Origin of the sequence: Xenorhabdus sp. BG5 (assembly GCF_015163665.1) — a bacterium.
Taxonomy (GTDB): Bacteria; Pseudomonadota; Gammaproteobacteria; order Enterobacterales; family Enterobacteriaceae; genus Xenorhabdus.
Genome location: NZ_JADEUG010000008.1, coordinates 1 through 57,671, shown reverse-complemented (window position 1 = coordinate 57,671; position 57,671 = coordinate 1). Strand labels below are relative to the sequence as shown.

The 57,671-nt window shown below is 44.8% G+C and carries 48 protein-coding genes, 5 pseudogenes and 1 riboswitch (1 of these 54 running past the window's edge); of the genes and pseudogenes, 38 read left to right on the top strand and 15 right to left on the bottom strand.

Features of this window, described 5'->3' with window-relative positions; genetic code table 11:
* The 5 genes and pseudogenes from IQ209_RS06370 to IQ209_RS06350 form a co-directional block, all read left to right on the top strand.
* Positions 1-208, top strand: a pseudogene (locus tag IQ209_RS06370) (Arm DNA-binding domain-containing protein); its annotated part reaches 109 nt to the left of the window's first position; the annotation flags it as partial.
* Positions 209-211: 3 nt separating this feature from the next.
* A pseudogene (locus IQ209_RS06365) lies at positions 212-571 on the top strand (winged helix-turn-helix domain-containing protein); the annotation flags it as partial.
* Between the two features lie 574 nt (positions 572-1,145).
* Positions 1,146-1,958, top strand: coding sequence for a hypothetical protein (locus IQ209_RS06360; RefSeq protein WP_193850040.1), 813 nt, complete (start codon positions 1,146-1,148; stop codon positions 1,956-1,958).
* A gap of 655 nt (positions 1,959-2,613) precedes the next feature.
* Entirely contained in the window at positions 2,614-3,168 is a 555-nt protein-coding gene (locus IQ209_RS06355; RefSeq protein ID WP_193850038.1) for a YopT-type cysteine protease domain-containing protein, read from the top strand.
* Between the two features lie 739 nt (positions 3,169-3,907).
* A pseudogene (locus IQ209_RS06350) lies at positions 3,908-4,153 on the top strand (hypothetical protein); the annotation flags it as partial.
* A gap of 366 nt (positions 4,154-4,519) precedes the next feature.
* On the opposite strand, the gene IQ209_RS06345 reads toward IQ209_RS06350, so the two are convergent.
* The 5 genes and pseudogenes from IQ209_RS06345 to IQ209_RS06330 all read right to left on the bottom strand — a co-directional run bounded on the left by IQ209_RS06345 (position 4,520) and on the right by IQ209_RS06330 (position 11,217).
* Complete coding sequence (locus IQ209_RS06345) at positions 4,520-5,665, bottom strand: Wadjet anti-phage system protein JetD domain-containing protein (RefSeq protein WP_193850036.1); 1,146 nt, start codon at positions 5,663-5,665, stop codon at positions 4,520-4,522.
* The gene (locus tag IQ209_RS18730; protein ID WP_370588404.1) at positions 5,652-7,064 is read right to left on the bottom strand and encodes an SbcC/MukB-like Walker B domain-containing protein; all 1,413 of its coding nucleotides are present in this window, start codon (positions 7,062-7,064) and stop codon (positions 5,652-5,654) included. The genes IQ209_RS06345 and IQ209_RS18730 overlap by 14 nt, the downstream gene beginning before the upstream one ends.
* A gap of 1,161 nt (positions 7,065-8,225) precedes the next feature.
* Positions 8,226-8,933: pseudogene (locus IQ209_RS18725) on the bottom strand (ATP-binding protein); the annotation flags it as partial.
* A gap of 17 nt (positions 8,934-8,950) precedes the next feature.
* Positions 8,951-9,715 carry a DUF4194 domain-containing protein gene (locus IQ209_RS06335; RefSeq protein WP_193850033.1) on the bottom strand — a complete coding sequence of 255 codons (765 nt, stop codon included), beginning with the start codon at positions 9,713-9,715 and terminating at the stop codon, positions 8,951-8,953.
* Positions 9,716-9,720: 5 nt separating this feature from the next.
* Positions 9,721-11,217, bottom strand: coding sequence for a DUF3375 domain-containing protein (locus IQ209_RS06330; RefSeq protein ID WP_193850031.1), 1,497 nt, complete (start codon positions 11,215-11,217; stop codon positions 9,721-9,723).
* 500 nt (positions 11,218-11,717) lie between these two features.
* On the opposite strand from IQ209_RS06330, the gene IQ209_RS18250 reads away from it, so the two are divergent.
* The 3 genes from IQ209_RS18250 to IQ209_RS06320 all read left to right on the top strand — a co-directional run bounded on the left by IQ209_RS18250 (position 11,718) and on the right by IQ209_RS06320 (position 13,330).
* Positions 11,718-12,155: a hypothetical protein gene (locus tag IQ209_RS18250; RefSeq protein WP_228005748.1), complete on the top strand. Its 438-nt coding sequence runs from the start codon at positions 11,718-11,720 to the stop codon at positions 12,153-12,155.
* The gene (locus IQ209_RS18245; protein ID WP_228005747.1) at positions 12,073-12,615 is read left to right on the top strand and encodes a WYL domain-containing protein; all 543 of its coding nucleotides are present in this window, start codon (positions 12,073-12,075) and stop codon (positions 12,613-12,615) included. The genes IQ209_RS18250 and IQ209_RS18245 overlap by 83 nt, the downstream gene beginning before the upstream one ends.
* Before the next feature lie 187 nt (positions 12,616-12,802).
* The gene (locus tag IQ209_RS06320; protein WP_193850029.1) at positions 12,803-13,330 is read left to right on the top strand and encodes a GTPase; all 528 of its coding nucleotides are present in this window, start codon (positions 12,803-12,805) and stop codon (positions 13,328-13,330) included.
* Between the two features lie 128 nt (positions 13,331-13,458).
* Here the strand turns inward: IQ209_RS06320 and IQ209_RS06315 are convergent.
* The 3 genes and pseudogenes from IQ209_RS06315 to IQ209_RS06305 form a co-directional block, all read right to left on the bottom strand.
* Positions 13,459-13,602 (bottom strand): annotated as a pseudogene (locus tag IQ209_RS06315) (IS1 family transposase); the annotation flags it as partial.
* Positions 13,603-13,918: 316 nt separating this feature from the next.
* Positions 13,919-14,668, bottom strand: coding sequence for an FCD domain-containing protein (locus IQ209_RS06310; RefSeq protein ID WP_193850027.1), 750 nt, complete (start codon positions 14,666-14,668; stop codon positions 13,919-13,921).
* 120 nt (positions 14,669-14,788) lie between these two features.
* Positions 14,789-15,781: a TRAP transporter substrate-binding protein gene (locus tag IQ209_RS06305; protein WP_193850025.1), complete on the bottom strand. Its 993-nt coding sequence runs from the start codon at positions 15,779-15,781 to the stop codon at positions 14,789-14,791.
* Positions 15,782-16,042: 261 nt separating this feature from the next.
* Here IQ209_RS06305 and IQ209_RS06300 point away from each other — a divergent pair, with 261 nt between their 5' ends.
* The 16 genes from IQ209_RS06300 (at position 16,043) to IQ209_RS06225 (ending at position 32,785) form a co-directional block, all read left to right on the top strand.
* On the top strand, positions 16,043-16,549 hold the full coding sequence (locus IQ209_RS06300; RefSeq protein ID WP_193850022.1) for a TRAP transporter small permease: 507 nt from the start codon (positions 16,043-16,045) through the stop codon (positions 16,547-16,549).
* Positions 16,550-16,573: 24 nt separating this feature from the next.
* Positions 16,574-17,872, top strand: a complete 1,299-nt coding sequence (locus IQ209_RS06295; protein WP_193850020.1) for a TRAP transporter large permease — start codon at positions 16,574-16,576, stop codon at positions 17,870-17,872.
* 14 nt (positions 17,873-17,886) lie between these two features.
* The gene (uxuA, locus tag IQ209_RS06290) at positions 17,887-19,071 is read left to right on the top strand and encodes a mannonate dehydratase (RefSeq protein WP_193850019.1); all 1,185 of its coding nucleotides are present in this window, start codon (positions 17,887-17,889) and stop codon (positions 19,069-19,071) included.
* 66 nt (positions 19,072-19,137) lie between these two features.
* Positions 19,138-20,601 carry a fructuronate reductase gene (locus tag IQ209_RS06285; RefSeq protein ID WP_193850017.1) on the top strand — a complete coding sequence of 488 codons (1,464 nt, stop codon included), beginning with the start codon at positions 19,138-19,140 and terminating at the stop codon, positions 20,599-20,601.
* A 17-nt stretch (positions 20,602-20,618) separates the two neighbouring features.
* The gene (gene uxaC, locus IQ209_RS06280) at positions 20,619-22,052 is read left to right on the top strand and encodes a glucuronate isomerase (RefSeq protein WP_193850015.1); all 1,434 of its coding nucleotides are present in this window, start codon (positions 20,619-20,621) and stop codon (positions 22,050-22,052) included.
* Between the two features lie 3 nt (positions 22,053-22,055).
* A complete protein-coding gene (locus IQ209_RS06275; RefSeq protein ID WP_193850013.1) occupies positions 22,056-23,066 on the top strand; it encodes a sugar kinase in 1,011 nt (336 codons plus the stop codon).
* Positions 23,032-23,664, top strand: coding sequence for a bifunctional 4-hydroxy-2-oxoglutarate aldolase/2-dehydro-3-deoxy-phosphogluconate aldolase (locus tag IQ209_RS06270; RefSeq protein ID WP_193850132.1), 633 nt, complete (start codon positions 23,032-23,034; stop codon positions 23,662-23,664). Before IQ209_RS06275 ends, IQ209_RS06270 begins: the two co-directional genes overlap by 35 nt.
* A 188-nt stretch (positions 23,665-23,852) precedes the next feature.
* Positions 23,853-24,641: an SDR family oxidoreductase gene (locus IQ209_RS06265; protein WP_193850011.1), complete on the top strand. Its 789-nt coding sequence runs from the start codon at positions 23,853-23,855 to the stop codon at positions 24,639-24,641.
* 38 nt (positions 24,642-24,679) lie between these two features.
* A complete protein-coding gene (locus IQ209_RS06260) occupies positions 24,680-25,924 on the top strand; it encodes a styrene monooxygenase/indole monooxygenase family protein (RefSeq protein WP_193850009.1) in 1,245 nt (414 codons plus the stop codon).
* A 14-nt stretch (positions 25,925-25,938) separates the two neighbouring features.
* Positions 25,939-26,487: a flavin reductase family protein gene (locus IQ209_RS06255; protein WP_193850007.1), complete on the top strand. Its 549-nt coding sequence runs from the start codon at positions 25,939-25,941 to the stop codon at positions 26,485-26,487.
* Positions 26,488-26,527: 40 nt separating this feature from the next.
* Positions 26,528-27,328 carry a cyclase family protein gene (locus IQ209_RS06250; protein WP_193850005.1) on the top strand — a complete coding sequence of 267 codons (801 nt, stop codon included), beginning with the start codon at positions 26,528-26,530 and terminating at the stop codon, positions 27,326-27,328.
* The gene (locus IQ209_RS06245; protein ID WP_228005746.1) at positions 27,325-28,935 is read left to right on the top strand and encodes an NAD(P)/FAD-dependent oxidoreductase; all 1,611 of its coding nucleotides are present in this window, start codon (positions 27,325-27,327) and stop codon (positions 28,933-28,935) included. Before IQ209_RS06250 ends, IQ209_RS06245 begins: the two co-directional genes overlap by 4 nt.
* Positions 28,936-28,985: 50 nt before the next feature.
* On the top strand, positions 28,986-29,891 hold the full coding sequence (locus tag IQ209_RS06240; protein ID WP_193850003.1) for a transporter: 906 nt from the start codon (positions 28,986-28,988) through the stop codon (positions 29,889-29,891).
* A 363-nt stretch (positions 29,892-30,254) separates the two neighbouring features.
* Positions 30,255-31,982 carry an ABC-F family ATP-binding cassette domain-containing protein gene (locus tag IQ209_RS06235; RefSeq protein WP_193850001.1) on the top strand — a complete coding sequence of 576 codons (1,728 nt, stop codon included), beginning with the start codon at positions 30,255-30,257 and terminating at the stop codon, positions 31,980-31,982.
* 358 nt (positions 31,983-32,340) lie between these two features.
* A complete protein-coding gene (locus IQ209_RS06230; RefSeq protein ID WP_193849999.1) occupies positions 32,341-32,628 on the top strand; it encodes a hypothetical protein in 288 nt (95 codons plus the stop codon).
* Between the two features lies 1 nt (position 32,629).
* Complete coding sequence (locus tag IQ209_RS06225; protein WP_193849997.1) at positions 32,630-32,785, top strand: hypothetical protein; 156 nt, start codon at positions 32,630-32,632, stop codon at positions 32,783-32,785.
* Between the two features lie 271 nt (positions 32,786-33,056).
* On the opposite strand, the gene plsY is transcribed toward IQ209_RS06225, so the two are convergent.
* On the bottom strand, positions 33,057-33,707 hold the full coding sequence (gene plsY, locus IQ209_RS06220) for a glycerol-3-phosphate 1-O-acyltransferase PlsY (RefSeq protein WP_193849995.1): 651 nt from the start codon (positions 33,705-33,707) through the stop codon (positions 33,057-33,059).
* Between the two features lie 109 nt (positions 33,708-33,816).
* On the opposite strand from plsY, the gene folB reads away from it, so the two are divergent.
* Complete coding sequence (gene folB, locus IQ209_RS06215) at positions 33,817-34,170, top strand: bifunctional dihydroneopterin aldolase/7,8-dihydroneopterin epimerase (RefSeq protein ID WP_189760208.1); 354 nt, start codon at positions 33,817-33,819, stop codon at positions 34,168-34,170.
* Positions 34,171-34,226: 56 nt separating this feature from the next.
* Here the strand turns inward: folB and IQ209_RS06210 are convergent, their stop codons facing one another.
* Positions 34,227-35,384: a multifunctional CCA addition/repair protein gene (locus IQ209_RS06210; RefSeq protein WP_193849993.1), complete on the bottom strand. Its 1,158-nt coding sequence runs from the start codon at positions 35,382-35,384 to the stop codon at positions 34,227-34,229.
* A 15-nt stretch (positions 35,385-35,399) separates the two neighbouring features.
* Positions 35,400-36,020, bottom strand: coding sequence for a TIGR04211 family SH3 domain-containing protein (locus IQ209_RS06205; RefSeq protein ID WP_193849992.1), 621 nt, complete (start codon positions 36,018-36,020; stop codon positions 35,400-35,402).
* Between the two features lie 304 nt (positions 36,021-36,324).
* On the opposite strand from IQ209_RS06205, the gene IQ209_RS06200 reads away from it, so the two are divergent.
* The 3 genes from IQ209_RS06200 (at position 36,325) to hldE (ending at position 41,681) form a co-directional block, all read left to right on the top strand.
* Positions 36,325-37,281 carry an inorganic triphosphatase gene (locus IQ209_RS06200; RefSeq protein ID WP_193849990.1) on the top strand — a complete coding sequence of 319 codons (957 nt, stop codon included), beginning with the start codon at positions 36,325-36,327 and terminating at the stop codon, positions 37,279-37,281.
* 45 nt (positions 37,282-37,326) lie between these two features.
* The gene (gene glnE / locus IQ209_RS06195) at positions 37,327-40,161 is read left to right on the top strand and encodes a bifunctional [glutamate--ammonia ligase]-adenylyl-L-tyrosine phosphorylase/[glutamate--ammonia-ligase] adenylyltransferase (RefSeq protein WP_193849988.1); all 2,835 of its coding nucleotides are present in this window, start codon (positions 37,327-37,329) and stop codon (positions 40,159-40,161) included.
* 95 nt (positions 40,162-40,256) lie between these two features.
* Entirely contained in the window at positions 40,257-41,681 is a 1,425-nt protein-coding gene (gene hldE / locus IQ209_RS06190; protein ID WP_193849986.1) for a bifunctional D-glycero-beta-D-manno-heptose-7-phosphate kinase/D-glycero-beta-D-manno-heptose 1-phosphate adenylyltransferase HldE, read from the top strand.
* An 87-nt stretch (positions 41,682-41,768) separates the two neighbouring features.
* On the opposite strand, the gene IQ209_RS06185 is transcribed toward hldE, so the two are convergent.
* Positions 41,769-42,044: an accessory factor UbiK family protein gene (locus IQ209_RS06185; RefSeq protein ID WP_193849984.1), complete on the bottom strand. Its 276-nt coding sequence runs from the start codon at positions 42,042-42,044 to the stop codon at positions 41,769-41,771.
* A gap of 156 nt (positions 42,045-42,200) precedes the next feature.
* Positions 42,201-42,390, top strand: a riboswitch (FMN riboswitch).
* Between the two features lie 118 nt (positions 42,391-42,508).
* Between IQ209_RS06185 and ribB the strand changes: the two genes are divergently transcribed.
* Both ribB and ygiD read left to right on the top strand, forming a co-directional pair.
* Positions 42,509-43,162 (top strand): 3,4-dihydroxy-2-butanone-4-phosphate synthase, encoded by a 654-nt coding sequence (gene ribB / locus IQ209_RS06180; protein ID WP_193849982.1) that lies wholly within the window; start codon positions 42,509-42,511, stop codon positions 43,160-43,162.
* Between the two features lie 223 nt (positions 43,163-43,385).
* A complete protein-coding gene (ygiD, locus tag IQ209_RS06175) occupies positions 43,386-44,162 on the top strand; it encodes a 4,5-DOPA dioxygenase extradiol (protein ID WP_193849980.1) in 777 nt (258 codons plus the stop codon).
* Between the two features lie 5 nt (positions 44,163-44,167).
* On the opposite strand, the gene IQ209_RS06170 is transcribed toward ygiD, so the two are convergent.
* The 3 genes from IQ209_RS06170 to tolC form a co-directional block, all read right to left on the bottom strand.
* The gene (locus IQ209_RS06170) at positions 44,168-45,328 is read right to left on the bottom strand and encodes a glutathionylspermidine synthase family protein (protein ID WP_193849978.1); all 1,161 of its coding nucleotides are present in this window, start codon (positions 45,326-45,328) and stop codon (positions 44,168-44,170) included.
* Positions 45,329-45,334: 6 nt separating this feature from the next.
* Positions 45,335-46,009, bottom strand: a complete 675-nt coding sequence (locus IQ209_RS06165; protein WP_193850127.1) for a DUF1190 family protein — start codon at positions 46,007-46,009, stop codon at positions 45,335-45,337.
* Positions 46,010-46,190: 181 nt separating this feature from the next.
* On the bottom strand, positions 46,191-47,555 hold the full coding sequence (tolC, locus tag IQ209_RS06160; protein ID WP_193849976.1) for an outer membrane channel protein TolC: 1,365 nt from the start codon (positions 47,553-47,555) through the stop codon (positions 46,191-46,193).
* Between the two features lie 218 nt (positions 47,556-47,773).
* Here tolC and nudF point away from each other — a divergent pair, with 218 nt between their 5' ends.
* From nudF to folA, 8 genes are all read left to right on the top strand, one after another.
* Positions 47,774-48,415, top strand: coding sequence for an ADP-ribose diphosphatase (nudF, locus tag IQ209_RS06155; protein WP_193849974.1), 642 nt, complete (start codon positions 47,774-47,776; stop codon positions 48,413-48,415).
* Positions 48,416-48,512: 97 nt separating this feature from the next.
* Positions 48,513-49,355, top strand: a complete 843-nt coding sequence (gene cpdA / locus IQ209_RS06150) for a 3',5'-cyclic-AMP phosphodiesterase (protein ID WP_193849972.1) — start codon at positions 48,513-48,515, stop codon at positions 49,353-49,355.
* Positions 49,355-49,963 carry an esterase YqiA gene (gene yqiA / locus IQ209_RS06145; protein WP_193849970.1) on the top strand — a complete coding sequence of 203 codons (609 nt, stop codon included), beginning with the start codon at positions 49,355-49,357 and terminating at the stop codon, positions 49,961-49,963. The genes cpdA and yqiA overlap by 1 nt, the downstream gene beginning before the upstream one ends.
* A 73-nt stretch (positions 49,964-50,036) precedes the next feature.
* Positions 50,037-51,932, top strand: a complete 1,896-nt coding sequence (parE, locus tag IQ209_RS06140) for a DNA topoisomerase IV subunit B (RefSeq protein ID WP_193849968.1) — start codon at positions 50,037-50,039, stop codon at positions 51,930-51,932.
* A gap of 86 nt (positions 51,933-52,018) precedes the next feature.
* Entirely contained in the window at positions 52,019-54,259 is a 2,241-nt protein-coding gene (gene parC / locus IQ209_RS06135; protein WP_193849966.1) for a DNA topoisomerase IV subunit A, read from the top strand.
* A 98-nt stretch (positions 54,260-54,357) separates the two neighbouring features.
* A complete protein-coding gene (locus tag IQ209_RS06130; RefSeq protein ID WP_193849964.1) occupies positions 54,358-55,089 on the top strand; it encodes a 1-acylglycerol-3-phosphate O-acyltransferase in 732 nt (243 codons plus the stop codon).
* Positions 55,090-55,342: 253 nt separating this feature from the next.
* Positions 55,343-56,764: a cell division protein FtsP gene (ftsP, locus tag IQ209_RS06125; protein ID WP_193849962.1), complete on the top strand. Its 1,422-nt coding sequence runs from the start codon at positions 55,343-55,345 to the stop codon at positions 56,762-56,764.
* Between the two features lie 245 nt (positions 56,765-57,009).
* Positions 57,010-57,495, top strand: a complete 486-nt coding sequence (gene folA, locus IQ209_RS06120; RefSeq protein ID WP_193849960.1) for a type 3 dihydrofolate reductase — start codon at positions 57,010-57,012, stop codon at positions 57,493-57,495.
* Positions 57,496-57,671 lie beyond the last annotated feature (176 nt).

The window sequence follows — 57,671 nt, the reverse complement described above, 5'->3', positions numbered from 1 at the left end:
ACTGGCGCATGAAATATCACCGCCCCACCGACAAAAAAGAAGATCGGCTGGCCTTTGGTGTTTATCCCGTTGTTTCATTAGCTGATACACGTGCTAAACGGGATGAAGCCAAAGCAGAGAAAAAAACGCACAAGCTGAATCAAAGGGGGCATATACCTTTGAACGGATCGCCCGTGAATGGCACGCCAATAATAAACGGTGGAGCGAAGGTTTACTGGCAGAACAACAGAAATCTGCGGAGGCGTTAGATATCAAACGTGGCACAGATCCACTGGTCGATTTTTGCGGCTACCTGATTGCCTGTTAATTGGCAATGCGGAAATTATGCCGTTCAATCCCCGTAAATACCTTTATCACTCCTATCTTGCTTATTATGAAAGGCAATAATCTGAATAAACCCGTTTCTGTAACTCGTTTTGGCATGGATATGCCGGAGGCGCTTGCGGAGTACGGTCAGCATTACTTGCGCAAGAAAAGTAAACAAGGTATTCGTAGCAACCTGAGCCTGAATCTTGATAGTGCTATCGAATGGATGCTGAAACTGACAAGGAATAGCCTGCCAGAAGAATAATTTTTCCTGCTTTATTGTCACCTGTACTAGAATATATAAATAATTCTGGTATATCCTGTCCTGCGGTATATCAAAAACATGCAATTATCATGGGCAAGATAAAGAATTTTTCAGCTAGGTTAGTTTTAGAAAAGAAATGATAGGGAGAGTTAAATGTGGATTAAGTCATTATTTAATATGCTGATAATAATGTTATTATTTATTATCAGCAATATAGGATTTATTTCTATTGATTTAACTATAAAAGAAGTAATAACTCTACGGGCAAGCAAAGAATACACTCCATCTGAATTGTCTTTTTTTATTAGTGCTACTGATTATGTAATGTTGACTAACAATTTTTTATTTGTTTTATGTACGATTGTGTTTTTGTTACGAAAAAAATTAAGAAACAGTTTTAGAATAATTTTTTTTATATTTTTAATTACCTTATTAAATAACATTTCTACATTTATCTACGTCTTAAATTTTTCGACTTTTTTTAAATTCATTAAAAATTATGACATACATTTTATATTAATCTCATTTCCTATCTCAATGATTATTATTTATATCCTTGCAAGGAAGAACACATATGAATAATAGAGATATAATTAGGCAATCAAGAATATTAGATAAACTTGATTCACATACATTAAATATGTATGACACTACCTGTCGATGGCTGCCTAAGGGTGTTTTTTTATGGGTAGAAACAAAGGGAACAGGCCATACATTTATTTCTGTTCATGCAGAAAGTGGAATAAGTGTATTTACCTATGGTCGTTACGCTGATACTGGGCCGTTAGGAATAACTGGTGATGGTGTTTTAATTTGGTTGCAAAATAATGAAGCAATAGAATATATGTCAACCGAGCTTTATAGAATGGAAGCTCAAGTTTATAATATTAGAGATGCTGATATTTTTGCAATAACTAGGTATTTTAAAGGACTATGGTATACAGGTAAAAATATAGGTGGAACTTCCGCGCCCGAATCCACTCAGAGATTTGGAAAAATAATTGATACTTATGATGTAACTGGAGTGAACTGTACAACTCACTCCGTTAAAGCACTTAATTTCGCAGGCAGTGCAGTTTTTAAAAGAAAAAATATATTTTCTATCAATTATACTGAGGATTTTACCATCCCATATTCATTACGAATATATATGAATGATATTGATACACTTAAAAAAAGTATGATTATCACCGATGTTACATGGAGTTTTAAGCAACAGATGAGGAATACTAAAGGATTAGTTCCTTTAAATGGAGCGGGGAAAATGCAAGGAGTACTTGGTGTTAGTGCCAAATCTTCGGGCACGTTAGGCACTCAAAGTAGTGGTTACGGTGGTGCTACTTTTGGTGGTTCGTCCGGTTGGAATTATACCCCGAAAGAAGAGTAATCAAAAATAATATGGCTCAATTGTTAATTATAATAAAAGCGCCGATTCAGGCGCTCTTATTATTTTGGCTTTAGCCAGTTTAAGTGGCGTAAGCTGCTTAAACATAAAACTACCCGCTATGCAGGTGGAGCCCCGAGGTTATACCAAGAAAAACACCTTTCCGTTACGATATAGATGTTCAAGCTAATATACGTAACTGAAATAAGGAAAGGTGTTTGTGGGGATTACTGCTCGCTCAATTACCAGCAAACGGCTCCACCAGCCCACAGGGTACAAAGCTCAGGTATCACGGACAATGCAAAGCCCTTTAGCGGACTTAACTCACAAAATCGCGTAAAACTTTCACCTGACCTTATAATCCATTGATAAAGCTAAAATACCCTGAAGCGCAGAGTTTGGAGCGATATGTAAAGCTGCACATCGTTCAGCTTCTTTCGTTGGAGGATTTTGAGAATATCAATGAGTTGGGTTTAATTCCGGCATTTTAGTGGAATCGACTTAATTTACTGGCATATAGAGCTTGTTCAGAATCTTTACTAAAATGCTTTTTAAAAACCCTTTACATTAGACAAAACCAATATATCCTGTTTTTAACATATTTTTGCCCTTAATCTTTTTCGTAAACCAAACTTATAGTGAATGGGGGTATTTAAAAATGTCGTTATTAGATGCTAATGAATTTGAAGGGAATTGGGTATTTCGCTTCAATCAAACTCTGCATTTTCCTCTTAATTTCTCTTCGACTATGCAAAACGGAGCCTGTAGTAGTTTAGTAATGGCTTGGGTAAAGATGCACAAATCAGGAAAGTCTCACCTATTTCCAGGAAATATAAAAATTCCTAGTTACATAAAATTAGTTGAAAATCTTAAAGCTAAAAGCATGGATGGCATGAAATTTCTTAATGAAAATGGATTATTATATATGCATGTAAGCCGTTATGGTGAAGACAATATTGTAGAAAACTTAGCAACTATCTATGAAGGTTATGAAGCTTTGGCTTATGGAGATCATGCTATTGGGCTGGCAGTAACTTTCTATGGTGTTGACTTTTTTGATCCTAATTTTGGTTGCGTCCATTTCCCGACACGTCACAATCTTAGAGCATGGTTTAAGGAAAGATATTGGCCTAACCGTGATGGAGTAGGGGCGATTGCAAGGCCATGTAATTACATTCTTGTGCACTCAATTGTATCAATTTACAAGCCATGATCGCACATCACTGCCAAGCTGCATATCTACACCTTGCTCGTAAATCCACCAGCAAAGTGATTCCAGCCACCTAACGGAATTAAACAAATTCAACGAGTTAGATACACTCTGTCTGGTTAACTTTCCCCAATGGTTGAAGTTAATAACAATCAATGAATTACATCTATGTCTATTCATAACTCTTTGATTAGGTTTAATTGCTCTATTTCGGAGTAATCAGGGTTGGGTGAAAAATCACCAGACATAGCACAATGGTATTAGACGAGGTTATCTCGACGGGGGAGAAAAACGGTACGCCTTACCGTCGCCTCATCTTAAGGCATAACGTTATAAGGCGGACGTAATGAAACCCTTTATATTTCCTTTCAAGTAATTGAAGTAAGAAAAAGCAATAGAAAAATTAAATGAGCTAGACCCATCTCCTCAGATTGATAAAGAGTGCCTGTTCCAGTGGTGGAATGAAGTTAAGCCATTTAAGTACCGAATCCTCATTCAAATCCTGTGCTTGCAGAGATGAATCGAACGCTAAATGGTACTTATCGTCGAGAGAAGGGATTCTTCCAGCACGATATTTGAATGAGCCCAAAGTCTCTGTTTTCTTATCGTTACTTTAGATAGAAAATTATAAATAAAAACAAAATGATAATATGGTTTTATCAGTACGCTTCTCTATCAAAAAATAGCCAGTTCCTTCTGTCATCCATGAATTCCTATATGGCTGCTATTGATGATCTTCAAAATTGTCTTTGGTGATATGGATTTGTTTGAGATCCAGCCAGCGTCTTTACCCAGAGGATTACTGGCTAAATACCTTTTCGCCTCTGAATTTAATGCCTTGCAGTTTGAATATAAGGAACGCAAAGATTTAAGCGCCGAGCGAGAAGAGAAGTATCAACGGTACGATACGTCGATGGTATATCGTGGAGAAAGTTTAAAAGATGAAATCAAAACGATTTATTCCAGCCTGGAGCAGCGCCAGTTATAAGTCTGTAACGGCAGAACCTAAAGGTTCTGCCGTTTGTTTTTTCTTTCTTTTTCAGAAAAATAATAATGAAAAATCCTGATGGCCTGCCACAATGAGTTATAGTGGTATAAGGCTCTCGGGCACTTCATAAGCCTGCTAATCTGATGAATAGTGAAAGTGGGTATGTCATCAATTTATTGAATCGTACATAGTATTCCTATTTGGGGTACACTTCCGTCATCCTTGGCAACTGAAATTTATTTATACCGCATGTTATCCTGGCACACATAAGCAATGGCTATTAATGGGAGTCGGGCAACAGTGCGTGTTATAAGGATTGGTCCAAATATCATTCTTCGCCACTTAATTTTTCGGCTTTTATATGTACTAATCCGTTCCCCAGCTCATTAATGCCGAAGTTACTACATCTATCGGGAGGAATTCTTGTTCAAGGCGGCCGTATTGTAGATTAGCTAAATAGTAATAAAAATCAGCTTCTTCGTTCAGCAAACCATCAGGAATGATGTCTTGTGCTTTTACCGGCTCAGGAACAGCCCTATGACTGGCATGTTCATCAAACAACTCTCGATGCATTAGTAATGCAGAAAGAGTTGGGTGATATTTTCTGGCTCTTGCTAACATCAAAAGTCCCCAGGTATCCATATCTCCCCAGTAGGCAACGGATTTTTCTTTCAGAGCAGGGTTAGATAACCATTGCAAATCAAGGCCTGTGCCTAAGATGGCGATGGTGTCAGGTAAAGTTGGTAGTTGATGCTGGCATTGTTCATTTTCAATGATGAGCAAGCGTGCAGCAGGCAGTTTAATTTCAGCCAGTTCTGCCGTGGTGACTTTACTTTTTTTAAAGGGTAATAATCCTGGTGACAGCGGTATTACTAGTACCCAATGGTTGTTTTCATCAAGAGCATCCAAAAAAGCTGTTAAACCTTGTTTACTGGCTTCTCCCATAAACCGTTCGTCCAAGAGCCTGGTTAGTAATGATGTATTATTTTCAATAAATTTTGTATCCACCCCTAGTCCTGACAATAATCTCAATGGTCGTCCATTTGCGTATCCCGGTGTTAAGCGGTTGGCCAACTTGGCTGCTGTAATGACCTCTTGAGGATTTCGATATATCCAAAGTGAACGATTCTTGATCAATAGTGGATGGAAAACAGTGTTGACATGTTCGATAATTTCCTCAAGTAATCTGAACTCACAACTGACCACTGGATCCTTGGTGGCATCAATCCATTCTGAAGGCTCCTGTAAAACCCAACGCAATGGCATGGATATTGGCATATTACTTGCCCGATAACTCACTAACTCCCATTCGACTCGTCCGATCTTCACATTCCTCCATGCCCGAACGTGTTCCAAAACTTGTTGAGTATTTTTAGTAAATTCCCTTGAGGTGGGTTTACCAATGGGAAGACTCAATGGCCAGTTACCTGGTGGGAGTAGGCGTTCAGCACGGAGCTTTGAGTTGTACCATTGGTTGGAAAGTTTCTTAGCGATTTCGTCAGGGGAGTTCATGTTGCTTGTGTGTTCTCCGTTGATCGTGTTTTTCAAGCTCTTCCCAACTCAGGGAAACCATATTTGAATTCTGGCCGCGTCGATGAACGACGATAGCCGAGCGAGTATGATGGCGCAACAGCCGCATTTCCTTGTTAGGTGTGATAAATATTGCGTGCAGACCAAACTCTTTGAGTGCGGCAATTATCCTGCCTGCAACCGCATGAGAACTACGGGAAAAAGCTTCATCAAGAATAATAGTGCCGAAAAGCGGATGGCTACTACCTTTGGGGCAAAGCGCATAACTGAGCGATGCGGTAAGCACGTAGGAAGCAATAATCTCCTTTTCTCCCCCGCTACCGCCTTGTGAGCCAGTGCGTGATTCAATCACATTACCAGTATGGCGGTTCATCACTGACACGGCGAACTCTAGACGAAAACGTGGATCCAGCAACGCTTTTGCACCCAGAGTTCGATTTCTCTCGCAGGCATCCCGAAGCAATGCAACCAATTCTTGTAAGGCTTTATAATGGCTTTCACCGTTATCATCAACAAACCGTGCGGCATTTAACTGACGCTGAGCTTTTTCAAACGTGCGTAGGCTTTCATGGTTTACTTTCTTTGTTACCAGTCGTAGGTAGTGGTCTGGCTGAAAATCAACCCTGAACATTGTGGCGTTTAGTTCGCTTAGACGCTCTTCGATCATTAACACTTCATGTTCAATATGGCTGAGCAATTGTGTTACGCCATCATCGGACGAGCGGTTCAAATAGTCCAAAAAACGGTGGAGTTTTTCTGGTAAGGCTTCTTCGGTCAGTTTCTGCAAGCGCTGCAAATAAGCAGGAATATCGACCAGAACTGTGCCTATTTCAGCAAGTGCCCCAGTATCTACACGTTTGGCTTCGGACATGCGCCGAGTCAGTTCCATGTTCAAGTCGTGCAGTTTTTCTTTAAGCTTTTCGATTTCATCCTGGAGTTTGCGCATATGTTGGCGTTCCAGCTCATGAATATCAGACAGTTGTTCTATTGTTATTATTGGGAAGTGTAGGGCGCTTAATTGCCGCTCTTCCGCCGATATTCCTTGTTGTGCAACCCGCTGTGCCTGTTGCTCTGTAGCTAAAGCCGTTTCGAGGCTTTTTTCCAGTCCGCCGGAGTCTTTATTGGCTTTCTGAAGCTGCTTTTCTAGTTCATTTTCAACTTGTTGTGCCTGGGTCATCAGTAACTTGGCAGCACTTGCATCAGAATCTGGATGGGTTAAGTTTTCCAGTCTTTCCTTTAGTTCAGCTAGCCGTCTTATGGCGCCCTGAACATCGATATTATTGAAATCAATTTGCTGAATTTTTTGGAGTAAAATAACCTGATGCTGGAGCTGGCTTGCCTCACCTTTTACCGACTCTAGTTCTTGATCTGCGATCGCCATCTGTTTCTGAAGCCTGGAAATTTCCTTCGCCAGGAAGGTCATGCGATCCCGATTATCAAACCCTGTTAACCAGTCTTCATCAAGGCGTTTCTGGTCCTGTTTGTCGTAAAAGTGTTGCTTGCCAGACATTAGTCCTTGAACGGTCATGGCATGGGGGATATTGCGCAGCTGTTCGGGGCTGTCAATACAATGGCGATCAATATTTGCTAGTAGCACTTTTACTGCCTCTATCCAGGGATGATCCTTCCACAGCAGTTTGCGGGTGAAACCATCGTCAAAAAATCTGGCGGGAGAGTGCGGTAATTTTACTTCCAGTAATCTCACATGCAGACGATTATGGCGTTGGTTTACCCAGCGTAATGCTACTGGTGCAGATTCCGGTGATACAAGGATACGCAGCCGATGGCTACCGATAGCGCGTTCAATGGCACCACGCCATGGAGCTTCTTCTGGTTTAACCTGAATCAGTTCTGCCACGAAAGGAAGGTTGGTTTCATCAATATTTAGTGCTTTTGCCAGCTCACTGCGGAATGCCTGATAATGAGCGGGGAGATTAGAGTCCGGACGTCTTGCAATCTCGGTACTTTCCAACTCTAGTTGGCGAAGTTGCTCGGCCACGTTGTGCCTGAGAGCGCCTTTTTGATACACCTCATCTTGTTTAAGCTTTATCTCGTGGGTGAGTTGCTCGAATCTGGCTTCAGCTTCATGCTGGTTCTCCTCCAGCTGTGGTTGAGTCAGTACAGATGAAAATCCGAGATTATGTGTCAGTTGCTGGTACTGGTGCGCTAGTATTTCTCGTTGGGTGAGGGTGCTCTGCCAGTCGTTAATACGGTCGTTCAGTTCATCAATATTTGCACCGCCAACCTGTAGATAACGCTGCATGCAGTCGGTAATGACTTTTTTCTGAGATTCAAGCTGCACCCGAAGATGAGCTTCTTTGGTTTCTGCCTCATCAAGCGCCGTCTCAAGACGATGGATTTCTTGTTGCCAGAGATGGCTTGCCTGTTCTGCAAACCAGATGGGCAACAACGATTCCAGTACCAGCTTGTCAGCAAGCTGTATTTGCTGTTCTTGATGTTTAGCCCAGTTTAGGGCAATAGGCTGTAAGGATTGTTGTTGCTTGCGAGCGGTTTCCAGCTCCTGATGGATCTCGGTCAGGTCATCAAAGCTGTTGGCGACTTCCTTTGCTCGCTCAAAAGCGGAATGGTCGTCAAGTACCAGATCGCGGAAAATTTCATCGATACTGTTTAGCTGCTTTAATCCTGCGGCACGGTTGAGCAGAGTAAAGGCGTTCTCTCCCACATCGAAGTAGTCCCTCAGACGAGCCAGGTATTGTTTTTTATTCGACCATGTCCAGAGTCCGGTCGTCTCTTTTTCCATTTGCTTTAGCAACCGTGTGCCGCCGTCATGATAGACGTTCAGCCAGCGTTCAAGTGTCTGTTCTGGACTATCGCTGAATAACCAAAGCCTTTTCATATCCGTTGCACTGAAGCTGGTTGTGTCAAACCACAGCAGCGCCCCTAGGCGTACCAGTTGCCCCTCACGCTCCAGTGTTGCGGCAATACCTGTCACAGTTTTCCCTAATCTGGCGATATGTGATTGTCCTTCTCCTCCATCACCGGGGCCAGACACTCCCCGTACGTAGGAGATTAAATCCCGGTCACTTTCATGCCCACCCGTTGAGGCCAGATTATAGCGAGGATTAGCGCAAAGTAGTGTCATCAGTGCGTCTACTAGAGTCGTTTTACCACTCCCGGTTGGGCCAATCACTGCCGTACCTGCCTGATTGATGGCCGCCTGATGCAATCCTTGAAATCCCCCCCAGTTAAATAGTTCGATATTGGTGAGAATAAAAGAGTCATTTTTCATCAGGAGAGTCTCTTGCTTCATGCTTCCTCCTCGCAGTTATCTTTTTTAGATGTGTCATCCAAGGGCGTCTGGGGTGCGACCTGTTCCCGTAGCCATGTTAGTAATGCTTGAAGGTTTACCGGATCAGCGAGATGGGTAATGACTGGACGAATAGTGATTCGCTCATGGTCATCTGGCGACGTCACTAATCCATGGACTTTCAGTTGATCCAATAGATTAATCAACCGTGTTCGCTCTTTTGACTCGCTTCCCGGATCGCCAAGGTAGACCTGTAATTGTGGAAGAAGATCGTCTATGGCTATCTGCACCTGGTTAGCTCCGATTCCACTCTCTTGCTCCCAGGCGATAAAATGCTGGCGCAAAATAGCTACCAACAACGATTGTTCTAGATTTAACCTCTGCCGCCGCACCAGTGGATGTGACCATTCATTTTGCTCCTGAACCTCATCAAGCTTGACTTTGACATACAGCACACCGCGAATTTCATCTATACCAATATCTAGATCGAGTGGTTCTAAAATTCGGATGATTTCTTCAGGGTGGGTCAACACAGTGCGGTACAGTTTGGGTTTATTTGCTTCTTCCAGCAGACCATACTTAAGCAGTTCTTGGGCGGCCTCCCGTATTTTTTTCACGGTTCGCGTTTCGCTGCCAGCGATGTTTTCCACTATATGCCCGGTTACATCGTTATGCTCGGTTACATCATTGCCTTGCTGAGCCGAATTATTGTCAGAATCTATTGCATTATGCTGATTGATAAATTTGTCAAAAAATCCCGCCATGTTTGTCACTCCCAGTCAATATCTTTCAATGCCTGACTTTCCAGCCTAGTGGTAGGTAGATTGAATCGCCAGAGGTGATCTTCGTCATCACTAAGTTCAACATACTCACGTTGATCGTCTCTCACGTCGATGCCTGCTTCTCTTGCCATTCCAATCCAGAAGGCAAAAGTTTCGAGATCGTGAACAGGCGGCAGCAATGTGGCCAGTTCAGCAAGGCCAATGGGCCTATTTTCCTCCTTCAATAGCTGTAGCGTCTGATAGAATAACGTTTCATGATCTAACCCATGAAAAGCATCCCAGAAATCATCACCGATTTGTGCTAGATCGGCGGCATGATGGCTAAGATCGAGCGTTTGCTCTGCTTCATCATCGACTTCTTTGAAACGAAGGCGTTCAATGACAGGGATCCCCCCTACGGCTACTCCAACAGCGGGAAATGGCACTTCCTTTTTGCGTACAGCTTGGCGCTGCCAATTAAGCTTTAATGCTAAGTTAAAGAATTCATTAAGCAAATGTCCGACACGATGATGTTCCGCTGCGAGGCCGGTTTTCATAAAGCTTCGAACATCTTGTTCGCTGCGGGCTCGCGCCTGAAGTACCGTTTGCGATTCATCTACAAGGCGTTTTACTAGCCAACGCAGATCATGACGTTGTATACGACTTAATGCATCAGAAGCGGCAGGGTGACTAAGAATTACGCTTAATCGTTTACTCATTGTGGTCAGTTCAGCAGACTGGCGAAGTTGTTGTTGAAAACTGTCGAACACCCTTCCTTCAGGAGTATTGAGTAGCGCTTCCTGATCGTTAAGCAGACGATCAACGATTTCCCCTCGATGATATTGCTCACCAATAATCGATTGTCGGAGAACACGATAGGCTTCACGCCAAGAATCTTCAACACGCCGAAAATCGGCTCTCAGACTAGTGGCCAGATTGAAGACTTCGCGAATATGTTCAATTGCCTGATGTGTTTCTAGTATTTCAATATGTCCGGCTTCTGCCTTTTGTAACTCGCGTTCAAGCTCGGCTATTCGGCGGCGTAACACAGAAATTCGGTTAGCTGGATTAGGATTAAGACTGGTTTCCAGGTTTTCGATTTCTCTTTGTACAATGGATAAGCGAGAAGCGGTGGAAGTCATAAAGCGGTTATCAAGCGTTTCAACAAAAGTGATGGAAATCTCAAGTGCATCGGTTGCAAATATACGTCCATCACGCTCGACAATTAGGCGACGTTTAATCCATTCCCGTAGTTCACGGCTTGCCTGAATATGGGGGTTATCCTGTTTAATTTCATATTGTTCGTGGTTTACGTGATCCATAAGAATGTTGGCAAGATGCTGAATAGCATGTTCAAGAGGAATACCGTCGTTCGATTCCTCAAACAAGGTTTTCAGGCAACTTAATACGAGTGGGGCACGTCGGGTGGCAAGGAGTAACCAAGCTGGATGTTGATTTCTTGCTGAAATATAACTGTCTGTGCGTTGCTTGATATTTTCTTTCATATCGCAGATCTTCATCTATTTCGGTTTTTAGGTAACAAAACAAATTTGAAGTATGGCTTGCGCTTACGAAGATACTTCGGTTTATCCAGATTGGCGCAGGTCACCTGAGTTTGACAATTCGGTTCTGGACATTCAAAAAGATATTTTGAGGTTAGGAGTCCCTCAGAAAAAAGTTTATCCGCTTCCTCTGCTGTGATGTCTTTTCCTATATTCTAGACTACGCGCCTGCTTCAGTTTCATTATGCCTCCCGTTTAAATATCGCCCCTTTTTCTTTTGAAAAGATTCATTCTTAAAACACAGAGTAATTTCCACCGTCATGTTCGATTTTGGTATTTTATTTTTTATTTAAAATCATATGGGGTAAAGTGAACAAATGGAAAGTCACGGGCAGTTGATTTCTCTTATCTACATGTGATGAATGAGTTCAGTATATTCGGCAGGGAATAATATTCCGATACTGGTTACATGAACATGTCGCATTTTGGAGCACATAAAGGCAATGGGTGAGCTAACCTGGGATCAAACTTTACGCTTTCGTTTACTTGAAATAGTGTTGCAGTGGGAAGGGCGTCTGACGACAAACCACCTTTGCTCTGCTTTTAATATTGGTCGTCAGCAGGCATCTAAAGACATCAATCGCTACATCAAGAAATATTCTCCTAATGGGTTAGAATACGATAGTAAACTCAGGGGTTATAAACCCACCGCTTTTTTTGTTCCCCGTTTTAGTGAAGGTAAAGTTGATGAGTATCTGACACTCCTGCATCAGGAAAAACAGCAGGTGCGTCAACATCTAGAACGGAGAATGGCTCTCCCTTTAATGGACTTACGTTACGGTCATATTGAGATTTTAAATGTGCCAGCCCGCCATATCGATCCTAGAGATCGTTCGGGGTTTGGTGCAAGCGGCTCGTTATCAGTTGAGGGTAGATGTTGACTATGTATCCTTAAGCTCGGAAGAACAAAGTGGACGCAATATCGTACCTCATACGTTGGTCTATGATGGGATCCGCTGGCATGTACGTGCATATTGTGAGAAGAAAAAAGATTACCTGGACTTTGTAATGAGTCGATTTCGTGGTGTGCCTGATTTGCTGGATGCTTCCGAAAATGGAAGAGAGCAAGATGTTGAGTGGAATACTCTGGTGACTGCTATAGTAGTGCCTAACCCCAAGCTCAGCACTACTCAGCAAAAAATTATCGCCAGTGATTACGCGATGAATGATGGAAAATTGCTGATCACTCAGCGTATCCCTTTACTCCATTATGCTCTTGGGCTTTTACAAGTGAATTTTGACGGGGAATATAATGAGAAGCCTCTACTACATCCACTGGTATTAGCCAACCGATCCGATTTAGTTAATCTAGGATGCCACTTCAAGCTGACAAGTGGTTGATTTGTCCATGGCGTAATAAATAAAAATTCAATATCGTAGGACACTTCTTTTAATTCTCGCAGCGCGAGAAGTAAGTGATATTCATAAATATCAGTGTCTCACTATGATGAAAAGGTATATATTTGAACTTAAAGTATTATGAAATTTTTCTTAGAACTTTGACCACCTATACCATTATAAGGATGTCATGAAACTTTCAGATTTAGGAAATAGAATTTGCATTATGGGGCCATCAAATAGCGGTAAGTCCACACTTGCTAATGCAATTTCAAGGAAGTGTAACTTGAAGGTAATTCATCTGGATCAGCTTTTTCATTTACCCAATACAAACTGGCAGGAACGTTCCGTAGATGAATTCATCTCATTACATGATATGGCAATAAAGGAAGATAACTGGGTTATAGATGGGAATTATAGAAAATGTCTATCACAACGCCTATTCAGGGCAACTGGAGTGATCTTATTAGATGTTTCAACGTCATCAAGCCTGCTACGTTATGTAAACAGAACATTATTTCAACGCAAGCGCTATGGTGGTCTGGAAGGTAGTAGAGATAGTATCAAATGGAAAATGATCCATCATATTTCTGTTGTTACCCCCAACAGCAGAAAATACTATGCGGGTTTGTTTGAACAATTAACCATACCCAAAATCAAACTGACATCTATTAAAGAAATTAAGGATCAATTTGATAAATGGGAACTTACTAGGTAGTTACTTGTGTAAATTATTTTCATAATATATCAATATCATAAAAGAATATATTTTCGGATTCACATATTAAGCGCAACACTATAATTATTCATGGCAAGATCAACAAATTGTTCTTTTATGTCCGCCTAGCATGCTCTGTAGGCGTACTCAAGTTGAAACGTGCGTTTGCAGGATAAGCATCGGTAACGTTAGTGACCCGCATCGCCTTTGCCGTGTTTTTTAATAAATTCCGTTTGCTGACAAAATCGACACTTTACTTCAACCGTTGCCATTTTATTCCCCCCCGAAAAAATAACGACTATACGCATTAAACTTCAAGCTGCAATTTACAACACGCTATGAAACCTGATTTCTCCCCGCGAAGCGGGGAGAAATTACATGCATCTTGAAGTGAGATTGGTATATACATAATCAGCAACGGATTGAATACGTGACCGGATAAGTTTTTTCCTTCCTTATAATACTGAAAGTCATTAGCCAATGTTTTTATTTATTCTTGGTTTTTGTTTATGTCATGAAAAGCGAGATCAGACTGATGAGTGAGTTTTTGGGAGCTGCAAATAGCCGCAACTCCCAAATCCCCAAAACTCACTTCCCAATCCCAACCGGATATGACTCAAACAAATATCCGTCAAAATTAGGGTCATCCACATCGGATAATTCCAGTAAACTCTGTTTCACGTTTTCTAAATGTTGCCACATTGTTTGCTTCGCTGCTGCGGGATCTTTTTTGATCATCGCTGCCAAAATTGCCTGATGATCATTCAACCACGCTTTACGGTAATCCGTATTGGTAATTCGGCTATGCAGTTTCATCCACATGGGATTATTTTCACGCCACGCCCAGGATTGTTTAAGCAATTCAACTAACATACTGTTATGTGTTGCCTGCGCGATGGCTAAATGAAACTCCCTGTCACCGGATTCACTTTCCCCCGAAATCAGATCATTTTTCTCTTTTTCTAATGCCTTGCGCATATTGGCAATATCGGCGGGAGTCACCTGGCGCGCTGCAAACTCAGCGATATTACTTTCCAATAATTGGCGCGCTTGTAACAGCTCAAAAGGCCCTGCGGCATTGATGGTGGTATCGCTTGAATAGGAGCGTGGCAGTTGGATGAGATAAATACCTGAGCTTTTGCGTACTTCAATGAGATTTTCCAATTCCAGTACAATCAACGCTTCACGAACAAGCGTGCGCGAAACGCTGAATTTTTCTGCAATTTCTCGTTCTGTCGGGAGACGATCACCGGGAGAATAATCCATCTCTATAATCATCTGACGTAATGATTGGGCTACTTCGTGATAGGGACGCCTGGAGTCTGCAAAGTTCATCATTTAATGCCGCCGTAAGGTCATATACTTAAATGGATCGACTAAAAATGATGTTATTCTAAGACATCAATGCCAGAAATATAACCACCTATTCTTGTTACAATAGGTGGTTTTGAGAGAAAATTATTCTATCTTACGCACCCGATTTACCATTTCGAATAATGCCGGTTGGGTTTTAGCGATATCGTCATACATGGGTTTAACCGCGTTCTGAAAGAGAGTTTTATCCACGGTAATAAATTCAACCCCTTGTTTTTCTGCTTTAGCACGCTCTTCCTTTTCTGATTGTTCCCACAGTTGAATCATGTATTTTGAGGAGTTCAGCGCTGCTTTTTTCACAATATCTTGCTGTTCAGTGGTTAATTTATTCAACGATTTGTACGATATTAACAGGACATCAGGGATCATCGCATGTTCATCCAGCGAAAAGAATTTCGCCACTTCATTATGGCGGCTTAGCATAAAAGAAGTAATGTTGTTCTCCGCTGCATCCACAACCCCTTGTTGCAATGCGGTATAGAGTTCACCGTAAGCGAGTGGCGTTGGATTTCCTCCCAACCCTTTTACCATCGCAATGGCAGTTGGGCTGGGTTGTACGCGAATTTTCAAACCTTTTAGATCCTCAGGTGTTCTAATCGGTTTTTTCGCATAAAAACTACGTGCCCCAGCATCATAGTAAGTGAGGCCAATGAACCCCATGCTTTGGCTTGAATCGAGGATTTCTTTACCGATATCGCTATTAATGACGTGTTGATAGTGCGCTTTATCGCGGAATAAATAGGGCAGGTTAAAAATAGAATAAGCGGGAGAAAAGGCTTCTAATTCTGCCGCATTTGATTTAGCAATATCCAGAGCACCGTTTTGCATCAATTCGATGGATTCACGTTGGTTGCCCAATTGAGAATCAGAATAGATGCGAATACGAACTTCTCCGTTGGTTTTTTCTTTCACTTCGTTAGCGAACTCAGTCATGGCCTTATGGACAGCATGGTCTCGGTTCTGGTTATGGCTGAGTTTCAGTGTTGTCACAGCGAAGGCCTGGGATGTTCCCAACATAAACATGATACCAGCCGCTATGCTTGCTATACCTAAAACTTGTCGTTTGTTGTTCTGCATGTTTGGTTCTCCAGAGGTGGGAGGCGGTTGTTGTTATTTTCTGTGGGCAAACAATAATCAGAACTCACTTATTGGGCAAAGGGTAAAATCCAATTGGTCGATCTGACTCGCAAAAAATGGTGTTATTGGTTGACCTTTTGGGTTTGTGATCTATCTCACTCTCTTTTAGGGCGTTATTTCAAGGTTTTTAGTGCGATCAGTATAGATTCTCATTTCTGTGTGAGCTTTAATTGGTAAACCAAAATGACGGGGATCAGATAAATGAAAAACCTTGTAGCGATGACCAATAAAAGTTTGGCATTTTTTACCATCTGCTTGCTGGCCTTTCTGGTTTTATGCGTGTCATGGCAGGTCATTTCACGTTATGTCTTAGGTGCACCGAGTACCGAGACAGATGAATTAGCACGTTATCTGTTTATGTGGGTCGCAATGATTGGCGCTGCTTATACCACAGGCCAGCACCGTCATCTTGCTATCGATCTGCTGATGATGAAATTAACCGGAGTAAAGAAAAGTATTATCGGCTTGATTATTCAGGCAGCCATTATTTTATTTTCTGCCATTGTGCTGCTTTATGGTGGCAGCCTGCTTGTTACATCGACACTGGAAAATGGTCAAATCACACCTGTATTAGGCTGTAAGATGGGATACATCTATTTATGTTTGCCGATTAGCGGAATATTGATGATTTTCTATGCGCTCGTTGATGTGCTTTCGATTATTCAGCATTTTTCTGGTCAACCACCCGTTGTGTCTGAGAATCATTAACTTGTGGAGATAAGAGGTCAGAGTATGGATTGGTATATCATTGCCGCACTCTTTGGCACATTTGCAATATTACTGGCATTGAGTGTCCCCGTTTCTTTTGCTATCGGCTTATCTTCGTTAGTCGCTATTACGATGACATTGCCGCTGGAATCTGCGATCACGGTTGTTGCACAACGCATGGCTGCGGGAGTCGATAACTTCTCTCTATTGGCGATCCCGTTCTTTATCCTGGCCGGAAATATTATGAACCAAGGCGGGATAGCTGCCCGTTTGATCAATCTGGCCAAAATGATTGGCGGCCGTTTGCCGGGATCACTAATGCACGTCAATATTATGGCGAACATGCTGTTTGGGGCAATTTCAGGATCGGCTGTGGCCTCCGCTGCGGCGGTCGGGGGAACAATGGCACCGATGCAGCGAAAAGAAGGATACGATCCTAACTTATCTGCTGCTGTGAACATCGCTTCTTGTCCTTCTGGTTTGCTGATCCCACCCAGCAATACCTTGATTGTGTACTCGTTGGTTTCAGGAGGAACATCTATTGCTGCTTTGTTCTTAGCGGGTTATATCCCTGGCATTATTATGGGCATTTCACTCATGATTGTGTCTGCCATTATTGCCAAGAGGAAGCGCTATCCTGTTGCACCTCGACCAACGTGGCGCGCATTTTTTGCTACAGCGTGGCAAGCGATACCGTCATTAATGCTCATTGTGGTCATTATGGGCGGTATTATTGCGGGGATCTTCACGGCGACAGAAGCCTCAGCCATTGCCGTGCTCTACAGTTTTATTCTTGCAGTGGTGATTTATCGTGAAGTGAGTCTCAAACAGCTGCCCAAAATTATTCTTGATTCAGCCGTTACCACATCTATTGTTTTGCTGCTGATTGGTGTATCAATGGGGATGTCCTGGGCGATGGCCAATGCTGATCTGCCCTATCTAATTGCCGATGCGTTGATGACGGTTTCTGATAATCCACTGACCATCTTGCTAGTCATTAATATCATCCTGCTGATAGTGGGGATCTTTATGGATATGACACCTGCCGTTTTGATCTTCACGCCGATTTTCTTACCTGTTGCGACGAGCATGGGTATCGATCCTGTGCATTTTGGCATCATCATGACATTCAATCTGGCGATTGGAATTTGTACTCCCCCTGTAGGCAGCGCGTTATTTGTGGGTTGCTCTGTGGGGGAGGTGAGTATCGATAAGGTACTGAAACCGCTGTTGCCGATGTACATTGCGCTGATTTCGGCGTTAGCGCTGGTGACATACCTGCCACAACTAAGTTTGTGGTTACCTGAATTAGTCTTGAGTTAGTTATAGGGGGAGTTATGAAGCAAACCTGGCGTTGGTATGGCCCGGAAGATCCTGTTTCATTAGCGGATATCCGTCAGGCGGGAGCAACGGGGATTGTGACGGCGTTGCACCATATTCCCAATGGCGAAATCTGGCCTGTCGAAGAGATAGCGCAACGTAAGGCACTGATTGAAGCCAATCAACTTGAGTGGACAGTGGTAGAAAGTGTTCCCATCCATGAAGATATCAAAACGCACATAGGGAAGTACGATCGATGGATCGAAAACTATCAACAAACTTTGCGTAACCTCGCTGCCTGCGGGATCAAAACAGTATGCTACAACTTTATGCCAGTTCTGGATTGGACGCGCACTGATCTCGACTATGAATTACCTGATGGCTCAAAAGCGCTGCGCTTTGATCAAATTGCATTCGCTGTTTTTGATATCCACATCTTGCAACGTTGTGGTGCAGAAGAAGATTATTCCGAAGAGGAAATTGTACAAGCACAATCACGCTTCGCTGCAATGACAGAAAAAGAAAAACAACAATTGACAGACACGATTATTGCTGGCCTTCCTGGCGCTGAGGAAGGCTATAGCTTGGAACAATTTCGCCAACACCTGAAACGTTATGCCAGCATTGATAAGACCAAATTGCGTGAGCACTTTGCTTATTTCTTGCAAAAGATCATTCCGGTTGCGGAAGGACTCGACATCAAAATGGCGGTTCATCCTGATGATCCACCGCGTGAGATCTTAGGCCTACCACGTATTGTTTCTACGATAGAGGATATGCGTTGGATAGCAGAAACTATGGACAGCGATGCCAATGGCTATACGATGTGCACCGGATCTTACGGTGTGCGGGCGGATAATGATTTGGTAAAGATGATCAAATTATTTGGCTCCCGTATCTATTTCCTCCACTTGCGCTCAACCGTGCGTGAAGAAAATCCATCCACGTTCCATGAAGCGGCACATCTTGCGGGTGATGTGGATATGTATGAAGTGATCAAAGCGGTTGCGGAAGAAGAACATCGTCGGTTGGCGGCGGGTGAAAATCACCTGATTCCCATGCGGCCTGATCATGGTCATCAAATACTGGATGATTTGAAAAAGAAAACGAACCCCGGCTATTCGGCAATCGGCCGCCTGAAAGGGCTGGCTGAAATTCGTGGCCTTGAGTTGGGTATCCATCGCGCATTTTACCAAAAATAATTTCTGAGCTAACCCTACATGGTGGTGGATGAATATCACTCACTACCGCTTATTGGTGAGTCCATTATGGAAAAAAATCTTGTCAATGCGATAACTTCTGTCCCATACCCTGGCTGGACAACCGAACGTCTGACTTCCCGTATGGTGCATTTAGGCTGCGGTGCATTTCATCGGGCGCATCAGGCGCTTTATACACATTATGTATTAGAACAGACAGACAGTGATTGGGGATTTTGTGAAGTTAATTTGATGCTAAATGATGCTTCACTGATTGAAAATCTGAAAAAACAATCTATGCGCTATACCGTTGCAGAAAAAGGGCAGGAAGAAATCAGATTAAAAATTATTGGTTCGATGAAAGAAGGTATGCACCCATTAATTGATGGCGTTCAGGCGATTATCGAAAAAATGGCTGATCCTGATGTCGCCATCATCTCTTTGACCATCACGGAAAAAGGATACTGTACCGATGCTGCGACAGGGCGGTTAGATCCAAATAATGAGTTGATTATTAAAGATATTTCCAATCCCGCGGTGCCAAGATCAGCTATCGGCTATATCACGGCGGCGCTAAGATTGCGTTTTGAACGAAGCCTACCCGCTGTGACGATTTTGTCGTGTGATAACGTGCGGGAAAATGGACATGTTGCCCGTGAGGCCGTATTGGGTCTGGCGCGTTTACAGGACGAAAAATTGGCACAATGGATAGAAAGCCAGGTGACATTCCCTTGCACGATGGTGGATCGCATTGTGCCGGCCGCCACGCCAGAAACGTTAACCGAAATTGCCCAGCGGCTGGGCGTTGCCGATCCTTGTGCCATTGCTTGCGAACCTTTCCGTCAATGGGTGATTGAAGATAACTTTGTCAATGGGCGCCCAAATTGGGATCTGGCCGGTGCACAATTTGTGGCCGATGTGATGCCATTTGAAATGATGAAATTGCGTATGTTAAATGGCGCTCATTCATTTCTGGCCTATCTGGGTTATTTGGGCGGCTATGCGCATATCTCCGATACCATGACAAATGCCGATTATCGTCGGGCAGTGTATGCACTGATGCTGAATGAACAAGCCCCAACGCTATCGATGCCAGAAGATATCGACCTGATGGCCTATGCGGATAAATTGATCGAGCGGTTCACTAATCCAGCGTTAAAACACCAGACCTGGCAAATTGCGATGGATGGAAGCCAGAAATTGCCCCAGCGCCTGATTGATTCTATTGAATGGCATCTTTTGCGGGGAAGTGATTATCGCCATTTAGCGCTCGGTGTAGCGGGTTGGATGCGTTATATCAGTGGCGTGGATGAGCAAGGCCAACCCATTGATGTGCGTGATCCATTAAAAGAGACCTTTACGGCGATTTTTGCCAAATATGGTCAATCTGTTGCTGTGGTGGAAGGGCTACTGGCAATTGAATCGATCTTCGGTAAGAAATTGGCAAAAAACCGTGAATTTGTCGATAACGTCACCAAAGCCTACCAGAACTTACTCAATGTTGGCGCTCGCCAAGCGGTTGCCGCCCTTTGACCATAGAGGAAAACCTCATGAAAACCTTTATGTGTGAAGATTTCCTGTTAAATAATGACGTTGCTCGCCGCTTGTATCATGATTACGCGGCGTTGATGCCTGTTTATGACTATCACTGTCATCTCAATCCCAAAGAGATTGCGCAAAACCGCCGTTTCCACAATCTTGGTCAAATTTGGCTGGAGGGCGATCATTATAAATGGCGCGCGATGCGTGCGGCAGGGATTGAAGAGACGCTGATTACCGGTGCTGAAAGCAGTGATTATGAAAAATACCTCGCATGGGCGAAAACGGTTCCTCTGACGATAGGCAATCCACTTTATCACTGGACTCATCTGGAATTGCGGCGCCCCTTTGGCATTAGCGGAAAATTATTTGCGCCGGATACCGCAAAGGCTATCTGGCATGAGGTGAACGAGAAACTCTCTCAAGATGAATTTTCTGCCCGTGGCATTATGCAGCAAATGCAGGTACGCATGGCAGGAACAACGGATGATCCCATTGATTCTCTCGAATACCATCAACAGATCGCCAAAGATAAAGATTTTAGCATCGAAGTATTACCCAGCTGGCGCCCGGATAAGGTCTTCAAAATTGAGTTATCGGGTTTTTGTGACTATCTAAAACGTTTAGAAGAAGTCGCAGATGTCGCTATCGGGCGTTTTGCTGATTTATTGCAGGCATTAGAGTGCCGACTTGAACACTTTCAGGCTCACGGTTGTGTGGCATCGGATCATGGTATTGAACAGTTGCGTTATGCGCCGATACCTGACGAAAAAGTGTTAGACAGCATTTTGCAAAAGCGCAGACAAGGGCAATTGCTCCGTGAATTAGAAATAGCACAATTTACGACAGCGCTACTGGTTTGGTTAGGTAAACAGTACGCAAAACGTGGCTGGGTCATGCAACTGCATATTGGCGCCTTGCGTAATAACAACACGCGTATGTTTAATCGGCTAGGGCCAGACAGCGGCTTTGATTCCATTGGGGATAATCCTATCGCTTACCCACTATCTCGCTTGCTGGATGAGATGGATAAAACAGATGAATTACCGAAGACCATTCTCTATTGCTTAAATCCCCGTGATAACGAAGTGATCGCAACGATGACTGGCAATTTTCAGGGTGGGAGTCAGGGCGATAAAAGTATTAGGGGGAAGATCCAATTTGGATCGGGCTGGTGGTTTAACGATCAAAAAGACGGTATGCAGCGTCAATTAGAGCAACTCTCCCAATTAGGATTATTAAGCCAGTTTGTCGGTATGCTGACAGATTCACGCAGTTTCTTATCTTATACCCGTCATGAATATTTTCGGCGCATTCTCTGCAATATGCTGGGGAACGGGGTCGAAAATGGTGAAATTCCCCATGATGAAAAAATGCTGGGGCAGATAGTCCAAGATATCTGCTTCAATAATGCTGAACGTTATTTTCAGGCTGTAAAGGATTAAAGAATGCAGATACGGAAAATTGCCCTGATTGGCGAATGCATGATTGAGCTAAATGGCATCCCATTTGGCACCATGACACAAAGTTATGGCGGTGATGTGCTAAATAGTGCAGTTTATCTGGCTCGCGCTGGCGGCGATACACTTGATGTCCATTTCGTCACGGCGATGGGCACGGATCCCTTGAGCGAAGGTATGATCTCACGCTGGCGGCAAGAGGGTATTAATACTTCGCTAGTATTGCGTGATAACGCCCATCAGCCCGGTTTATACCTGATCCAGCTTGATGAAAAAGGTGAGCGGACGTTTCTTTACTGGCGCAATAACTCGGCGGCGCGTTATCTCTTACACCATCCTGATTATCCCATCTTGCGCCAGCAATTGCAGAATATGGATGTGCTCTATCTCAGTGGGATCAGCCTGGCGATTTTGCCTGAGCATGATCGCCAATTGCTGCTCATTGATTTGAACCAGTTGGCTGCTGAAGGGAAATTGATTTTCTTTGACAGTAATTATCGTCCCGCTTTATGGGAAAACGAAAAACAAGCCCGTGAGTGTTACCAGCAAATGTATGCCATCACTGATATCGCGTTAGTCACTGACGACGATGAAGCACGTCTCTGGGGAGATACATCAATTGAGGAAAGCTTTAACCGCCTGAAAAGTATGGGGGTTAAACAAACCATTATCAAAGCGGGTGAACGGGGCTGTTTTTATCGTGACTTAAGCGGCTGCGATGCCACACAACATATTGAGACTCAACCTGTTACCTCTGTCGTGGATACCACTTCGGCAGGCGATGCATTTAATGCGGGTTTTATCGCGGGGCAGTTAAATGGGAAATCCATTTATGATTCAGCATTAATGGGGCATCAGCTCGCAAGGGTTGTGATCCAGCATAAAGGTGCGATTGTACCGCAGACAGCGACACAAGCGGTTACCGCCCGTTTTTTTAATTCGAACGAAATCGGAGAGAATGAAAATGCAAGAGATGATGGCACGTCTGCGTCAGATTAAAATCGTACCTGTGATAGCCATTGAAGAAGCCAGAGATATCATTCCCCTTGGTCACGCATTAGCAGACAACGGCCTGCCTGTGGCTGAAATCACGTTTCGTACCGAGAGTGCCGCCGAAGCGATTAGCCTGCTAAAAGCTGAACGGCCCGATATGCTGATCGGTGCCGGAACCGTGCTTCATCGTGAACACGTGCGTCAGGCAAAAATGGCGGGGGCAGAGTTTGTCGTCTCACCAGGATTTAACCCAAACACCGTACAGGCGTGCCAGCAACTCGGCATTCCTATCATTCCCGGCGTGAATAATGCCAGTACCATTGAACAAGCGCTGGAATTAGGCACCGATTTTGTCAAATTCTTCCCGGCTGAGCCTTCAGGTGGCATTGCGATGATTAAAGCACTACTTGCACCGTACCCACAGTTGCAAGTCATGCCAACTGGTGGGATCAACGTGAAGAACATTCGCGATTATCTTGCCATCCCACAAATTGTGGCATGTGGTGGTTCCTGGATGGTCAGCCCACAGTTGATTCGAGATAAGGACTGGAAGGAGGTTGGTAGATTGGTGAGGGAAGCGGTGGAGTTGGTGGGCTTGTTGTGAGGGGATATAAGGTATTCTAAATCCCCCGAAGTGTTCTCTTGCCTGCGCTTTTGGGCAGGTAAGATGTCAAATCTGCACTGAATGGATCTTTTCTGCATATAGTGGCTACTTGCATCTCCTTATTCCACGTAATGATACTCCTTCATGATTAATCACCCTGGTGGGCATATGACAAAAGGGGAACCCTTATGCAGGGCTTAAATAATAAAGTCGCTATTGTCACTGGTGGAGCTACCAAAATTGGGGCAACCGTTGCCAGGGTATTGGATGAATATGGGGTTAAGGTCGCGATTTTTGATATTGATCAGGTTGGCGGGAAGAAAGCGGCCAGCCCGCAACCGGAATCCATCCGTTTCTGGCATGTCGATATTACTGACGATAAACAACTTGCTCAGGCAATACATGAGGTTGTTGCTTATTATCACCGTCTGGACTACCTCATCAACCTTGCAGCGACTTATCTGGATGAGGGTGCCGATTCCAGCCGTGAAACATGGCTGACCGCCTTGAATATCAACGTGATCAGTGCCGTCAGAGTCGCCCAATTTGTCCGGCCTTATCTCATTGCAGCGGGAGGCGGCGCTATTGTTAACTTCACCAGCATTTCTTCCTCAATTGCCCAGACAGGCCGCTGGTTATACCCCGCCTCAAAAGCCGCGTTACTGCAAATCACCCGTAGCATGGCAATGGATTATGCCGCTGACCACATCCGCGTTAATTCTGTTTCACCAGGGTGGACTTGGTCACGGGTTATGGATGAGTTGACCCAGGGGAAGCGACAGAAAGCCGATAACGTTGCCGCAGATTATCACCTGCTTGGTCGTGTCGGTAACCCCGAAGAAATTGCGCAGGTCGTGGCATTTCTCCTGTCAGATTTGGCGAGTTTTGTAACCGGTGCGGATTATGCCGTTGATGGTGGTTATTCAGCAATGGGACCAGAACAGGCGAAACCCGCTATTCCGCGGTTGGCGGAATAGGTTCAGTTCCGGCATCCAAAACAAAAGAGGAAAATACTATGCGTCGTATCGCTATCGTTGGGGGTGGCCAGGCTGGACTGCCTCTGGCCCTTGGTCTGCTTGACAAGGGCTATCAGGTCACGGTCGTCACCAACCGCACGCCTGATGAAGTTCGCAATGGTCGGGTTCTGTCGAGTCAGTGCATGTTTGATGCTTCTTTGCAATTTGAACGTGATTTGGGATTGAATCAGTGGGAAACGCAATGCCCGCCCGTTGAAGGAATCGGTTTCACCGTGCCACATCCCGAAATTCCCCATGACAAGGCCATTGGATGGGGTGCACGGCTCGACAAATATGCGCAAGCTGTCGATCAACGTATCAAGATGCCATTTTGGCTGGAACTATTTGCTTCTCGTGGCGGTAATCTGGAAATTAGCGATGTGGGGGTTGCCGAACTGGAACGCCTGGCTGCCAGCCATGAACTGGTCATTCTGGCAGGAGGCAAAGGGGAGATTGTAAAATTGCTGGAACGCGATGGTTCACGCTCGCCCTATGAGACACCACGGCGCGCACTGGCATTGACCTATGTGAATGGTATGCTGCCAACGCCTGAATATTCCCGTGTGTCTTTTAACCTGATCCCAGGTGTGGGGGAATATTTCGTTTTTCCTGCCCTGACACTCAATGGCCCCTGCAACATCATGGTCTTTGAGGGTATTCCGGGTGGCGCAATGGATGGCTGGCAAGAGGCCAGAACACCGCTGGAACATCTGGCCTATAGCAAGCAGATCCTCAAAACTTTCCTGCCGTGGGAGTCTGAACGTTGTGAGCATGTAGAGCTGACCGATGAAAATGGCATTCTGGCGGGACGTTTTGCGCCAGTAGTGCGTAAGCCCGTGCTGACTTTACCTTCTGGCCGTCAGGTTTTTGGGCTGGGGGATGCCGTGGTCACCAATGATCCGCTGACCGGACAAGGCTCGAATAATGCAACAAAAGCCTGCAAAGTCTATTACGAAGCCATTCTTGCCCATGGCGACAAACCTTTTACGGCTGAATGGATGAACAACACGTTTGAACAATTCTGGCAATATGGTCATTACGTTGTGGAATGGACAAACAGCCTTCTTATCCCACCAAAGCCACACGTTCTGGAATTATTAGCGGCAGCCCAACGTTTACCGGCACTCGCCAGCACAATTGCCAATGCGTTCAACCATCCTCCGGTACTGTTCCCGTGGTGGGAAGATGCCGATGCTTGTGAAGAATACATCCATTCACAACTGATTGAAGAAATTCGGGCATAAACGGGGAAATAAATATGAGCATAACTTCCCTGAATAACCAAATGCCGCTGTTTGATGGTGAATGGGGTGCAACGGAATTTGAAACGAGAGATTTGCGCACGCTTTTTGGGAAGTATCCGACAGGCGTTGCCATTGTTGCGACTCGCACTGCCGAGGGACGTAATGTGGGGTTGACCATCAATTCATTTGCTTCACTTTCACTGGAGCCGCCTTTGGTGCTCTGGAGTTTGGTCAATCATTCACCTAATCTGTCCGTGTTCCGTGATTGCGAATATTTCACCATCAGTATCCTGAGTTGTGATCATCAGGAACTGGCCCTGCATTTTGCCAGTTCGCGGGTAGAAAATAAATTTCAGGGTATTTTGGTGCAGGAAACCCCCGAAGGTATCCCTTCGATTGGCGGAGCGATAGCGACACTGGTGTGTGCCAATCACCAGCAAACGCATCTTGGCGATCACTTGCTGGTAATCGGTGAGGTCAAACGCATTGCCAGTATCGAAGGTAAGCCATTGGTTTTTCACGGCGGTATGTTCACCGGTCTGCATGATATTCACGGAATATAAAAAATGATTCTGTTGGAAAACATTCAGGAGAGCATGATTAATGAATAGTCCGTTAAATGCGTTTGTCACGGCGTTAAATCAAGGCAGTGTGAAAATCATCGACCTTACACAAACATTGACGCCGGATTTTCCGACCTTGCAGTTGCCTGAACAATTTGGACAAGTTTGGGCCTTCAATGTGGAACGCATTTCTCACTATGACGAGAATGGCCCAGGTTGGTACTGGAACAATTTTAGTTGTGGTGAGCATACCGGTACGCATTTTGATGCGCCAATACATTGGATCAGCGGTAAAGATCAGCCGGATAACAGTGTCGATACCATTCCCTTGCATAATTTTGTTGCGCCTGCCGTGGTGGTGGATGCCAGCCAGCAGGTGGCACAAGATCCAGACTGGATATTGACGGTTGCGTTTTTACAATCCTGGGAGGAGCAGTATGGTCATATTCCCGCCGGAGCATGGTTGTTGTTCAGGACAGATTGGTCGAAATGGACGGACGATCCGGTACGTTTTCTCAACCTGCATGATGATGGTGCCCACACACCCGGACCCAGTCAGGAAGCGGTGGAATGGTTGATCCACGAGCGGGATATTCGAGGGTTCGGGGTAGAAACCATTAATACGGATGCGGGGCAATCGTATGCCTGGCCAGTGGCGTATCCCTGCCACATGTTAATGCACGGGGCGAATAAATATGGCTTGCAGTGCCTGAAAAATCTCGATTTGTTGCCTCCCACAGGGGCGGTCATTATTGCGGCTCCCCTCAAAATTGGCGGCGGTTCGGGAAGCCCGTTGCGCGTTCTGGCATTGGTTGAATCTTTCTCTGGAGCGATATCATGACAGATTCCAGGCCACAAGTGATCGTTGTCGGCAGTGGCATCAACTCGTTGGTATGTGCCGCTTTGTTGGCAACGTGGGGTAAATCGGTCTTGGTACTGGAACGCAATGCCGTACCTGGTGGCTGTATTCGCACGGAAGAACTTTTTTCCGGTTATACCCATGATGTGCTCTCTTGTTGGTATCCATTGTTTTTAGGTAGCCCAGCCTATCAGGAACTCAAGCCTGAATTGGAGAGGGCAGGTTTGGAATTTCTGCACAGCGATTATTCAACGGGGTGGGTACAACCTAATGGCAAGGGAATTGCCTTAAAGCACGATATTCTGGCCTCAGCTTTGCGGCTTGATGAAATCGCCGCAGGTGACGGAGAGACATTACGTCGTATGGCACAGCAAATCTTCCATGATGATGCGGCACTGATCTTTGGCTTATTAGGGCAAAATCCCTATGGTTGCGGGATACTCAAATTATTGTTCTCTGAATGGCGCAAACGCGGCCTGGATGGATTGGCTGGGTTTGTCGGCAGTTCACTGGAAACTTTCCGGCGCTGGGCTGAACGTGAATTACAATCTGATTTTAGCCGCGCTCTGCTGGCACCGTGGGTATTGCATACGGGATTAGGACCGGATGATGCCAGCTCCGCCTTGATAGGTAAGCTTACTTTTGCTGCCGTGGTTGCTGGCGGGATGCCGGTGGTAAAAGGTGGCAGTATGCGCATGGTAGAAGCGTTAACAGGGATCATTAAGCAACACGGCGGCCAGCTTATTACCCATGCCCAAGTTGACCGTATCATCACCCAAGGGCAGGGAAAAAAACGTCGTGCTTCTGGTGTGATGGTTGCGGGGCAGGTTTATCACGCCAGCGAGGCGATAGTCTGCAATGTAACCCCCCAACAGCTTTATGGTCACTTGCTGGATAGGGTTCCCGATACTCTCTTGCAACAAGCACGCAACTATCGTTATGGGCGCGGGGGAATGCAGGTTCATTTTGCCTTGAACGCCCCACCGCCGTGGTGTGAGCCTGAATTGTGCCATGTGCCACTGGTTCATTTAACGGAGAGTATGGAACAAGTTTGTTTATCCGTGACACAGGCTAATAATGGTTATCTGCCCAGCCATCCGACACTGGCGATAGGGCAGCCGACCGCCCTTGATCCTTCCCGTGCGCCAAAAGGCGGTTGGATTTTGTGGATTCAAATGCAGGAATTGCCCACGCAGCTAAAAGGCGATGCTTTGGGAGAAATTCCCATTCCTGCCGATGGCAACTGGAATGAAGCTATTAGCGAAGCGGTTGCGGATCGGGTACAGGCCCGTCTGGAAACCGTGATGCCGGGTTTTTCATCCTCAATTGTTGGCCGCAAAGCTTATTCTCCGGCGGACTTACAGGCATTGAACTGTAACTTGTCAGGGGGAGATCCCTACTCAGGCATTTGCTCACCTGATCAATTTTTCTGGCTGCGTCCGTTTGCCCCTGCGCAAGGTGCTAAGGCGCATCAAACTCCAGTCCGTAACGTATTTCATATTGGGGCTTCAACCCATCCAGGTCCCGGATTAAGTGGGACTTCCGGCTATCTTGTCGCCCGCCGACTTGCGCGACGCCGATCAAAATAGCCAATCATTTCATTTTTTATCAATTCATCTCTTACAGAGAGGAGGATTATATGACGTCAAAATTCAGACGGCTCTTTTATGCAGTGGTTTTATCACTGCTAGGTTTTTTAGCTGTGGTAAGTCATTCCGCTATGGCAACAGAAGGTGGTGTTGGCGCCTATCCCGATGGACTGGATAATTACTTGTCCGGTGCTTTACCGCCCGCAGGCATTCATGCCCTGTTTTATGGTGGTAATATTCACTATACCAAGCTTAGGGGCAATCACGGCGATTTGATCCCTGTTCCTGGTTTTAAAGTCAACGTGAACGTCCTTGCCCCTCGATTGGTATGGGTGACCGAGAAGCAAGTTTTTGGTGGCCAGCTGGCTTATCATGCTATCGTGCCATTATTGGATGTCACCGCTGATGCTGCTGGCAAACATGACAACAGCAAAGGGATAGGGGATATCACCGTCGGCCCTGCCTTGGGCTACCATCCCGCGCCTGATTTAGCTTATGTTATTGGCTTGAATGTCAATGTGCCGACAGGTCACTATGACCGCAACGATCTTTCCAGCCTGGGAAAAAACTATTGGACAGCTCAACCCGTCTGGGCGATCAGCTATTTCCCTGTTGACGGCATCAATGCGGATTTAAAAGTGATGTATGATGTCAACTTCCGCAACAAGGACACTAAAACGACCTCCGGCCAGGCACTACATGCAGATTATGCGTTGGGTTGGGGATTTGGCAACGGTTTGGTCGTGGGCGTTGGCGGCTATGCTTTTCAGCAGGTCACGAATGATAGTGGCTCAAACTCCGCACAGGGTAAAGCAAGGGCTGTGGGTTTCGGTCCTTCCATTCGCTATGCCAATGATAAAGGCTGGCTGGTTGCTTTGAAGTGGCAAAAAGATTTTGTCGTCAGTAATCGCCCATCAGGTTCTCAAATTTTCTTAAAAGCGGCCATTCCATTTTGAGGGGGTATTTCTTTATACACTCAATAAATTTCAAGTTGCAATCCGCAAGAAGAGGCGAGGTCTTATATTTCCCCGTGCAGCGGGGAAATATAAGACGCATCTTGAAGTTGGATTGGTATATAGGGAGATGAAATAACGTGGTAATAAATAAAAATAAACACTGCTCATTAATATGAGTAGCGTTTATTTTTATAAGTTAGTTAATCAAGTAAATAATCACATTAAGATACAAAAAAATCGCGTAGTTATACCTTCATTTATTATAATGAAAACTTGACCTAATTTTTCTTTGAAGATATAAGTTTTGACTGAAAATAATCAATATCTTGAGATTAATAAAGGTCTTACGATGGGGACATAAAGATGTCAACGCTGATTCATTGTAATAAAGTTAACTTTAGCATTAATTCAAAGCCGTTATTTAACAATCTCTCCATAACTATTAAAGAAAATGACCAAATTGCTTTGGTTGGTTATAACGGCACGGGAAAAACCCATTTACTTAAGTTACTAGCTGGTATTGAAAAGCCGGATGATGGGGTAATCGAATATGCTAATGGTTTGAGATTGGAGATGGTTTCTCAGTTTATTGATGACGCATTGCTTGAGATGACTTTACTTGAAGCTATTTCCCAAAAAGTAAAACAAATAGATGAATATGGTGATTACAAAGCGGTATCCATGCTTTATGATTTTGGCTTTCAGGATGCTGATTTTACGACAAAAGTTGCTGATCTCAGTGGTGGGCAAAAAACAAAATTGATGTTTGCCATGAGTGCGATTGTCGAACCCGATATTATTTTATTTGACGAACCCAGTAACCATTTGGATGCCAATACCCTGAAATTTTTCGAGGATTTTTTTAATAACAGCCTAAAGAGCGCGTTTATTATCGTTTCCCACGACCGAAACTTTCTGGATAACGTCACCAACCAGACGATTTTCTTGCGTGACCAACAATTGACATCGTTTTCCCTGCCATTCAGCCAGGCATTTATTGCTTTGCAAGAAAAAGATGAAGCGGATGCTTTACGTTTGAAAGCGGAAGAAAAGAACATTCAGCGCATACAGGAAAGTGCCAAGCGTTTGGCATTGTGGGGAAAAATCCACGATAACGAAAAGTTTGCCAGAAAAGCCAAATCGATGGAAAAACGGGCGGAAAAACTCGAAAAAAGTAAAACCAAAATAACCGAAGGGGAAACCTACCGATTAACATTGGATGCCGACTCGATCAAGTCGAAAAATATGCTGCAAATCGGGGAAAAATGGATTGGTTATCATCAGGATGGACAATTTACGCCTTTATTTTCGATTAATGGCGTGTATATCCGGCCGGGCGATAGAATCGCCTTATTAGGTGATAATGGCGTGGGGAAATCCACCTTGATTCACACGCTTGTCGAAGCCTATAACCAGAGCAGAAATATTTTCTCCCCGCAGTGTAATATGGGCTATCTCGATCAGGAGTTGGAAAAAATTCCGCTAAACGAATCGATCTTTGATGCAGTCAGAAATAACACGCCGAATATCGATAATATCACCTGTAAACAGCAACTGATTGCAACAGGCTTTAAATATGCCGATTTTAACCAACGGGTGGGGCGATTAAGTGGCGGCGAACGTTCCCGGTTAATGTTTTTGATCTTGAAATTAAATAAACACAATTTCCTGATCCTCGATGAACCCACAAACCACCTGGATATTTTTGGCAAAATGGAATTGGAGAATGAATTGATTAATAACGAGATGACGATATTAATCACTTCGCATGATAGGGCATTTATTGATAACGTCGCCAATCGTTTTTGGCTGATTAAAAATGGCAAACTGGAAGAAGTCACATCCAGTGAAGGGTATTATCAGTTTCTGAATGAAAAAGTGATCCCTTATCAAAAAGCAGTGGTTAAGGAGCAGGAAAGCACGCTTGATGGGGTGGAAACATTAGCCGATGAGGAAGAGATCCTGCAACGCATTGTGGTGTTGGAGCAAAATCTGGCGCAGGATTTAGCAAGAAAACCGAAGCACCAGAAGCCGAAAAATCAGGAGAGCTGGAGAAAGGAAATTAAGAAGCTTTATGAAATGCTAGGGTGAATTCATATAATTAACAGCGCCCCTAATGTGGGGTGTTTCTCATCAATGTGGTGACTTTTACAATATTTATTGTGTTTTATTGTCATCTTAAAATAAAAAAGACGTTGGGTTGAAAAGTGATCAAATTAGGCAAAAATTGGATTTAATTGGTTAATTAATTTTGTTGGTGAGTATGTAAAATAAACTGACCTTACGAATAACTATACGTATTAAACTTCAAGTTGTAATTTACAACACGATATGAAACTTGATTTTTCCCCGCGAAGCGGGGGAGAAATCACACGCATCTTGAAGTTAGAATACTCTGACGTTCTGAATTACATAAATAAAAAAATTATTGCTTTGGAAGGAAATTGAAATGATTAAGAAAATTATTTTTTTATCTCTGGTTATGTTATGTTACGATTCTTTTTCTTCTGAATGGTCTGATAATGAATGGACTACTAATGTAGGATGTTTTACTTTTCATGGAAAAAAGCCAATAAATATAAAGTTTGTTAACCTGATTTCAAAAATACATGGGTATGATGATGCTTTTGGCTATGTTAAATATGAAAAATCCGATCAATCCATACCTATCATTCTTAATGATGATGAATTTACAATATTAGTTGAAAATGATATGTCTGTATATATTATGGAATGAAATGATCAATGGAAAGCCAGGTGGATCTTATCTTGTTGAATTAAAAGGTGATAAATATACTGGATTCACATATAGAAATAAACAAAACAAATATATTAGTTTTGAGGAAAATAAGAAAGCTTATGATGAAGAAAAACAAGACTGCATCTGGAAATAATTCACTAATAATAATTTAATCCGCTAAAAAATTGGCGGATGTTAATACACAAAATTTTTTCCAGACCATATCCGTCTATGAAATAGACAGTATCTTATCCATAAAATACGGCTCCAAATGCAAGGGAGTTTTTCTTATTGTAGAGGATAATTCTGACGCGCTGTGTTTGCCTTCTTCGTGTTACCGGGCAAAGTATTAACCCGGTGACACGGAAAGCTGAAAATTTTGCTGACGCTATGATAAACAAGTGATTCCATAGGCTTTGTCCATGTCATTCCTCTTGCTCTTTAGCTGCTTGAGTTTTCTCTTTATCGGTCATTGTCTGTTTCTTTTTCAATTTCTGCCAGATGCGGCTTTCCTGCCCTCGCCACAGACGTTGAATATTATCGTGATGACGTACAAGTACCAGACATGACAGCATGGCAACGGGAAAAGTGAATTCAGGTTTGAACCACCAGACGTAAAAAGGTGCAATTAATGCACTGACGATGGCACCCAATGAGGAGTAGCCGCTTAACAGCACTGTTAGTACCCATGTCCCTGCGATCAATCCCATCAGATCCCAACCGATGGCAGCAATGGCACCGAAAGCAGTTGCAACGCCTTTCCCTCCCTTGAAATGGAAGAAGATGGGATAAATATGTCCCAGACAGGCAGCAATAGCGGTAATACCTAAATAAAATGGGGAAACGTTGAGTTTGTATGCCAGCCAAACCGGTATTAGCCCTTTTAGGACATCACAAACCAGCACTGCCAATGCAGCCCATTTACCACCAATGCGCAGTACATTTGTTGCCCCAGGGTTGCCGGAACCATGCTGACGGGGATCGGGAAGCCCTGCCAAACGGCAGATCAATATCGCGCTGGATAGAGAGCCACATAAGTACGCGAAGATGATCATGCCAAGCGCGATTGCACTCATAAGATATCTCCAATGAATAAGGGTCGTTTTCTTAAGTCTAACAATGGATAATACGCACATTTCGTCGGAAGTGGTATCTGGCGAACCGAAAAATGGGGAAAAGGTCGTGATGGATATCGTATTTATTGAAGAATTAACCGTGATTACCACTATTGGTGTTTATGACTGGGAACAAACAATTAAACAGAAATTAGTGTTCGATATCGAAATGGGATGGGATAACAAACGAGCCTCTTCCAGTGATAATGTTGAACACTGTCTGGATTATGCCAAGGTGAGTGAGGCGATAATTAATCATGTGGCAGGCCAACGTTTTGCTTTGGTCGAACGAGTTGCAGAAGAAGTGGCCGGTATTTTGCTACACCAATTTCACTCTCCTTGGGTCAAGGTTAAGGTCAGTAAACCAGGTGCGGTTGCACATGCAAAAAGTGTCGGCGTAGTGATTGAGCGAAGTGCGGGCTAATTGAAAAAGCGTCCCAATTTAATGAATGGCTTGGGACGCTAAATCGATGGATGAATTTAATCAGTCGATTGTTGTTTCCAGTCTGCGATGGCAATGTGTCGTTGACGTTCCAATTCTGTGCGAATCTCAGCACCCTGAAATCCACGGGCAATCACTTCCTGAACGCTGACTTGACTGGCAATCGCAAACACTTCGCGTAAATAATCAGCTTGTGGATAAGGCGCGGTTTCCGCACCTGGGTATCCACGGTTGTCTGCTTCACTACAGATAATCAATTGTTCCATGCGCTGCGGCTTGCGCCAGCCATCCACGGCATTAAACAAGTTCAGCAGGGTTTCTGGCGACAATTGTTCTACGGTATGTACCCAATGGTGATATTGCGTCACAATTGTGGCCAAGTCGCGTTCCGCATTGGGAATGCGCAGTCGTTCGCACATTTGTTTCAGTGGCATTATTGCGATATGGCTACATAGTGAGGCGAAACGAATGTCTGTCTCTTCGCTCAATTGGGTGGATATTTGCAAAACCCGCAATGAATGAAGCCCGGTATCATGTTCAAGCAGAGGAACGCCAAACAGGTTATCTATTTCAGGAAAGAGTACAGCTAACGCTCCGCAATCACGCAGAATCTGAAAATAGATTTGTGGTGATTGTGAAGTGAGCGCCTTTTCCGTTTCTCGCCAAACGCGCTCAGGTGTTAATGAGGATAATTCACCACTTGTGACCATCTCTGTAATGAGTGCTTGCGTCTCTGGTGCAATTGAAAAGCCTAGATGGGCAAAACGAGCCGCAAAACGAGCCAAACGCAGCACACGTAATGGATCTTCTGCAAACGCAGAGGAAACATGGCGCAAAATACGATTGTTGAGATCATGGGCACCATGATAGGGATCGATTAATTCGCCTTCACGAGTTTGTGCAATAGCGTTAATCGTTAAATCACGGCGCAGCAGATCTTCTTCCAGCGTCACATCGGGGGCCGCATAACAGGTAAAACCGGTATATCCCTGACCGGATTTCCTTTCAGTGCGTGCCAGCGCGTACTCTTCATGGGTCATAGGGTGCAGGAAAACAGGGAAGTCTTTCCCAACTTGTTGATACCCCTGAGACAGCAGATCCTCTGGGTTGCTGCCAACGACAACCCAGTCCCGTTCGGTAATGGGTAAACCTAATAATTGATCGCGAACGGCGCCGCCAACCAAATAGACTTTCACGCTTGTTTCCTTCAATCAGCTCATCCAACGATCTTTCTTTTTCCGGCGAGGAATAATGTGTGGCAATATAAGCCCCAAAATCAGGCCAATTCCCGCAACTCCACCGCCATAGGCAAACCACTGCAAGATGATCTCTCTTTGTTTCTCATCCAACTGCAAATTGGCAACTTCGACCTTTTTCTCAGCCACGGTTAATTTACTCTGGAGCTGGGCATTCTCTTTTTTCAGATCACTGATGATCTTATCGCTGTTTGCCACTTTGTTCTGCAATTCAGCGGTACGCTTATTCCATTTATCGTCAATGGTGGCCAGATTCTCAGTCAGTGTTTTGATCTTTTGTTCCATTGCAGGAAGATGTTCCCGCAGGCTTGGAACGGCGCTGAGTTCACTTGCAAGTATCCAGCTTGTACGCCCTTTGCGATCCTGAATTTGCAGGAAACCATTATCTGATTTAGGGCTGACTAATGTGACTTCTTCGCCGGCACTCAATGAGCCAATGATACGGTTTTTAGTGCTTGGGCCGCTATGAATGTAAGCTGATAATTCATCGGAAACATAGCGTTTTTCTTCAGCGTGTACGGATAATGGAAGAGTAAAACTCAATAACAAGATAAATAATCGATGTAGTTTTTGCATTCTGTGCTCAACTGTTCTCTGTGTATGGATCAATCAAGTATGGACTAATCGTAATTTAAACTACTCAAAGGATAGTAAAGAGTTAAGTTTGTGGGTGCAATCAGTAAACCAGAATGAATGCGATATCAACTGGCCGAATACACGCCTTTTGCGGTTTTTTTTGGCGAAGTGAAAGTGATGTTTGTTGAGATAACACCCTATTGTGGTTTATTTTTCTCTTCTGTGAAAAGTTTTCTTCTGTGAAAGAAAGTGTGAACAGGATTAAGAAAAAAATTCTGTAATATCCATTGAGGAATAAAAAAATATGAGTTCTGTAGAAATAGAATTGAAACTGTCCGTGAAGCCTGATGCGATACCGGCAGTTCGCCAGCAGTTATTGCAATTTCCTCATGATTACACTTCGCCACAACACCTGACTAATATTTATTTTGAGACGCCTGATAATCAATTGCGGCGTTGGGATATGGGGTTGCGTATCCGTGGTTTCGACGGACACTATGAGATGACCATCAAAACCGCGGGTAAAGTGATAGGTGGGTTACACCAACGTCCTGAATTCAATATCCCTTTGCACCAACCTAAATTAGACCTGACATTGTTTCCCGCCACTATCTGGCCTGAAAAGACCGATCTCGCCTATCTACAGACACAATTGACGGAATTATTCAGTACCGATTTTAACCGTGAAAAATGGCTTGTGACCTATAGAGAAAGCGAAATTGAAGTGGTACTGGATCAAGGTGCTATTTTTTCGGGCAATAAAGATTCAGGAGATCAAACATCACCTATTTGTGAGTTTGAACTGGAGCTAAAAAATGGAAATATCATCGATATTTTGTCATTGGCAAACAGACTGGCTTCGCAAAATGGCCTGCGTTTAGCAAATCAAAGCAAGGCGGCACGGGGATATGCACTTGTTCAGGGTTTATCCCATAACACATCACCAAAATTACCGAAAGAATTGGAATGGCGGCAGTCATTGTCTGTGCTTTTGCCTGAAATTTTGGCGCAATGGCAGGAGCAAGAAGAACAATGGCTGGCGGGGTTGCCAGAAGGTAAAACGGGATTAGCGCAGGTTTTACAGTGGATGATAAAGTTGATTGAAAGACAGACTGAATGTTTACCGGTTCTGGATTTATTGCTGGAATTAACAGCGGCTTTATCCATGAACAATGCGGAGGCTGAAACATTGTGTTATAGCGCTTCTTGGTTGCAATGTAAGCTGGCGTTAATGCAGTGGTTGCTGGCTCAGTCCCGATAATTCCCTTTTTGTTATTCAAAAAACGGTCATAAGGAAAAACCCGTTATGCGGCCACTTTCATCACCTTTAGCCCAACAATTACAGCATATCGTTGCAAATCATCCGCCATTAGGGGAGACAATAATGCCCTTTTCACCTGATGAACAGGCGGTGTTGTCATTGAGTGAGTTTGTGACAGAAAATGTGTTATCACATCCGGCATGGCTAGAGGATATTCGCCAAAATCCGCCCCAACCGGAAGAGTGGCAACATTATTCCCATTGGCTGGCACAAGCGCTGCTGGCGGTAAATGATGAAAATGGTTTAATGCGATGCTTACGTCTTTTCCGCCATCGGATCCTGGTCAGGATTGCATGGTCGCAGGCACTGCAAAGCAGTACGACAGAACAGACATTGCAGCAATTAAACATGTTGGCTGAAACCTTGATTATCGCCGCCCGTGATTGGCTTTATCTGCGTTGTTGTCAGGATTGGGGAACGCCTGCCAATAGTGATGGAGTGGCACAGCCGCTACTGATTTTGGGCATGGGAAAATTGGGGGGTGGAGAGCTTAATTTTTCCTCTGACATTGACCTCATTTTTGCTTATCCAGAAAATGGCGTAACGCAAGGTGGGCGTCGAGAAATGGATAATTCCCAGTTCTTTACCCGATTGGGGCGGAAATTAATTAAGGCACTGGATCAACAAACCGTAGACGGATTTGTTTATCGTGTTGATATGAGATTACGTCCATTTGGTGACAGTGGCCCTTTGGTATTCAGCTTTCCGGCATTGGAAGATTATTATCAGGAACAAGGGCGTGACTGGGAGCGTTATGCTTTAGTGAAAGCGCGTATTTTGGGCAATGATGATCAGGTTTATTGTCAGGAATTGCGCCAGATGTTGCGGCCATTCGTTTTCCGTCGTTATATCGATTTCAGTGCAATTCAATCTTTGCGCAACATGAAAGGCATGATTGAACGAGAAGTCCGGCGTCGGGGATTAAAAGACAATATTAAATTAGGCGCGGGTGGAATTCGTGAAATTGAGTTTATCACCCAAGTTTTTCAGCTTATCCGTGGAGGAAGGGAGCCGAGCCTGCAATCGCGTTCTTTGTTGCCGACATTGAAGGCTATCAATGAGTTGGCTTTATTGCCAATGGAACAGCTAAAGCAGCTTGAGGAAAGTTATCTGTTTTTACGGCGGCTTGAAAACTTGCTGCAATCTATTCGTGACCAACAAACGCAAACCTTACCGGATAACGAGTTGGATCGTGCCCGTCTCTCTTGGGGCATGAATTTTGCCAATTGGGATGAATTGATGGCAGAAACCGAACGTAAAATGGGTGCGGTGCGAGGTATTTTCCAACAATTGATTGGCGATGAAGAAGAGCATAACGAAGAGCCAAGCCATATTCCATTCAAGAGCTTATGGCAGGAAGCTTTGAATACAGATGAACTTATCGCATTGATCCCTCATCTTGATAAAGAAAAAGCCCGGAAAATGCTTGAGGTAATGACGCTTTTCCGTCAGGACGTCAGTAAGCGCACCATTGGCCCACGGGGGAGAGATGTACTTGACCAGTTGATGCCACGTATGTTGGCAAAAATTGCAGCCAGGGAAGATGCCGATATTGTTTTGGTACGGATTACTTCCTTGTTGCTCAGTATCGTCAGTCGCACGACTTATTTAGAGCTGATGCTGGAATCAGAACAGGTCATGATTCATGTTATCCGGCTCTGTGCTGCTTCTCCGATGATCGCCAGCCAGCTTGCCCGTCATCCGTTGTTGCTGGATGAGCTGCTCGATCCCAAATCGCTGTACCAACCTTTGCCGATGGAAGCTTATCGTGATGAGCTTTATCAATATTTATTGCGGCTCCCTGAGGATGATGAAGAGCAATTGCTGGAGGCTTTACGTCAATTTAAGCAGGCACAACTATTGCGGATCGCAGCAGAAGATATTGCAGGCGTCTTGCCTGTGATGAAGGTAAGTGATCATCTGACTTATCTGGCGGAAGCGATTATTGAGGCTGTTGTACGGCTGGCGTGGAACCAAATGGTAAAACGCTATGGCACCCCCACTCATTTATCCCAGCGGCAGGGGTTGGGCTTTGCCATTATTGGTTATGGTAAATTAGGTGGCTGGGAACTGGGCTATAGCTCTGATTTGGATCTGGTGTTCTTGCTGGATTGCCCAATGGGAGTGATGACAGACGGTGCCCGTTCCATTGAGGCTCGCCAATTTTATTTGCGCCTTACTCAACGCATTCTGCATTTGTTCAGTACCCGAACTGTGTCGGGAGTATTGTATGACGTTGATGCCCGTTTGCGGCCATCCGGTGAATCGGGCATGTTGGTCAGTACCCTTGAAGCCTTTGATGATTACCAAAAAAATGAAGCGTGGACCTGGGAACATCAGGCGCTGGTTCGTGCACGCATGGTTTTCGGTGATGAGAAAATGCGCCATGATTTTGAGCGCATTCGTCGTGAAACATTATGCCTTCCTCGTGATCCCGATCTTTTGCGCCAACAGGTGCGTGAGATGCGAGAAAAAATGCATCGGCACTTGGGCAGTCATCAGCAAGATCAATTTGATATCAAAGCTGATCCGGGGGGGATTACGGATATTGAGTTTATTGCTCAGTATCAGGTTCTGCGTTATGCACCAGAAAATGCCAGCTTGACGCGTTGGTCTGATAATGTGCGAATTTTCGAATTAATGGCGCAGCATAATATTATGGATGAGCAGGAGGCGATGGCGCTGACACAGGCTTACATTACCATGCGTGATGAATTGCATGATTTAGCGTTGCAAGCGTTATCCAGTCGGGTTCCAGTTGGACATTTCAGCCAGCAGCAAGCATTGGTACGTGATAGCTGGCAAAAATGGTTGGAGTAACGCGGCTGATGCAGTTTTTCCTGATCGCGTTTACTGGCACTAAGTCTGGTTATGGTAATATCCGCAACAGTTTATTTTGATACTTGGAGCATGGGATGAAAGTAACCCTCCCGGATTTTCACCGCGCAGGTGTTTTGGTTGTTGGTGATGTGATGTTAGATCGCTATTGGTATGGCCCAACTAGCCGCATTTCACCGGAAGCACCGGTTCCGGTGGTTAAGGTAGAAACCATAGAAGAGCGCCCTGGGGGTGCGGCTAACGTCGCCATGAATATTGCTTCTTTGGGGGCGAATTCACGTTTGGTCGGTTTGACGGGCATTGATGATGCCGCGCGGGCGTTGAGTGAGAAACTCAGCAGTGTGAAAGTCCGTTGTGATTTTGTTTCTGTCCCAACTCATCCAACAATTACGAAACTGCGCGTCTTATCGCGTAATCAACAATTATTGCGTCTGGATTTTGAAGAGGGTTTCCAGAATATAGATGCCCAGCCGATGCTGGAAAAAATTCAGCAATCCTTGCCTCATATTGGCGCTTTGGTACTGTCGGATTACGCTAAAGGGGCGCTAAGCCAGATTCAGGCGATGATTAAGCTCGCCAATGAAGCTAATGTTCCTGTGCTTATCGATCCAAAAGGCAGCGATTTTAGCCGCTATCGTAGTGCGACATTGTTGACACCAAATATGTCAGAGTTTGAAGCCGTTGTAGGACACTGCAAGGATAATGATGATCTGGTGCAGAAAGGCATGAAGCTGGTGCAGGATTTGGATCTAAAAGCGCTGTTGATCACACGTTCTGAACGAGGCATGAGTTTATTGCAAATTGGACAGCCGCCTTTGCATTTGCCAACTCAGGCACAGGAAGTCTTTGATGTTACCGGTGCAGGAGATACGGTGATAGGCGTATTGGCAACGGCATTAGCTGCGGGTAAGCCGTTAAACGAAGCCTGTTACCTTGCCAATGCGGCCGCGGGAGTGGTGGTTGGCAAATTAGGAACGTCCACTGTGTCGCCGGTTGAGCTGGAAAATGCGGTGCGTGGACGTGCAGAAACTGGATTTGGCGTAATGAGTGAAGCCAAACTGAAAGAAGCCGTTGCACAGGCGCGTCAGCGTGGTGAACGGATTGTCATGACGAATGGCTGTTTTGATATCCTCCATGCGGGACACGTTTCTTACCTATCCAACGCCCGTAAATTGGGTGATCGTTTGATCGTTGCCGTTAATAGCGATGCATCCACTAAGCGCCTGAAAGGGGAAACCCGCCCGGTGAATCCGCTGGAACAACGTATGACAGTGTTATCAGCGCTGGAATCTGTGGACTGGGTTGTGGCATTTGAGGAAGATACACCGCAGCGCTTAATCGCGGATATCCTGCCGGATATTTTGGTCAAAGGCGGTGATTACAATCCGGAAGAGATTGCCGGTAGTGAAGAGATTTGGGCTGCGGGTGGCGAAGTTATGGTATTAAACTTCGAAGAGGGTATTTCAACGACTAATATCATCAAAACCATTAAGAGCCAGTAAGTTTGGTATCATGTGCCGTTATGCTTTTTGGTGCATAGCGGCATATCCCCTCACGCAATTTTTTTCATGGCATTCTCTCTTGCCACATTATTCAGCCTGCTGAGTTTTCTTGCCTGTTTCTTCAAGGCGAGCTTCCAATTCATTCAGGCGTTGTTCCATTGCCGCCAGTTTTTCACGGGTGCGCAACAAGACTTGTGTCTGTACATCAAATTCTTCGCGGTTAACAAGATCCAACTTGCTCAACTGGGATTGCAAAACGGTACGCAATTTTTTTTCCACATCATCGCCAAATTCTTTGACACCTTTCGGCATGGCGTTGTGGAGTTGGCGGGCTATTTGTTCAATTTTCTTTGGATCGAGCATGGTGATCATCCTTTATATAATGTAATGATGTTTTATAGCGTAACGGTATTGGCAGTATTTTAATACCCTATGACGAAAGCATAAATGATTGAGAGCCAGGTTTCATATTTGATTTTGTTGATTGCTCCTGCCGATTATTAGCGCTATAGTGAAATCGTTTATCTCAGGGCAGGGTGAAAGTCCCTACCGGCGGTAACGTAAAATGTCGAATAATCATTTTATGCAGCCCGCGAGCGCTCTGTTTGTCGTCATTATCCCTTTGTTGTTTTGGGGGATAAAGCAGAGGTCAGCAGATCCAGTGTGATTCTGGAGCCGACGGTGATAGTCCGGATGGGAGAGAATAACAGCATCAATCGAGTGCTTGCGCTCGTCTGTTGTTTCTGTTGCCGTATTTTCGTGCAGCACGAACTCCTCAAAATTGCCCTGATTCTGGTAATCCATACAGTTAAAGAGGTTTCTTTACCATGAATCAGACGCTACTTTCCTCATATGGGACGCCATTTGAACGTGTTGAACGTGCGCTTGCTGCTTTGCGTGCGGGTCAGGGCGTGATGGTACTGGATGACGAAGATCGTGAGAATGAAGGTGACATGATTTTCGCCGCTGAAACTATGACGGTAGAGCAAATGGCATTAACTATCCGCCACGGTAGTGGAATTGTTTGCCTGTGCTTGACCGAAGAGCGCCGTCAGCAGTTAAAACTGCCCATGATGGTGGAAAACAATTCAAGCCAATATCAAACTGCTTTCACCGTCTCAATTGAAGCTGCACAAGGCGTAACAACCGGTGTATCTGCGGCAGATCGCATCACCACGATCCAGGCCGCTATTGCAGATGACGCACAACCCAACGAGCTGAGCCGACCTGGACACGTTTTTCCTCTGCGCGCGCAACCGGGAGGGGTTTTAACCCGTCGCGGTCATACCGAAGCGACCATTGATTTGGTCAAAATGGCGGGGTTCAAACCAGCGGGAGTATTATGTGAATTGACGAATGACGATGGTTCAATGGCTCGAGCCCCTGAAGTGATTGAATTCGCAAAGCAGCATAATATGCCGGTAGTCACTATTGAGGATTTGGTAGATTACCGTTTAAAAATGGCAAAGGAAGCCAGCTAACGGGTTTTAAAAGGATCCCTAAATAATACTGAATACTGGGAGACACACGCATGTACTTTGAAAGGCTACAGTCCGCACCCTGTAGCCTTTCAATATTTCTAAGGCACGCCATCATTTTTGATTGACGATATTCAAGGAAGGAATGTCTGAATCCTGTCATAATTTTTTTATCATAATCCGAATTCATTATTCGAATGTTTAATTTGCTGTATAAGGGGCGAAAATGAGTCTCCTGAGAATGCCTGCTCTATTTATTGGTCATGGCAGCCCAATGAATGCCATTGAAGATAACTGTTACTCGCGTGCTTGGTTTGAACTGGGGAAGAAATTACCCAGGCCAAGGGCGATTCTGGTGATTTCTGCTCACTGGTACACGAATGGTATAGCCGTGACAACGATGGCACAGCCCAGAACTATCCACGATTTTGGTAACTTTCCCAGAGAACTGCATGAAAAACAGTATCCGGCTAAAGGTTTCCCTGAACTTGCTGTATTGGTACAGGATATCCTTGAACCGATTGAGGTCGAGACTGATTTTGAAAAATGGGGATTGGATCATGGATCTTGGGGAATATTGGCAAAAATGTATCCTGATGCCGATATTCCGGTTGTCCAACTGAGCATGGATCGTAATCAACCTGCTTCTTTTCATTATGAAATAGGTAAAAAATTAGCTTTACTGCGAGAAGAAGGCGTCTTAATCATGGGCAGTGGGAATATTGTGCATAACCTGCCGGCCGAAAAATTAGGAGCAGAACCTTTTCCCTGGGCACTCTCTTTTGAGCAGTTTGTGCGTGAAAGTTTAACCAGCGTGGAAGAGCCTCATCCTCTGTTTAATGCTTTGGACAGGGAAGATGGACAATTGTCTAACCCAACACCAGAACATTTCTTGCCGTTGTTGTATGTGATGGGGACATGGAATAAAAAAGAGCCAATTTCAACACCAGTTGAAGGGATTGAAGACGGCTCTTTAAGTATGCTATCGATTCAGATTGGCTGATTGAATCAATCCAAAATAATATGCGGGTAGAAGCGTGACAGATCTTGGGTAATTAACTCTCGGTCTTCACGGATACAGATACCCGCAGATTGATCATCCACTAACCAGCTACCGACCAGCGCATAGTTACCCTCAAATTTCGGTAATGCGTGGAACTGTTGGATGATCATGCCCTCTTCGCCATAAGGGCCATCCGCACTGGCGATTTCACGGCCGTTTTCAATGATGCGAATATTGGCCCCTTCGCGGGAGAACAGTGGCTTAATGACATAGCTGTTCATGTCTGAAGGGCGTTCATCTGCAAAATAGGCAGGCAGTAGATTAGGATGATTTGGGAACATTTTCCACAGCATTGGCAGCAGTGCTTTGTTGGAGATAATGCTTTTCCATGCTGGCTCCAGCCAACGGACACCCGCATCAGCCAACTTGGTGGAAAATATTTCACGCAGCATAAATTCCCACGGATACAGCTTAAACAAGTTACTGATCACGTGATCCTGCAAGTCAGTAAACTGCCCTTTCTCACCCAGCCCGATATCCTCAATAAACAGGAACTCGGTAGGAATATCGGCTTCCGCAGCACAATCCTGCAAATATTGGATGGTGCCACGATCTTCTTCGGTATCCTGACAGCAGGCCATGTGCAGCAGGCCAAACCCATGTTTTTCACGTAACTGTGCAAAACGCTCAATCAGTTTTTCTTGCAGGCTGTTGAACTGATCAGCATTTGACGGCAGATTACCGGCATTAATCTGGTCTTCCAGCCAGATCCACTGAAAAAAAGCCGATTCATACAGTGACGTTGGGGTATCGGCATTGTTTTCCAGCAATTTGGGGGGATTTTTGCCATCATAGGCCAAATCCAGACGGGAATAGAGTGAAGGTTGGCTGGTTACCCATGAAGAACGGATAAATTCCCAACAGTGTTTTGGGATCTGGAATTTGGTCAGCAACTCTTCACTATCGACCACTTTTTCCACGACCTGCAAACACATTTGGTGCAGTTCTACCGTTGCATCTTCAATTTCTTCAATTTGGCTTAGGGTGAACTGGTAATAAGCGTCTTCACTCCAGTAAGGCTGACCATACATAGTGTGAAAATTAAAACCAAACTCTGCTGCTTTTTCGCGCCAATCCGGGCGCTCGGTAATACCAATGCGTTTCATCGTTGATTAACCACCCATAGAACGGGAAGAACTGGAACTTGAGCTGGCAGACGAACGTTGCATGGCAGATTGTTTCGCCACGGATTCACCGAACCCACCACGGGTAATCGTAGTTGTAGTTGCCGGTTTTGGTGCCATCGCCGTTTTTGGTACGGTCATGCTGCGACCACCTGCGGTGGCAGGGCCATAGCTTTTACCTGTTGCATCAACAAATTTGCCATTGGCTGGGCTGGAAGCCGATTGTGATGAGAACAGCGGTTGGGATGGTGCAGAGCTACCGCCCATTAAGCGTCCCATCATATAGCCTGCCATCAAAGGCATCCAGAAACTGCTGCTACTGTTTTGTGCCTGAGCCTGCTGACCGACTCCCGCCTGAGCAGGGGCTTGCGTGCATTGTTGTTCACCAAATTCAGCCACACACTCTTCGCGAGTCGCATATTTCGGTGCGGTTTTTTCCGCTTCTTTCAGGGCGTTGTTGTAGGCGGTCTTGCATTGTTCGCTTTGAGAAGGATTCGCCTGGGAACACTCATCGGCATTCGTATAGAGTGATACCGTTTCATCGTTTTGTTCACAGGCAGAAAGCATAAAGACAGCACTGACAGCAAGCGCTACAGGTGTCAGGCGATAGTTTCGCCACGTTTTACGGAAAGAATCGCGGTTTATCTCTTTTGTCCGTTTCATTGTCATAGGGGCATCCATCTTGAGGGTATCTGATTAAGAGCCTTACCCCATTTTATTGTGCTCAATGGGCGTGGCTCTCAGGGATGTGCTAAAAAGCAGCCCACGTAATCGCGGCTGCTTTCTTTATTAGTATAGCGTTTTTAATATAACGTTTTTCAATTGAGAACGATAGTACATTAATTCAGCGAACTGGCGGCGTTTTCATCTCTTTAATGATACTACTGGCAGAGGTTGAGATTTGCGCGCCTAGCATCTTATTCAACTCTATCAAATCATTTTCATTTAAAACGCCGCGTGCCTGTTTATTCTGTAACAGGGAAAGCAAATAATCGTAACGTGCTTTAGACAGGTTCTGCTTGGCTTGATAAAGTTTAGTTGTCGAATCCAGCACATCGACAATTGTGCGGGTTCCGACCTGATAACCGGCTTCCATTGAATCTAATGAACTTTGCGCAGAGAGTACCGCCTGTTTGTTGGCGTCAACACTACTGATCGCAGCAGCAATGTTATTGGTGGAAGAATGTACTTCTTGTGTGACTTTACGATACGTATTTTCCAAATCCTGGCTGGCGCTGACAAAATTATATTTCGCTTGTTCTACTTGAGAATAGGTAGATCCGCCACTGAACAGCGGTAAGTTCAAAGACAGCTTAACGCTATTACCGCCTCTATATTCGTCCATTCGTTTATTTCCGCGCGTATGATCGTTAGAAATACTTGTATCTGCGCTTAAATTAACCGTTGGCATATAACCTGTCTGCATTTCTTTGATTTGTTCGCGTCTTAGATCTTGTATTAAGCGGGCTGACAGCAGGTTCAGGTTACGGGTTTCTGCTTCTTTTAGCACTTTATCAGCCAGTTCTGGTTGTTTAGTTCTGAACTGATCAATATCCAATGCAGCCAACTGTGGGTAATAAGTGCCTGTAATCATACGCAGTTTTTCCAGAGCATTCTCCAGATTGTTGCGATCAGAAACTTCGGCTGCCAGAATGGAATCATATTGAGCGCGGGCATTCTGCACGTCAGTGATGGCAACCAAACCGACATTAAAACGCTGAGTGGTTTGATCCAGTTGACGGTACAGTGAAGCTTTTTGCGCTTCGGTAAATGTCAATGTATCAATTTTATTCAGAACGTCAAAATAGGCTTGTGCAGTGTTGAGAATTAATTGCTGTTGAGCTGCTTGATATTTGATGTCTTCAATACCCGCATTTTTCTCTGCTTGATTCAGCTGATTCCATTTTGCCATATCAAAGATGGTTTGGGTCAGTTGCAGACTCGCATTTGTGCCATGAGATTCTGAATTTCTCGAGTCACGAAAACCCTTGCCATAATTGACACCCGCATTCAGACCTAATTGGGGCAATAAAGAGCTACGAGCTTGATTAATCTTTTCAACTACTGAATTGCGGTCGGCCTGCGCCTTAAGCAATTCAGGGTTTGTTTCTTTTGCCTGCTGATAAATCTGGAGTAAATTCGCAGCATGGCTTGAAGTACTAAAACCTACCAGATTCATAGCAATAAAAAGAGAGAGCAATTTTTTCATTTGCGTTCCTTGTTGTGCAGCTATTTTGCTTAAGTTGCCTCTGCATAAAAACTAATACCACAGATTCTAGCAGAGAATGCCAGCAGGGTAGGGTGGCTGTTTGTGCCATATTGCCTCATTTTTCTGCTTGTTTGTATCATCAAAATGAATTTATTTAGATCAATATGAAAAAATACCTTTTAATAATAGGAAATTTTAAAAACTGATCAGGATATTTTATGAGTAAAGATCTTGCCTCGCCATATACTTTTACTAAACAAGACGTCGAAGTTATTTCTCAAAAAACGCTTTATCGCGGTTTTTTTAACATGACTGAATATCAATTCAAGCATCGCCTATTTCGCGGTGGTTGGAGTGAAACCATTAAACGTGAAGTTTTTGAACGAGGTCATGCTGGTGTTTTGTTGCCTTATGATCCGGTGCGCGATGAAGTTGTTTTGATTGAACAAATCCGTATTCCGGCGATTGAAACCAGTCATACGCCGTGGCTGTTGGAAGTGATTGCCGGCATGATCGAAGAAGGAGAAGACGCTGAACAGGTCGTCCGTCGCGAAGCTGTGGAAGAGGCAGGGATTGAGGTTAAACGCTGCCAGCCTGCATTAAGTTATCTTTCCAGCCCTGGCGGTACGACAGAACGTATGTATGTCTTTGTCGGTGAAGTCGATGCCGCCACTGCGTCAGGGGTTCATGGTCTGGAAGGTGAGCATGAAGATATCCGTGTTCTGGTTGTGAGTCGTGAACAGGCTTATCAATGGGTAGAAGAGGGCATTATCGATAATGCGGCTTCAGTTATTGCAATACAGTGGCTGGCATTGCACCATGAAAAACTTAGGAAAAAATGGTTGGGTCATCATTCCTAATTTACGTTGGAAAATGGGAAGTGTGCCCCAGCCAGCAGATCTTTTGCATCAAGACACGTTAAAATCATCCTTATGATCGACAGGAAAAGGAAACCTTTTGGAAAGCCTGCTTGAAGTACCTGTGGCAGAAGGTGCCACAGCCAGAATACTGCAAATTACCGACACGCACCTTTTTGCTAATAAGGGAGACTCATTGCTGGGCGTCAATACCTATCGCAGTTATCATGCGGTATTGGATATGATCTTGCAGCAAAATCTCGATATTGATTTGATCGTTGCGACAGGTGATTTGGTACAGGATCAGAGCATCAATGCTTACCAGCATTTTGCTGATGGCATTGCGCGTTTACCTGCACCTTGTGTTTGGTTACCCGGCAATCACGATTATCAACCCGCGATGGTTGACACGTTGGCAGCAGCAGGCATTTCACCTTCCAAGCAGATATTTATCGGACAGCATTGGCAGTTGATTATGCTGGACAGTCAGGTGCAAGGGGTTCCTCATGGTGAATTGACGAATTATCAGCTTGAGTGGATGAAAAAATGCCTGGATGAACACAGTGAGCGTCATGCGATTATTATGCTTCACCATCACCCGATTCCGTCTGGATGCACATGGCTGGATCAGCACAGTTTGCGTAATGCCCCTGAATTATCAGAATGTTTGAAAGGCAAAACCCAGGTGAAAGCCATACTGTGTGGGCACATCCACCAAGAAGTGGATGAAATGTGGAACGGTATTCGTGTTATGGCAACCCCATCAACCTGTGTGCAATTTAAACCACATTGTACTAATTTTATGCTTGATACAGTGGCTCCGGGATGGCGTTATCTCGAACTGTCTGTGGCTGGCAATAATAAAGAAGCGAAATTGCAGACACAGGTTCACAGGCTTAAGAATAACGAGTTTTACCCGGATTTAGATTCGGACGGGTATTAATGTCGACGTTACTCTACTTACATGGTTTCAATAGTTCCCCTCAATCAGCGAAAGCGAATGCGCTGAAAACGTGGTTACACCAGCTGCACCCTGACATTGACATGCTGGTGCCGCAATTACCCCCTTATCCTGAAGATGCAGCCATCTTACTGGAAGAACAGGTAATGGAGCACGCCGGTGAAAATATCGGGCTGGTGGGTTCTTCTCTGGGCGGTTATCTGGCTATCTGGCTTTCTCAGTGCTTTGGTTTGCCCGCCGTGGTTGTCAATCCTGCGGTGCGTCCTTTCGACTTGCTTCAGAATTATCTTGGGGAAAACGTGAATCCCTATACCGAAGAGCGCTATACTCTCGAACCAAGCCATATACATGATCTCAAAGTGATGCACATTGACCCGCTGGAATCACCTGATCTTATTTGGTTATTGCAGCAAACAGGAGATGAGGTGCTCGATTACCGTCAAGCTGTTGCTTACCTGATGCAGTGCCGGCAGACGGTTGAATCTGGTGGGAATCATGCTTTTATTGGCTTCGAATATTATTTCCCTCAAATCATTGACTTCTTAGGGCTAACCAGTGGCAATAGTAAAAAAATTGCCAAAAATAGGTAAACGACTGGTATTATCAACAGTATATCAATACTGATTGGCCCTCTAATAACGAAGCAACCGACAGAATTACAACATGACTCAATCTAGTTACAACGCAGAGGCCATTGAAGTCCTCAGTGGCCTGGAGCCAGTTCGTCGCCGTCCCGGAATGTATACCGATACAGCCCGCCCGAACCATCTGGCACAGGAAGTGATCGATAACAGTGTGGACGAAGCTCTGGCTGGTCACGCGAAGCATATTGAAGTAATCCTTCACAGCGATCAGTCTCTGGAAGTGATAGATGATGGCCGTGGTATGCCGGTTGATATCCATCCTGAAGAAAAAGTTTCTGCTGTTGAATTGATTTTGACCCGCTTGCATGCGGGCGGAAAATTTTCTAATAAAAATTACCAATTCTCTGGTGGCTTACATGGAGTTGGGATCTCGGTAGTCAACGCCCTGTCAAAGCGCGTGGAAGTGACTGTCCGTCGTAACAGTCAGGTACACCAAATCGCCTTTGAAAATGGTGAGAAAGTACAAGAATTGGAAGTCATTGGCAGTTGTGGCAAACGCAATACCGGAACGAGTGTCCATTTCTGGCCAGATGAAAGCTATTTCGACACGCCCCGTTTTTCTGCCACCCGCTTGACGCATTTACTAAAAGCCAAAGCGGTGCTGTGTCCGGGGGTTGAGATTGTTTTTAAGGACAAACTGAACGATACCGAACAGAAATGGTGTTATGCCGACGGGTTGACAGATTATCTGCTAGAAGCCGTCAATGGGCTGGTCACATTGCCACAAGCGCCTTTTGTCGGCACATTAAGTGGAGATACTGAAGCGGTTGACTGGGCAGTGCTCTGGCTACCGGAAGGCGGAGAATTATTAACGGAAAGTTACGTCAACTTGATCCCAACGGTACAAGGCGGTACTCATGTTAACGGCTTGCGTCAAGGTTTGTTGGATGCCATGCGTGAATTTTGCGAATTCCGCAATATATTGCCACGTGGGGTTAAACTTTCTGCCGATGATATCTGGGATCGCTGTGCTTATGTGCTATCGCTTAAAATGCAAGATCCACAATTTGCTGGCCAAACCAAAGAGCGCCTCTCTTCTCGCCAGTCTGCGGCTTTCGTTTCCGGCGTAGTGAAAGATGCATTCAGCTTGTGGCTGAACCAGCATATTCAAGATGCGGAGCAACTCGCTGAAATGGCGATTGCCAGTGCGCAGCGTAGAATGCGTGCGGCGAAGAAAGTGGTACGCAAAAAGTTGACCAATGGCCCTGCTTTGCCGGGTAAATTGGCAGATTGTACTGCACAAGATCTCAATGTTACTGAACTGTTTTTAGTAGAAGGGGATTCCGCGGGCGGCTCTGCGAAGCAAGCTCGTGATCGTGAGTTTCAGGCGATCATGCCACTGCGTGGAAAAATCCTGAATACATGGGAAGTCTCTTCGGATGAAGTACTGGCTTCGCAGGAAGTTCATGATATCTCTGTTGCGATTGGTATTGATCCGGATAGTGAAGATTTAAGCCAACTGCGCTACGGTAAAATCTGCATACTGGCGGACGCAGACTCTGATGGATTACACATTGCAACATTGCTGTGCGCCCTGTTTGTCCGTCACTTCCCGACATTGGTGAAACGCGGGCATATCTACATGGCAATGCCGCCGTTATATCGCATCGACCTTGGCAAAGAAGTACATTATGCGCTGGATGAAGGGGAAAAAAGTGCCATCTTGGATCGTTTGAGCCGCAAGCGGGGCAAGCCGAACGTTCAGCGTTTTAAAGGGTTGGGGGAAATGAACCCAATGCAGTTGCGTGAAACCACGTTAGATCCTAACACTCGCCGTCTGGTGCAATTGACTATCGACGATGAAAATTATCAAGAAACCCTCTCAGTCATGGATATGCTTCTGGCGAAGAAACGTTCAGAAGATCGCCGTAATTGGCTGCAAGAGAAGGGAGATTCCATCGATATCGAAGTTTAGCGCATGAATTTAGTGCAATAAGATTAAATGCATACAGAGAAATCTAGCGCAAAGGTAGTCAATACAGATCCTGAGGAAATTATTACATGAGTGAGATAACTCACGACGGCGTGGAGCGTCAGCCGCTTCATGCGTTCACTGAAAACGCCTATTTGAATTACTCCATGTACGTCATCATGGACAGGGCGTTACCTTTTATTGGTGATGGCTTAAAGCCTGTTCAGCGTCGTATTGTCTATGCGATGTCAGAACTAGGGCTGAGCAGCAGCGCCAAATTTAAAAAATCTGCCCGTACCGTCGGTGATGTTCTTGGTAAATATCATCCACATGGTGATGGGGCTTGTTATGAAGCTATGGTTTTGATGGCACAGCCTTTCTCATACCGCTATCCGTTAGTCGATGGGCAAGGAAACTGGGGGGCACCGGATGATCCAAAATCCTTTGCGGCGATGCGTTATACCGAATCTCGTTTGTCTCAATATGCCGAATTGTTACTGTCTGAGTTGGGGCAAGGAACCGTAGATTGGGTACCAAACTTTGATGGTACATTGCAGGAGCCTAAGTGTTTACCTGCGCGTTTGCCCAATATCTTGCTCAATGGCACCACGGGCATTGCCGTGGGGATGGCGACCGACATCCCGCCACACAATGCCCGTGAGGTCGCGAATGCACTGATTGCCATGCTGGATAAGCCAGATCTATCGCTTGATGAGGCGATGGAATATGTCAAAGGGCCGGACTATCCAACAGAAGCTGAGATCATCACGCCAAAAGAAGATATCCGCAAGATCTACAAAAATGGCCGTGGTTCAGTGCGGATGCGGGCGATTTGGTCGAAAGAAGAAGGTAACGTCGTCATCACGGCCTTACCTCATCAGGTCTCTGGTGCGAAGGTTTTAGAACAAATTGCCAGCCAAATGCGGGCGAAAAAGTTACCGATGGTGGATGATCTGCGTGACGAGTCTGATCATGAAAATCCAACCCGCTTGGTGATTGTTCCGCGTACTAACCGCGTGGATATTGAGCAGGTAATGAACCACCTGTTTGCAACTACCGATTTGGAAAAAAGCTATCGCGTCAATCTCAACATGATCGGTCTGGATAACCGTCCTGCGGTTAAGGGTTTGGTTGAGATCCTCAGTGAATGGCTGGTTTTCCGGCGTGAAACCGTGCGTAATCGCCTGAACCATCGCCTGGAAAAAGTGCTTAAGCGTTTGCATATCCTCGAAGGTTTGTTGGCAGCCTATCTTAATATTGATGAAGTCATTCATATTATTCGTCATGAAGATGAGCCAAAGCCAGTATTGATGCAGCGTTTTAACTTAACCGAAACGCAGGCAGAAGCCATTCTTGACTTGAAATTACGCCACTTGGCGAAACTGGAAGAAGTCAAAATCCGTGGTGAACAGGATGAATTGGCGAAAGAACGTGACAAACTTCAGGCGATTTTGGGTTCTGAACGTAAGTTAAATACGTTACTGAAAAAAGAAATTATTGCCGATGCAGAAAGCTACGGTGATGACCGTCGCTCCCCGCTGAAAGAGCGCATGGAAGCGAAGGCCATGAGTGATCACGACATCCTGCCATCTGAGCCGATTACTGTCATCATGTCAGAGATGGGCTGGGTGCGCAGTGCGAAAGGACACGAGATTGATCCGGCTGGCTTGAATTACAAATCGGGTGACAGTTTCCGCAGTGCGGTGCGTGGCAAGAGTAACCAACCCGTGGTCTTTATTGATACTACAGGGCGCAGTTATTCCGTTGATCCGTTGGATTTGCCATCAGCCAGAGGACAGGGAGAACCGTTGACGGGCAAACTGGCGTTGCCGGTAGGGGCATCGGTTGAGCATCTTTTGATGGCGAAAGAAGAACAGAAATTCTTGATGGCATCTGATGCAGGATATGGTTTTATCTGTACTTTCAGTGACCTGATTGCCAAGAACCGGGCGGGTAAGGCCATGATTACTTTGCCCGAGAATGCTAAAGTGATGCCGCCGTTGGAGATTAACAACGAACAGGAAGACATGTTACTGGCGATTACCAAAGCGGGCCGTATGTTGATGTTTCCAGTGACTGATTTGCCACAGCTTTCAAAGGGCAAGGGCAATAAGATTGTTTCTATTCCGGCGGCACAGGCTGCATCCGGCGAAGATATGCTGGCTTGGTTACTGGTCTTGCCACCGCAATCTTCTATCACGCTTTACTTTGGCAAACGCAAGTTACTGCTTCGTCCTGATGAGTTACAGAAATTCAGGGCAGAGAGAGGGCGCAAGGGAGCGTCTCTGCCTCGTGGATTACAGCGAGTTGAGCGCGTTGAAGTGGTTTGAAATACAAGTCATTAAGCTGCAAATTGCAGGGTGAAAGGTATAAATCGTAATTTTAGGCCAGTGTAATGAATGCACTGGCCTTTCAACAAGGGGCCGCTATGCTAGCAATCATTCGGGGAATTATTGTTATTCTGCTTGGGATACTGATCGTTATTTTTGGCTGTATCTACTGTTTATTCAGCCCACGTAATCCACGTCATGTTATGACTTTCGGGCGTGCGTTTGGCAAATTGCATAAAGTGCTTGGCATTAAGCTGCTGGAACGTGTTCCAGAAGAAGCACAGGAATATGGACCTAGTATTTATATTGGCAATCACCAAAATAATTACGATATGGTTACGATGTCGAATGCGGTGCAGCCACGTACAGTCACCGTGGGCAAAAAAAGCCTAGTCTTTATTCCCTTCTTTGGTCAGCTATATTGGTTGACAGGTAATATTTTGATCGACAGGGATAATCGGACAAAAGCTCATGGCACGATTTCACAGGTTGTCGATCAGATCAAAAAAAATCGAATTTCGGTTTGGATGTTTCCAGAAGGAACACGGAGTCGTGGCCGTGGATTGATGCCTTTTAAAACAGGTGCCTTTCATGCCGCCATTGCCGCAGGTGCACCTATTGTACCGGTTTGTGTTTCTACAACACACGATAAAATAAAACTAAATCGTTGGGACAATGGCACCGTTATTGTTGAAATGTTGCCCCCGATTGACACCACGAAATATACCAAAGATCAGGTTCGTGAATTGGCAGAACACTGCCGACAATTGATGAAAACCAAAATTGAACAATTGGATAAAGAAGTCGAGGCACTTAATCAGCGTAGATAGCCAGTTGGACTAATTATCACTATAATTTTTCGATAATTTTAGAAATTCTCTCCTATTCGCGTTATGATTGCGTTTAATAAATTAACGTTTTTATTAAACGCAATCGATAGAATAATAAATCCTGATAGCCACAATATCAGGGTATTCATCCCCGCAATCATTTAAATTAGGCAATTATTGGGCATTGCTATTTGGGTTGTATTTCTATCGTAGAGAGACTATTCCTTCTGTGGAGACCTTCTGTGGAGAAAGTATGTCACTGAGTCGGCGCCAATTTATTCAGGCTTCTGGTTTGGCAATGTGTTTAGGGGCGCTTCCTTTTGTCGTTCGGGCCAACAAAAATCAACAAACAAAATTGCCGCTCCCTCCCTTACTGGAATCCCGCAGAGGGCAACCCCTGTTTTTAGCCATACAAAAAGCCACCTGGTCGTTTAATGGTCATAATAAGGCTCAAGTTTGGGGCATCAACGGACATTATTTAGGGCCAACCATTCGGGTTCACCGAGGGGATGATGTCAAACTGATCTATAGCAATCGGTTATCTGAACCGGTTTCAATGACCGTCGGAGGATTATTGGTGCCTGGAACCTTGATGGGCGGTTCGGCTCGTTTGATGGCACCGGGAGAAAATTGGTCGCCGGTTATTCCGATAGATCAAGTTGCATCGACCTGTTGGTATCATGCCAATACCCCAAATCGCATGGCACAGCATGTTTATGCCGGCCTTGCTGGTATGTGGCTGGTGGAAGACGAAAATAGTCGCAGCCTGCCTTTACCCAGACATTATGGTGTCGATGATTTTCCGGTTATCTTGCAAGATAAGCGATTGGATAATTTTGGTGTACCGCAATATAACCCGTCAGCTAATCAAGGCTTTCTTGGCGATACTCTGGTGGTTAATGGTGTCGAAAATCCTTTTGTGGAAGTTGCCAGAGGTTGGGTCAGGTTACGCTTTCTGAATGCATCTAATGCCCGGCGATATCAATTGCAACTCAGTGATGGGCGTCCTTTCTACATGATTGCTACTGATCAAGGCTTATTGCCTGCTCCCGTGGCGGTACAGCTATTGTCACTTGCGCCGGGAGAACGTCGAGAAGTCTTGATTGATATGTCGAAAGTGGAGAGTGTTACTGTTACTGCGGGAGAATCTGCTGGCGTAATCGATCGTTTGAAAGGCTTGTTTGAACCTTCGACCAAACTGCTGTCAACGACGGTATTAACCTTGAAAGCCAGCGGGTTGCTTCCTTTGGTGACAGATCAACTACCAACTCAGCTTATCGTTGATAATCCACAGATCAACTCTACCATTCAAAGTCGTCAAATTGATTTGGGCGATTATTCTCAAGGGATTAATGGCTCACTGTTGAATGCGCATCGAATCGATATCACAAGCCAACAAGGTGCATGGGAACGTTGGACAGTCACAACGTCAATGCCCCAGCCTTTCCATATTGAAGGGGTAAGATTTAAGGTCATCAGTCTGAACGGCAACCGTCCAGAACCACAGGATTATGGCTGGAAAGATACCGTTTGGATTGATAGTCGTGCTGAATTGCTACTTAATATGATGCAGCCGTCTTATGAACATTTTCCTTTCATGTATTACAGCCAGATATTGGAGATGGCAGATCGTGGGGTTGCCGGGCAGTTAATTGTCAATCCTGCTGGTTTTTAAATGAAATCTTTGTCCTGACTTTACTCGTTTCTGGCACTGTTTTAGATAGATGTTCTGTCAAATTGAATGAAGTTGTTATTTTGCTGCATGCTTGTTAAGTAATAATCTGCTAAACAACGGATTGTTTAACAATTCACGGGCAAACTCACTATTTGTTTGGATAAATGGCTAATCTTATCGACTGCGAGTAACCCTTTCCGTATAGTGTCCCAAATTTTCATACTACTTGGCTGTAAGGTGATTTAATGATTATCAGCTTGATTACTGCGATAGCTATGGATCGAGTTATCGGTATGGAAAATGCCATGCCATGGACTTTGCCGGGTGATTTAGCCTGGTTTAAACACAATACACTTGGAAAACCGGTTGTAATGGGGCGAGTGACTTATGAGTCGATTGGTCACCCTTTACCAGGGCGCCTGAATATCGTGATTAGCCGTCAACCTGCGAATGATGATCGGGTGACTTGGGTTAACTCTATCGACGCTGCTTTATCAGCCGCTGGCGATGTTAGAGAAGTGATGGTGATAGGAGGAGGAAAAATTTATGAACAGTTTATTCCTCTGGCTAATCGTATGTATCTGACTCACATTGATGCAGAAGTGATTGGTGACACGCATTTCCCTGATTATGAACCTGATGAATGGAATTCAACGTTTACCGAATATCACGATGCAGATGAAAACAATTCTCATAGCTATTGTTTTGAAATTCTGGAACGCCGAGAGTGAGTTAATCTTACGTGTGGAGTGCCTTAAGGCACTCCGGTGTCACAGCCAGGTTTATTATTTATCAGTGTCCCATCCTAAATAAGGTTGACACTTTTCTTCATCTTTTGAGGAGAGTGTTATGAAATCAGAAAGTAAACGCACTCAGCGTGACTATTCGCTGGCCTTTAAATTGGCCG

Excerpts from the sequence above, each read along its gene's own strand:
- IQ209_RS06360 (WP_193850040.1), top strand. The coding sequence starts at position 1,146 with ATGAATAATAGAGATATAATTAGGCAATCAAGAATATTAGATAAACTT.
- IQ209_RS06355 (WP_193850038.1), top strand. The coding sequence starts at position 2,614 with ATGTCGTTATTAGATGCTAATGAATTTGAAGGGAATTGGGTATTTCGC.
- IQ209_RS06345 (WP_193850036.1), bottom strand. The coding sequence starts at position 5,665 with ATGAACTCCCCTGACGAAATCGCTAAGAAACTTTCCAACCAATGGTAC.
- IQ209_RS18730 (WP_370588404.1), bottom strand. The coding sequence starts at position 7,064 with ATGGCGATCGCAGATCAAGAACTAGAGTCGGTAAAAGGTGAGGCAAGC.
- IQ209_RS06335 (WP_193850033.1), bottom strand. The coding sequence starts at position 9,715 with ATGGCGGGATTTTTTGACAAATTTATCAATCAGCATAATGCAATAGAT.
- IQ209_RS06330 (WP_193850031.1), bottom strand. The coding sequence starts at position 11,217 with ATGAAAGAAAATATCAAGCAACGCACAGACAGTTATATTTCAGCAAGA.
- IQ209_RS18250 (WP_228005748.1), top strand. The coding sequence starts at position 11,718 with ATGGGTGAGCTAACCTGGGATCAAACTTTACGCTTTCGTTTACTTGAA.
- IQ209_RS18245 (WP_228005747.1), top strand. The coding sequence starts at position 12,073 with ATGTGCCAGCCCGCCATATCGATCCTAGAGATCGTTCGGGGTTTGGTG.
- IQ209_RS06320 (WP_193850029.1), top strand. The coding sequence starts at position 12,803 with ATGAAACTTTCAGATTTAGGAAATAGAATTTGCATTATGGGGCCATCA.
- IQ209_RS06310 (WP_193850027.1), bottom strand. The coding sequence starts at position 14,668 with ATGATGAACTTTGCAGACTCCAGGCGTCCCTATCACGAAGTAGCCCAA.
- IQ209_RS06305 (WP_193850025.1), bottom strand. The coding sequence starts at position 15,781 with ATGCAGAACAACAAACGACAAGTTTTAGGTATAGCAAGCATAGCGGCT.
- IQ209_RS06300 (WP_193850022.1), top strand. The coding sequence starts at position 16,043 with ATGAAAAACCTTGTAGCGATGACCAATAAAAGTTTGGCATTTTTTACC.
- IQ209_RS06295 (WP_193850020.1), top strand. The coding sequence starts at position 16,574 with ATGGATTGGTATATCATTGCCGCACTCTTTGGCACATTTGCAATATTA.
- uxuA (WP_193850019.1), top strand. The coding sequence starts at position 17,887 with ATGAAGCAAACCTGGCGTTGGTATGGCCCGGAAGATCCTGTTTCATTA.
- IQ209_RS06285 (WP_193850017.1), top strand. The coding sequence starts at position 19,138 with ATGGAAAAAAATCTTGTCAATGCGATAACTTCTGTCCCATACCCTGGC.
- uxaC (WP_193850015.1), top strand. The coding sequence starts at position 20,619 with ATGAAAACCTTTATGTGTGAAGATTTCCTGTTAAATAATGACGTTGCT.
- IQ209_RS06275 (WP_193850013.1), top strand. The coding sequence starts at position 22,056 with ATGCAGATACGGAAAATTGCCCTGATTGGCGAATGCATGATTGAGCTA.
- IQ209_RS06270 (WP_193850132.1), top strand. The coding sequence starts at position 23,032 with ATGCAAGAGATGATGGCACGTCTGCGTCAGATTAAAATCGTACCTGTG.
- IQ209_RS06265 (WP_193850011.1), top strand. The coding sequence starts at position 23,853 with ATGCAGGGCTTAAATAATAAAGTCGCTATTGTCACTGGTGGAGCTACC.
- IQ209_RS06260 (WP_193850009.1), top strand. The coding sequence starts at position 24,680 with ATGCGTCGTATCGCTATCGTTGGGGGTGGCCAGGCTGGACTGCCTCTG.
- IQ209_RS06255 (WP_193850007.1), top strand. The coding sequence starts at position 25,939 with ATGAGCATAACTTCCCTGAATAACCAAATGCCGCTGTTTGATGGTGAA.
- IQ209_RS06250 (WP_193850005.1), top strand. The coding sequence starts at position 26,528 with ATGAATAGTCCGTTAAATGCGTTTGTCACGGCGTTAAATCAAGGCAGT.
- IQ209_RS06245 (WP_228005746.1), top strand. The coding sequence starts at position 27,325 with ATGACAGATTCCAGGCCACAAGTGATCGTTGTCGGCAGTGGCATCAAC.
- IQ209_RS06240 (WP_193850003.1), top strand. The coding sequence starts at position 28,986 with ATGACGTCAAAATTCAGACGGCTCTTTTATGCAGTGGTTTTATCACTG.
- IQ209_RS06235 (WP_193850001.1), top strand. The coding sequence starts at position 30,255 with ATGTCAACGCTGATTCATTGTAATAAAGTTAACTTTAGCATTAATTCA.
- IQ209_RS06230 (WP_193849999.1), top strand. The coding sequence starts at position 32,341 with ATGATTAAGAAAATTATTTTTTTATCTCTGGTTATGTTATGTTACGAT.
- IQ209_RS06225 (WP_193849997.1), top strand. The coding sequence starts at position 32,630 with ATGATCAATGGAAAGCCAGGTGGATCTTATCTTGTTGAATTAAAAGGT.
- plsY (WP_193849995.1), bottom strand. The coding sequence starts at position 33,707 with ATGAGTGCAATCGCGCTTGGCATGATCATCTTCGCGTACTTATGTGGC.
- folB (WP_189760208.1), top strand. The coding sequence starts at position 33,817 with ATGGATATCGTATTTATTGAAGAATTAACCGTGATTACCACTATTGGT.
- IQ209_RS06205 (WP_193849992.1), bottom strand. The coding sequence starts at position 36,020 with ATGCAAAAACTACATCGATTATTTATCTTGTTATTGAGTTTTACTCTT.
- IQ209_RS06200 (WP_193849990.1), top strand. The coding sequence starts at position 36,325 with ATGAGTTCTGTAGAAATAGAATTGAAACTGTCCGTGAAGCCTGATGCG.
- glnE (WP_193849988.1), top strand. The coding sequence starts at position 37,327 with ATGCGGCCACTTTCATCACCTTTAGCCCAACAATTACAGCATATCGTT.
- hldE (WP_193849986.1), top strand. The coding sequence starts at position 40,257 with ATGAAAGTAACCCTCCCGGATTTTCACCGCGCAGGTGTTTTGGTTGTT.
- IQ209_RS06185 (WP_193849984.1), bottom strand. The coding sequence starts at position 42,044 with ATGCTCGATCCAAAGAAAATTGAACAAATAGCCCGCCAACTCCACAAC.
- ribB (WP_193849982.1), top strand. The coding sequence starts at position 42,509 with ATGAATCAGACGCTACTTTCCTCATATGGGACGCCATTTGAACGTGTT.
- ygiD (WP_193849980.1), top strand. The coding sequence starts at position 43,386 with ATGAGTCTCCTGAGAATGCCTGCTCTATTTATTGGTCATGGCAGCCCA.
- IQ209_RS06170 (WP_193849978.1), bottom strand. The coding sequence starts at position 45,328 with ATGAAACGCATTGGTATTACCGAGCGCCCGGATTGGCGCGAAAAAGCA.
- IQ209_RS06165 (WP_193850127.1), bottom strand. The coding sequence starts at position 46,009 with ATGAAACGGACAAAAGAGATAAACCGCGATTCTTTCCGTAAAACGTGG.
- tolC (WP_193849976.1), bottom strand. The coding sequence starts at position 47,555 with ATGAAAAAATTGCTCTCTCTTTTTATTGCTATGAATCTGGTAGGTTTT.
- nudF (WP_193849974.1), top strand. The coding sequence starts at position 47,774 with ATGAGTAAAGATCTTGCCTCGCCATATACTTTTACTAAACAAGACGTC.
- yqiA (WP_193849970.1), top strand. The coding sequence starts at position 49,355 with ATGTCGACGTTACTCTACTTACATGGTTTCAATAGTTCCCCTCAATCA.
- parE (WP_193849968.1), top strand. The coding sequence starts at position 50,037 with ATGACTCAATCTAGTTACAACGCAGAGGCCATTGAAGTCCTCAGTGGC.
- parC (WP_193849966.1), top strand. The coding sequence starts at position 52,019 with ATGAGTGAGATAACTCACGACGGCGTGGAGCGTCAGCCGCTTCATGCG.
- IQ209_RS06130 (WP_193849964.1), top strand. The coding sequence starts at position 54,358 with ATGCTAGCAATCATTCGGGGAATTATTGTTATTCTGCTTGGGATACTG.
- ftsP (WP_193849962.1), top strand. The coding sequence starts at position 55,343 with ATGTCACTGAGTCGGCGCCAATTTATTCAGGCTTCTGGTTTGGCAATG.
- folA (WP_193849960.1), top strand. The coding sequence starts at position 57,010 with ATGATTATCAGCTTGATTACTGCGATAGCTATGGATCGAGTTATCGGT.